49 protein-coding genes (2 of these 49 running past the window's edge) are annotated in these 57,132 nt (G+C 74.2%); 26 read left to right on the forward strand and 23 right to left on the reverse strand.

Going from position 1 to position 57,132, the window contains the following annotated elements:
* Window positions 1–172 carry the end of a LacI family DNA-binding transcriptional regulator gene (locus JOE43_RS04345; RefSeq protein WP_209515030.1) on the forward strand. Its footprint begins 956 nt before the window's first position, so 172 of the gene's 1,128 nt are visible here — the last part of the coding sequence; its start codon lies beyond the left edge, outside the window; its stop codon occupies window positions 170–172.
* Between the two features lie 54 nt (window positions 173–226).
* On the opposite strand, the gene JOE43_RS04350 is transcribed toward JOE43_RS04345, so the two are convergent.
* Window positions 227–1,585 carry an FAD-binding oxidoreductase gene (locus JOE43_RS04350; protein WP_209515032.1) on the reverse strand — a complete coding sequence of 453 codons (1,359 nt, stop codon included), beginning with the start codon at window positions 1,583–1,585 and terminating at the stop codon, window positions 227–229.
* 358 nt (window positions 1,586–1,943) lie between these two features.
* Here JOE43_RS04350 and JOE43_RS04355 point away from each other — a divergent pair, with 358 nt between their 5' ends.
* From JOE43_RS04355 to JOE43_RS15475, 7 genes are all read left to right on the forward strand, one after another.
* Entirely contained in the window at window positions 1,944–3,611 is a 1,668-nt protein-coding gene (locus tag JOE43_RS04355; protein ID WP_209519055.1) for an ABC transporter substrate-binding protein, read from the forward strand.
* Window positions 3,608–4,588: an ABC transporter permease gene (locus JOE43_RS04360; RefSeq protein ID WP_209515034.1), complete on the forward strand. Its 981-nt coding sequence runs from the start codon at window positions 3,608–3,610 to the stop codon at window positions 4,586–4,588. The genes JOE43_RS04355 and JOE43_RS04360 overlap by 4 nt, the downstream gene beginning before the upstream one ends.
* On the forward strand, window positions 4,585–5,541 hold the full coding sequence (locus JOE43_RS04365; RefSeq protein ID WP_209515036.1) for an ABC transporter permease: 957 nt from the start codon (window positions 4,585–4,587) through the stop codon (window positions 5,539–5,541). Before JOE43_RS04360 ends, JOE43_RS04365 begins: the two co-directional genes overlap by 4 nt.
* Window positions 5,538–7,331 carry an ABC transporter ATP-binding protein gene (locus tag JOE43_RS04370; RefSeq protein WP_209515043.1) on the forward strand — a complete coding sequence of 598 codons (1,794 nt, stop codon included), beginning with the start codon at window positions 5,538–5,540 and terminating at the stop codon, window positions 7,329–7,331. Before JOE43_RS04365 ends, JOE43_RS04370 begins: the two co-directional genes overlap by 4 nt.
* Before the next feature lie 38 nt (window positions 7,332–7,369).
* Window positions 7,370–8,560, forward strand: a complete 1,191-nt coding sequence (locus tag JOE43_RS04375; protein ID WP_209515045.1) for a glycoside hydrolase family 1 protein — start codon at window positions 7,370–7,372, stop codon at window positions 8,558–8,560.
* A gap of 236 nt (window positions 8,561–8,796) precedes the next feature.
* Window positions 8,797–9,780, forward strand: a complete 984-nt coding sequence (locus JOE43_RS04380) for a thioredoxin domain-containing protein (RefSeq protein WP_209515047.1) — start codon at window positions 8,797–8,799, stop codon at window positions 9,778–9,780.
* Window positions 9,777–10,901, forward strand: coding sequence for an LCP family protein (locus JOE43_RS15475; RefSeq protein WP_209515049.1), 1,125 nt, complete (start codon window positions 9,777–9,779; stop codon window positions 10,899–10,901). Before JOE43_RS04380 ends, JOE43_RS15475 begins: the two co-directional genes overlap by 4 nt.
* 93 nt (window positions 10,902–10,994) lie before the next feature.
* Here JOE43_RS15475 and JOE43_RS15870 read toward each other — a convergent pair whose 3' ends face one another.
* The gene (locus JOE43_RS15870; protein ID WP_209515051.1) at window positions 10,995–13,739 is read right to left on the reverse strand and encodes an Ig-like domain-containing protein; all 2,745 of its coding nucleotides are present in this window, start codon (window positions 13,737–13,739) and stop codon (window positions 10,995–10,997) included.
* Between the two features lie 94 nt (window positions 13,740–13,833).
* Complete coding sequence (locus tag JOE43_RS04395) at window positions 13,834–15,222, reverse strand: MFS transporter (protein WP_209515053.1); 1,389 nt, start codon at window positions 15,220–15,222, stop codon at window positions 13,834–13,836.
* 215 nt (window positions 15,223–15,437) lie between these two features.
* Here JOE43_RS04395 and dnaK point away from each other — a divergent pair, with 215 nt between their 5' ends.
* The 5 genes from dnaK (at window position 15,438) to JOE43_RS04420 (ending at window position 21,140) form a co-directional block, all read left to right on the forward strand.
* A complete protein-coding gene (gene dnaK / locus JOE43_RS04400) occupies window positions 15,438–17,315 on the forward strand; it encodes a molecular chaperone DnaK (protein WP_209515055.1) in 1,878 nt (625 codons plus the stop codon).
* 8 nt (window positions 17,316–17,323) lie between these two features.
* On the forward strand, window positions 17,324–18,004 hold the full coding sequence (locus JOE43_RS04405) for a nucleotide exchange factor GrpE (protein ID WP_243861930.1): 681 nt from the start codon (window positions 17,324–17,326) through the stop codon (window positions 18,002–18,004).
* A 143-nt stretch (window positions 18,005–18,147) separates the two neighbouring features.
* Complete coding sequence (locus JOE43_RS04410; RefSeq protein WP_209515057.1) at window positions 18,148–19,155, forward strand: DnaJ C-terminal domain-containing protein; 1,008 nt, start codon at window positions 18,148–18,150, stop codon at window positions 19,153–19,155.
* Between the two features lie 109 nt (window positions 19,156–19,264).
* Window positions 19,265–19,702: a heat shock protein transcriptional repressor HspR gene (locus tag JOE43_RS04415; protein ID WP_209515059.1), complete on the forward strand. Its 438-nt coding sequence runs from the start codon at window positions 19,265–19,267 to the stop codon at window positions 19,700–19,702.
* A 301-nt stretch (window positions 19,703–20,003) separates the two neighbouring features.
* Complete coding sequence (locus tag JOE43_RS04420; RefSeq protein ID WP_209515061.1) at window positions 20,004–21,140, forward strand: methyltransferase; 1,137 nt, start codon at window positions 20,004–20,006, stop codon at window positions 21,138–21,140.
* A gap of 186 nt (window positions 21,141–21,326) precedes the next feature.
* On the opposite strand, the gene JOE43_RS04425 is transcribed toward JOE43_RS04420, so the two are convergent.
* The 3 genes from JOE43_RS04425 to JOE43_RS04435 all read right to left on the reverse strand — a co-directional run bounded on the left by JOE43_RS04425 (window position 21,327) and on the right by JOE43_RS04435 (window position 26,371).
* Window positions 21,327–21,815, reverse strand: coding sequence for a pilus assembly protein CpaE (locus JOE43_RS04425; protein ID WP_209515063.1), 489 nt, complete (start codon window positions 21,813–21,815; stop codon window positions 21,327–21,329).
* Between the two features lie 122 nt (window positions 21,816–21,937).
* Window positions 21,938–24,685: a hypothetical protein gene (locus JOE43_RS04430; RefSeq protein ID WP_209515065.1), complete on the reverse strand. Its 2,748-nt coding sequence runs from the start codon at window positions 24,683–24,685 to the stop codon at window positions 21,938–21,940.
* A 153-nt stretch (window positions 24,686–24,838) separates the two neighbouring features.
* Window positions 24,839–26,371 (reverse strand): hypothetical protein, encoded by a 1,533-nt coding sequence (locus JOE43_RS04435; protein ID WP_209515067.1) that lies wholly within the window; start codon window positions 26,369–26,371, stop codon window positions 24,839–24,841.
* A 218-nt stretch (window positions 26,372–26,589) separates the two neighbouring features.
* Between JOE43_RS04435 and JOE43_RS04440 the strand changes: the two genes are divergently transcribed.
* Window positions 26,590–28,779 carry an ATP-dependent Clp protease ATP-binding subunit gene (locus JOE43_RS04440; RefSeq protein WP_209515070.1) on the forward strand — a complete coding sequence of 730 codons (2,190 nt, stop codon included), beginning with the start codon at window positions 26,590–26,592 and terminating at the stop codon, window positions 28,777–28,779.
* A 124-nt stretch (window positions 28,780–28,903) separates the two neighbouring features.
* On the opposite strand, the gene JOE43_RS04445 is transcribed toward JOE43_RS04440, so the two are convergent.
* From JOE43_RS04445 to JOE43_RS04475, 7 genes are all read right to left on the reverse strand, one after another.
* Window positions 28,904–29,530, reverse strand: coding sequence for a phosphoribosylanthranilate isomerase (locus JOE43_RS04445; RefSeq protein WP_209515072.1), 627 nt, complete (start codon window positions 29,528–29,530; stop codon window positions 28,904–28,906).
* A gap of 56 nt (window positions 29,531–29,586) precedes the next feature.
* Window positions 29,587–31,491: a hypothetical protein gene (locus JOE43_RS04450; protein WP_209515073.1), complete on the reverse strand. Its 1,905-nt coding sequence runs from the start codon at window positions 31,489–31,491 to the stop codon at window positions 29,587–29,589.
* 107 nt (window positions 31,492–31,598) lie between these two features.
* Entirely contained in the window at window positions 31,599–32,042 is a 444-nt protein-coding gene (locus JOE43_RS04455; RefSeq protein ID WP_209515075.1) for a DUF3060 domain-containing protein, read from the reverse strand.
* A 106-nt stretch (window positions 32,043–32,148) separates the two neighbouring features.
* Window positions 32,149–33,450, reverse strand: a complete 1,302-nt coding sequence (locus JOE43_RS04460; RefSeq protein WP_307803240.1) for an ABC transporter permease — start codon at window positions 33,448–33,450, stop codon at window positions 32,149–32,151.
* Entirely contained in the window at window positions 33,447–34,139 is a 693-nt protein-coding gene (locus tag JOE43_RS04465) for an ABC transporter ATP-binding protein (RefSeq protein ID WP_209515077.1), read from the reverse strand. Before JOE43_RS04465 ends, JOE43_RS04460 begins: the two co-directional genes overlap by 4 nt.
* A 26-nt stretch (window positions 34,140–34,165) precedes the next feature.
* Window positions 34,166–35,269: a peptidoglycan-binding protein gene (locus tag JOE43_RS04470; protein WP_209515079.1), complete on the reverse strand. Its 1,104-nt coding sequence runs from the start codon at window positions 35,267–35,269 to the stop codon at window positions 34,166–34,168.
* 98 nt (window positions 35,270–35,367) lie between these two features.
* On the reverse strand, window positions 35,368–35,985 hold the full coding sequence (locus JOE43_RS04475) for a hypothetical protein (RefSeq protein WP_209515080.1): 618 nt from the start codon (window positions 35,983–35,985) through the stop codon (window positions 35,368–35,370).
* Window positions 35,986–36,166: 181 nt separating this feature from the next.
* Here JOE43_RS04475 and JOE43_RS04480 point away from each other — a divergent pair, with 181 nt between their 5' ends.
* Together JOE43_RS04480 and JOE43_RS04485 are read left to right on the forward strand one after the other, a co-directional pair.
* Complete coding sequence (locus JOE43_RS04480; protein WP_209515082.1) at window positions 36,167–36,820, forward strand: response regulator transcription factor; 654 nt, start codon at window positions 36,167–36,169, stop codon at window positions 36,818–36,820.
* A complete protein-coding gene (locus tag JOE43_RS04485) occupies window positions 36,817–38,058 on the forward strand; it encodes a HAMP domain-containing sensor histidine kinase (RefSeq protein WP_209515084.1) in 1,242 nt (413 codons plus the stop codon). The genes JOE43_RS04480 and JOE43_RS04485 overlap by 4 nt, the downstream gene beginning before the upstream one ends.
* 101 nt (window positions 38,059–38,159) lie before the next feature.
* On the opposite strand, the gene JOE43_RS04490 is transcribed toward JOE43_RS04485, so the two are convergent.
* From JOE43_RS04490 to JOE43_RS04500, 3 genes are all read right to left on the reverse strand, one after another.
* Complete coding sequence (locus tag JOE43_RS04490) at window positions 38,160–38,762, reverse strand: nitroreductase family protein (protein WP_209515086.1); 603 nt, start codon at window positions 38,760–38,762, stop codon at window positions 38,160–38,162.
* Window positions 38,763–38,873: 111 nt separating this feature from the next.
* Window positions 38,874–39,920, reverse strand: a complete 1,047-nt coding sequence (locus JOE43_RS04495) for a low specificity L-threonine aldolase (protein ID WP_209515088.1) — start codon at window positions 39,918–39,920, stop codon at window positions 38,874–38,876.
* A 34-nt stretch (window positions 39,921–39,954) separates the two neighbouring features.
* On the reverse strand, window positions 39,955–41,046 hold the full coding sequence (locus tag JOE43_RS04500) for a carbonic anhydrase (RefSeq protein WP_209515090.1): 1,092 nt from the start codon (window positions 41,044–41,046) through the stop codon (window positions 39,955–39,957).
* A gap of 145 nt (window positions 41,047–41,191) precedes the next feature.
* Here JOE43_RS04500 and JOE43_RS04505 point away from each other — a divergent pair, with 145 nt between their 5' ends.
* The gene (locus JOE43_RS04505) at window positions 41,192–41,650 is read left to right on the forward strand and encodes a hypothetical protein (RefSeq protein ID WP_209515092.1); all 459 of its coding nucleotides are present in this window, start codon (window positions 41,192–41,194) and stop codon (window positions 41,648–41,650) included.
* Window positions 41,651–41,705: 55 nt separating this feature from the next.
* Window positions 41,706–42,626, forward strand: coding sequence for an AEC family transporter (locus JOE43_RS04510; protein ID WP_209515094.1), 921 nt, complete (start codon window positions 41,706–41,708; stop codon window positions 42,624–42,626).
* Here JOE43_RS04510 and JOE43_RS04515 read toward each other — a convergent pair.
* The 6 genes from JOE43_RS04515 to JOE43_RS04540 all read right to left on the reverse strand — a co-directional run bounded on the left by JOE43_RS04515 (window position 42,623) and on the right by JOE43_RS04540 (window position 49,470).
* Window positions 42,623–43,951: a lipopolysaccharide biosynthesis protein gene (locus JOE43_RS04515; RefSeq protein WP_209515096.1), complete on the reverse strand. Its 1,329-nt coding sequence runs from the start codon at window positions 43,949–43,951 to the stop codon at window positions 42,623–42,625. The two genes, JOE43_RS04510 and JOE43_RS04515, sit on opposite strands and share 4 nt — an antisense overlap.
* Window positions 43,948–45,294: a hypothetical protein gene (locus tag JOE43_RS04520; RefSeq protein WP_209515097.1), complete on the reverse strand. Its 1,347-nt coding sequence runs from the start codon at window positions 45,292–45,294 to the stop codon at window positions 43,948–43,950. The genes JOE43_RS04515 and JOE43_RS04520 overlap by 4 nt, the downstream gene beginning before the upstream one ends.
* A 24-nt stretch (window positions 45,295–45,318) precedes the next feature.
* Window positions 45,319–46,632 (reverse strand): glycosyltransferase, encoded by a 1,314-nt coding sequence (locus JOE43_RS04525; RefSeq protein WP_209515099.1) that lies wholly within the window; start codon window positions 46,630–46,632, stop codon window positions 45,319–45,321.
* A complete protein-coding gene (locus JOE43_RS04530; RefSeq protein ID WP_307803241.1) occupies window positions 46,629–47,309 on the reverse strand; it encodes a sugar transferase in 681 nt (226 codons plus the stop codon). The genes JOE43_RS04525 and JOE43_RS04530 overlap by 4 nt, the downstream gene beginning before the upstream one ends.
* Entirely contained in the window at window positions 47,296–48,450 is a 1,155-nt protein-coding gene (locus tag JOE43_RS04535; RefSeq protein ID WP_209515101.1) for an aminotransferase class I/II-fold pyridoxal phosphate-dependent enzyme, read from the reverse strand. Before JOE43_RS04535 ends, JOE43_RS04530 begins: the two co-directional genes overlap by 14 nt.
* 183 nt (window positions 48,451–48,633) lie before the next feature.
* The gene (locus JOE43_RS04540; protein ID WP_209515103.1) at window positions 48,634–49,470 is read right to left on the reverse strand and encodes an exodeoxyribonuclease III; all 837 of its coding nucleotides are present in this window, start codon (window positions 49,468–49,470) and stop codon (window positions 48,634–48,636) included.
* A gap of 151 nt (window positions 49,471–49,621) precedes the next feature.
* On the opposite strand from JOE43_RS04540, the gene JOE43_RS04545 reads away from it, so the two are divergent.
* Genes JOE43_RS04545 through JOE43_RS16110 form a run of 5 tightly spaced genes read left to right on the forward strand, consistent with a single transcriptional unit; the run spans window position 49,622 to window position 54,652 of the window.
* Window positions 49,622–49,912: a hypothetical protein gene (locus JOE43_RS04545; protein ID WP_209515106.1), complete on the forward strand. Its 291-nt coding sequence runs from the start codon at window positions 49,622–49,624 to the stop codon at window positions 49,910–49,912.
* Window positions 49,909–50,529: a GntR family transcriptional regulator gene (locus JOE43_RS04550; protein ID WP_209515108.1), complete on the forward strand. Its 621-nt coding sequence runs from the start codon at window positions 49,909–49,911 to the stop codon at window positions 50,527–50,529. The genes JOE43_RS04545 and JOE43_RS04550 overlap by 4 nt, the downstream gene beginning before the upstream one ends.
* Before the next feature lie 54 nt (window positions 50,530–50,583).
* The gene (locus tag JOE43_RS04555; RefSeq protein ID WP_209515110.1) at window positions 50,584–51,888 is read left to right on the forward strand and encodes an O-antigen ligase family protein; all 1,305 of its coding nucleotides are present in this window, start codon (window positions 50,584–50,586) and stop codon (window positions 51,886–51,888) included.
* Entirely contained in the window at window positions 51,885–52,436 is a 552-nt protein-coding gene (gene pyrE, locus JOE43_RS04560) for an orotate phosphoribosyltransferase (RefSeq protein ID WP_209515118.1), read from the forward strand. The genes JOE43_RS04555 and pyrE overlap by 4 nt, the downstream gene beginning before the upstream one ends.
* Window positions 52,433–54,652 carry a septum formation family protein gene (locus JOE43_RS16110; RefSeq protein WP_209515120.1) on the forward strand — a complete coding sequence of 740 codons (2,220 nt, stop codon included), beginning with the start codon at window positions 52,433–52,435 and terminating at the stop codon, window positions 54,650–54,652. The genes pyrE and JOE43_RS16110 overlap by 4 nt, the downstream gene beginning before the upstream one ends.
* A 41-nt stretch (window positions 54,653–54,693) precedes the next feature.
* On the opposite strand, the gene JOE43_RS04570 is transcribed toward JOE43_RS16110, so the two are convergent.
* A complete protein-coding gene (locus JOE43_RS04570; RefSeq protein WP_209515122.1) occupies window positions 54,694–55,506 on the reverse strand; it encodes an HAD-IIA family hydrolase in 813 nt (270 codons plus the stop codon).
* A gap of 110 nt (window positions 55,507–55,616) precedes the next feature.
* Here JOE43_RS04570 and JOE43_RS04575 point away from each other — a divergent pair, with 110 nt between their 5' ends.
* The 3 genes from JOE43_RS04575 to JOE43_RS04585 form a co-directional block, all read left to right on the forward strand.
* A complete protein-coding gene (locus JOE43_RS04575; RefSeq protein WP_209515124.1) occupies window positions 55,617–55,862 on the forward strand; it encodes an acyl carrier protein in 246 nt (81 codons plus the stop codon).
* Window positions 55,859–56,878, forward strand: coding sequence for a 3-oxoacyl-ACP synthase III family protein (locus tag JOE43_RS04580; RefSeq protein WP_209515126.1), 1,020 nt, complete (start codon window positions 55,859–55,861; stop codon window positions 56,876–56,878). Before JOE43_RS04575 ends, JOE43_RS04580 begins: the two co-directional genes overlap by 4 nt.
* Window positions 56,879–56,969: 91 nt before the next feature.
* Window positions 56,970–57,132, forward strand: partial view of a phosphopantetheine-binding protein gene (locus JOE43_RS04585; RefSeq protein WP_209515128.1) — the 5' portion only. The gene runs 71 nt beyond the window's last position; the window shows 163 of its 234 coding nt (coding positions 1–163); its start codon is at window positions 56,970–56,972; the stop codon falls past the right edge of the window.

Raw genomic sequence — 57,132 nt, forward strand, 5'->3', positions numbered from 1 at the left:
GGCCGGGCGCTTCTCGACGCCGCGGCTGACGACGGTGCGTCAGCCGATGGGCGACCTGGGGCGCGTGGCGGTGCGGAGCATCGTGACCCGGCTGACCGACCCGGGTGCACCCCCGCAGCGCGTCACGCTGCCCGTCGAGGTCCTGCTCCGCGAGAGCTGCCCCGCCGTCTGAGCGCCGCTGCCGCCGCACTACCGCCCCCGCCCCCGCGCAGCACGCCACCCCGCGCTACCGCCCCCGCGCCCCGCGCTGCCCGGTGTCGACGCCGGTGACGCTCCCGTCGTCCGGCCCGAAGACGAAGTGGTGCACCCGCGAGGCCGGCACCCCGTGCGCGATGAGGGCGTTGCGAGCGATCGCCATGAACGGCACCGGCCCGCAGAGGAAGACGCGGTGCTGCGGGGTCAGGTCGACGGTGTCGAGGTCGATCGGGTCGAGGTAGACGCCCGGCCCGTCGAGCGACGCCTCGGCGAGCGCCGTGACGGCGCTGAGGCTGCCCTGGGTGTAGCTGACGCGGAGGCGACCGGCCGGCATGGCCGCGACCAGCGCCTCCAGCTCGGCCCGGTGCGCGTGCCGCTCGGGCGTGCGCTCGAAGTGCAGCACCGTCACCTGCCGCCGGGGGTCGGTGCGCACGAGGTGGTCGAGCATGCCGAGCACGGGGGTGCAGCCGATGCCGGCCGAGACGAAGACCAGGGGGGAGTCGTCGAGCTCGTCGATCGTCAGCGACCCGATCGGCGGCGAGACCGAGACGACGTCGCCGACGTCGACGTGCCGGAGCAGGTGGTTCGAGACCTCGCCGGGCGGCAGGCCGAGCTCGGGCACCCCGCCGAGCACGCGGGCGCTGACCCGCCACTGCTCGTCGGAGCCGCCGCGCAGGCTGTACTGCCGGATCTGCCGCGCCCCGTCGGGCAGCGTCACCTGGATCGACGCGAACTGCCCCGCGCGGTAGGTCGGCAGCGCCTCGCTGTCGGCCGAGACGAGGGTGAGGGCGACGACGTCCTCCGCCTCGACGCGGCGCTCGGTCACGAGGGCCTCGCGCCAGTCCTCCCCGGGCTCGAGGTCGGCGGCGCGGTAGGTGCGCTCGACCGCGGCGACGAGTTCGTCGCGGGTCTGCCGCCAGAGCGCGACCCAGGCGTCGACGACGACGCCCGTCCACTCGTCGCCGAGGGCGGCCGCGAAGGCGTCTCGGAGGTGCCGCTCGAACACGTCGTGCTCGTCGCGGGTGACGCCGATGGCCGCGTGCCGCTGGGCGAGGCGCGACAGGGTCTCGCGGGCGGCGACCCGCACGGCCCAGGGGCTCGGCGCGGGCGACGCCCACGGCGCGACGGGCACGGCCGGGCCCGTCGCCGAGCCCGCCGGCCCGCTGCCCACCTGGGTCGCCACCACGTCGCGGGCGATCGTGACGATCGTCAGGGCGAGCTCGCGCTGCTGCCGCCCCTGGGCCTGGTCGCCGCGGTTGAACTGGTCGCGGAGCAGGTCGGGCCGGTCGGCGAAGAGCCGTGCGTAGAAGTCGTCGGCGATCGCGGCGGCGCGGGCCTCGACGAGGGGCAGCGTGGAGCGCAGGGCGGTCAGGTGCGACGACGTGATCACGGCGGCTCCCACGAGCGATCGGCACGCCGGGTGGCCCCGCGGCGACGGCCAGGGGCAGCGGCCGCGGGAGGCGCGGTGCGCGTCGTCCGCGCACCCCCTGATCATGGCGTGGTCGGCTGGCAGCGCGCCTCCCCTCTCTCGACCTCGAACCACCTCCCCCCCCGTCCCGCCTCCCGTCCTCCCCCTCCCGCCCCGCCGAGTGGTCGCGATCTGCGCCCCCGCCCGCCCGGGAGCCGCAGATCGCGACCACTCGGCACCGTGCGACCCGCCCCCGACCGACCAGTCCCGTTGCGGGCGAGCGATGTATGCGCTTACACTGGCGGAGCTCACCTCGACGACGAATGAGAGACCCGTGGCGATGAAGCTCACGTCAAGACCCCGCACGCTCGTGCGCACCGCGGTCGCCGCCCTCGCGGCCACCGCACTGCTGGCCGGCTGCAGCATCCAGATCCGCAGCCAGCCCGACCCGACGATCGGCGCCGACACGATGCTGATCAACGCCGACAAGGGCAACCCGCAGTTCGAGCGGAACTTCAACCCGTTCCTCACGAACAAGCGCACCGCCTCCACCTGGATCTACGAGCCGCTGCTCGAGATCAACCCGCTCGACGGCGAGATCACGCCGTGGCTCGCGAGCGAGACCACGCTGCCCGACGCGCGCACCGTCGACATGACGATCCGCAGCGGCGTCGAGTGGTCCGACGGCACGCCGATGACGCCGGCCGACGTGGTCTACACGTTCGACCTGATCAAGGCGGCCCCCTCGCTCGACATCAAGGGCGCCTGGCAGCACATCGAGTCGATCGAGACCGAGGGCGACCACGTCGTCTTCCACCTGCAGACCGACGACGTGCCCGCGATGGAGATCATCGGCCAGACGACGATCGTGCCCGAGCACCTCTGGTCGCAGGTCGACGACCCGGCGACGTTCCGCAACCCCGACCCGGTCGGCACCGGCCCGTTCACGCTCGGCAACTACTCGCCCCAGCAGTACTCGATGGACAAGAACCCCACGTACTGGCAGGCGGAGAAGATCGAGATCGGCCACCTCATCCTGCCCGCGACGAACAACCAGCTCGACACCGTCACGCGCGGCTACGACTGGTCGTACTCGTTCATCAGCGACGTCGAGGGCACCTGGGGCGCCGCCAGCCCCGACAACACCTTCTGGTTCCCGCCGGGCGGCGTGATCGGCCTCGTGCCGAACCTCACGAAGGCGCCGTTCGACGACGTGAACGTGCGTCGCGGCATCGCCCTGGCGCTCGACCGGGCCCGCATCGCCGAGACCGCGACCGAGGGCTACCTCGAGCCGGCCGGCCAGACCGGGCTCATCCTGCCCAACCAGCAGGACGACCTCGACCCGAGCATCCCGAACGGCGGCGTGATCGAGCAGGACCGCGACGCGGCCCTCGCCTCCTTCGCCGCCTCCGGCTACGCCCTGCAGGGCGACCAGCTCTTAGGACCCGACGGTCAGCAGCTGCGCATCACGATCACCACCGCCAACGGCTACACCGACTGGCTGCGGGCCGTGCAGGAGGTGCGGCGCCAGCTGGGGCTGATCGGCATCGACGTGCAGGTGCAGGCTCCCCAGCCCGCCGGCTACCAGTCCGCCATCGCCAACGGCGAGTTCGACATGGCGATGGGCGGCATGGGCAACGGCAACGTCTACCAGGCCTTCAACAACCTGCTGAACAGCGAGTTCGCGACCCCGGTCGGCGAGACCACGGCCAACAACTTCGAGCGGTTCAGCGACCCGGCGGTCGACGAGCTGCTCGCCGAGTGGCGCGCCTCGACCGACCCGGCCGACCAGCAGCGGCTCAGCCACCAGCTGCAGGCCGTCGTCTACGACCAGATGCCCGTGATCGGCCTCTACTACGGCGGTCTCTGGGGCCTGTTCAACGACGCCAAGTTCACTGGCTGGCCGAGTGCCGACGACCCCTACATGGCCCCCCAGAACTACGACCAGGCACCGCTGCTGATCTTCACGAAGCTGAAGCGCGTCGACCAGGAAGGCAGCGACCAGTGAGGTACGTCGCCCAGAAGCTCGGACTCTTCGTGCTCACGCTGTGGGCCGCGGTCACGCTCAACTTCATCCTGCCGAGGCTCATGCCCGGCAGCCCCACCGACGCCGCGATCGCGAAGCTCTCGCAGAACGGCCCGGTCTCCGACGCCACCCGCGCCGCGATCGAGGCCCAGCTCGGCGTCCCGACCGGCAACGTGCTGCAGCAGTACGTCGCCTACCTCGGCCAGGTCGTGCGTCTCGACTTCGGCACGAGCTACACGTTCTTCCCCGAGACGGTCGGCCACCTCGTCGGCCAGGCGCTGCCGTTCACGCTGATCCTCGTCGGGGTCTGCACGATCATCGCGTTCGTGCTCGGCACCCTGATCGGCGTCGCCGCGGCGTGGCGGCGCGGCACCTGGCTCGACTCGCTGCCCACCCTGTCGGGCAGCTTCATGAGCACCTTCCCGTACTTCTGGACGGCCCTGCTGCTGCTCTTCTTCCTCGGCTACGTGCTGCACTGGTTCCCGACCACGGGCGCCTACGGCGCGACGACGACGCCCGGCTTCACGCCCGCCTTCGTCGGCGACGCGCTGCTGCACGCGGTGCTGCCGGCGATCACGATCCTGCTGACGAGCCTCGGCGGCTGGATCCTCGGCATGCGCAACGCGATGATCTCGACGCTCGGCGACGACTACGTCACCTTCGCCGAGGCGAACGGCCTCAAGGGCCGCACCGTCGCCGTGCGCTACGCCGCCCGCAACGCGATCCTGCCCAACCTGACCGGCTTCGGCCTCGCCCTCGGCGGCGTCGTGGGCGGGTCGATCCTGGTCGAGCAGGTCTTCGGCTACCCCGGCATCGGCTACCTGCTGTTCAACGCCGTCATCGGCCAGGACTACCCGCTGATGCAGGCCCTCTTCCTGATGATCACCGTGAGCGTGCTCGTCGCCAACTTCCTCGTCGACATCTTGTACGGCGTGCTCGACCCAAGGACCCGCCGATGACCTCCACCGTGTCCGTCCACCTGCCCGAGGGCGCGCCTCCCACCGGCCCCGCCGAGCAGAACGCGCCCAGCCGCTGGCTCACCGTCGGCCGCATGGCCGCGACCATCTGGTCGAACCCCAAGGCGAAGATCGGGGTCGTCATCTTCGGCGTCTTCGTGCTCGTCGCGGTCTTCGCCCCGCTGCTCGCCCCCTACGGCGGCAGCGAGAACGGCTTCGAGCGCAACGCCGACGCCAGCTGGGCCCACTGGATGGGCACCACGGCGGCCGGCGAGGACGTCCTCAGCCAGCTGATCCACGGCGCCCGCATCAGCGTGTTCGTCGGGGTCGTCGCCGGGGTGCTCTCGACGCTGGTCGCCGTCGCGATCGGGCTGAGCTGGGGCTACATGAAGGGCTTCGGCGGCGACGTCGTCGGGTTCATCGTGAACCTGTTCCTCGTCATCCCGGGCCTGCCCCTCATGATCGTCATCGCGGCCTACCTGCAGAACGGCGGGATCGCGGTGATCCTCGCGGTGATCGTCATCACCGGCTGGGCCTGGGGCGCGCGCGTGCTGCGCAGCCAGACGCAGTCGCTGCGGTCGCGCGACTTCGTCACCGCGGCGCGGTTCTCGGGCGAGAGCTCGGGGCGCATCGTGTTCCGCGAGATCCTGCCCAACATGACGTCGCTCATCACGGGCTCGTTCTTCGGCGCCGCGACCAGTGCGATCCTCGCCGAGGCCGGCCTCGAGTTCCTGGGGCTCGGCGACTCGTCGATCGTCAGCTGGGGAACGATCCTCTACTGGGCGCAGAACTCGAACGCCCTGCTCACCGGGCAGTGGATCCTGCTGTTCGCCCCGGGCCTCTGCATCGCCCTGCTGGCGATGAGCCTGACCCTGATCAACTTCGGCGTCGACGCCGTCGGCAACCCCCGGCTCCGCGAAGGCGCGAAGCGGGAGAAGAAGGAGGCGCGCGCATGACCGCCAGGTACCCCACCGACCAGCCCACCGCCTCCGGCCCGTCCTCCGGCTCGGCCACCTCGGGCGACGTGATCCTCGACGTCCGCGACCTCAGCGTCGTCTACGAGAGCGCCGGCGCCGAGCCGGTGCAGGCGGTCGATCACGTGTCGTTCCGGCTGCGCCGCGGCGAGTTCGTCGGCCTGGTCGGCGAGTCGGGCTCGGGCAAGTCGACGCTCGGCTACGCGCTGACGCGGCTGCAGAAGCCGCCGGCCCGCACGAACGGCGGCAGCATCTGGTTCGACGGTGCCGACGTGCGCGACCTCGGCACCGAGGCCCTGCGGCAGCAGCGGCAGGGCGGCTTCGCGATGGTGCTGCAGTCGGGCATGAACGCGCTGAACCCGGTGCGGACGATCCGCGCCCACTTCGTCGACGTGTTCAAGGCCCACGGCCACGTGCCGCGCGACCGGTGGCACAGCCGGGCCGCCGAGCTGATCGCCAAGGTCGAGCTCGACCCCGGCGTGCTGGCGCGCTTCCCCGGCGAGCTGTCGGGCGGCATGCGCCAGCGCGTCTCGATCGCGCTGGCCCTCTCGCTCGAGCCGCAGCTGATGGTGTTCGACGAGCCGACCACCGCGCTCGACGTGCTCGTGCAGCACGCCGTGATGGACACGATCATCTCGCTGCAGCAGAGCGAGGGCTTCACGGCCGTGCTGATCAGCCACGACCTCGGCATCGTGCTCGAGGCGACCGAGCGCGTGCTCGTCATGCACGAGGGCCGCATCGTCGAGGACGGCACGAGCGCCGACGTGCTCGCCGCCCCGCAGCACGAGTACACGCGGATGCTGCTCTCGCACTACGCCGACCCGCGCGCCGAGACCGTCTCGCTGCCCGGATTCGAGGACCGCGCGCTGCGCCGAGCCCGGGGCGAGCGCCGCGTCGACACGACCACGAGCGTGCCGAGCGTCAGCACGCGCAGCACGAAGGTCGCCCAGAGCGCGATCGTCGTGAGCGGCGTCAGCAAGACCTACGCGCCTCCCCGCCGGGGCGACGACCCCGTTCGGGCCGTCCGCGACGTCTCGTTCACGCTCGAGCCGGGTCGGTCGCTGGCCCTGGTCGGGCAGAGCGGCTCGGGCAAGAGCACGATCGCGAAGCTCGTCACGGGCGTCGAGGCGCCCACGAGCGGCAGCGTCACGTTCGGCGACACCGACGTGACGGCGCTGCGCGGCCGTGCCCTGCGCAGCTTCCGCAGCGACGTCCAGATGGTCTTCCAGGATCCCTACGCCGCGCTGAACCCCCTGCACACCGTCGAGTACACGCTGACGCGCCCCGTCGTGAACTTCACCGGGCTGAGGGGGCAGGAGGCGCGGAGCCGGGTCCTGGAACTGCTCGAGACGGTCGGCCTGACGCCGGTGGAGCAGTTCGCGGCGAAGCTGCCGCACCAGCTCTCCGGCGGGCAGCGGCAGCGCGTCGTCATCGCCCGGGCGCTCGCGAGCGACCCGCAGGTCATCATCGCCGACGAGCCGGTCTCGATGCTCGACGTGTCGCTGCGGGCCGGCGTGCTCGCGCTGCTCGAGGACCTCCGCGAGCAGTGGGGCGTCTCGCTGCTCTACATCACCCACGACCTGCTCAGCGCGCGGCTGATCACCGACGACGTCATGGTCCTGCACGACGGCGTCGTGGTCGAGCGCGGGGACACCGCCGAGGTGCTGCAGCGGCCGACCGACCCGTACACGATCCAGCTGCTCGACGCGGTGCCGAACCCGCGGCGGACCCACGCGGCGGCCGCGGCGGCGCGCGCGTCCTCGGGTCGCTGACCCGCGCCTCCTGATCTCCCCCTCGAAAGGAACCACCCTTGCTGATCTTCCCCGACGGCTTCCTCTGGGGCGCCGCGACCGCCGCCCACCAGATCGAGGGCGGCAACGTCGCCTCGAACTGGTGGCAGCACGAGCACACGCCCGGCACGACGATCGTCGAGCCGAGCGGCGACGCCGCCGACAGCTACCACCGGTTCCGCGACGACATCCGGCTGCTCGCCGAGCTGGGGCTGAACAGCTACCGGTTCAGCATCGAGTGGGCGCGCATCGAGCCCGAGCGCGGGTTCGTGAGCAAGGCCCAGATCGCGCACTACCGCCGCATGGTCGAGACCTGCCACGAGTTCGGCGTCGAGCCGATCGTGACGCTGATGCACTTCACGGTGCCGCGCTGGTTCGAGCGCGACGGCTTCTGGCGGGCACCCGACGCCGCCGACCTCTTCGCCCGCTACACCGAGCTCGCGCTGCCCGTCGTGAGCGAGGGGGTGCGGTACGTCTGCACGATCAACGAGCCCAACATCGCGGCCATGCTGGCCGGCGGCGAGGACGCCTCGAACCTCGTCGCGTACGGTCTGCCGAACCCCGACCTGCAGGTGGCCGACGCGCTGCTCGCCTCGCACAAGCGCAGCCGCGAGGTGCTCTCGCAGGTCGACGGCCTCAAGTCGGGCTGGACGGTCGCCACCCAGGCGTTCAAGGCCGTCGACGAGCCCGGCGCCGCCGAGGCGACGCGCGAGTACGGCTACGTGCGCGACGACTGGTACAGCGAGATGGCGGCGGGCGACGACTTCGTCGGCGTGCAGGCCTACACGCAGACCTTCGTCGGGCCGGAGGGCCCCCGCCCGGTCGCCGAGGGGCTCGAGACGACGCTCACCGGCTGGGAGTTCTGGCCGCCCGCCGCCGCCGAGGGCATCCGCAGCGCGTGGGAGCTCAGCGGCCACGTGCCCGTCATGGTCACCGAGAACGGCATCGCGACCGCCGACGACACCCGGCGCATCGCCTACACGCAGGGCGCCCTCGAGCACGTCCACGACACGATCGAGGAGGGCGTGGAGGTGCTCGGCTACCAGCACTGGAGCGCCCTCGACAACTACGAGTGGGCCAGCGGCTTCCGCCCCACCTTCGGCCTCATCGCCTGGGACCGCGACACCTTCGAGCGCACCCCCAAGCCGAGCGCCCGCTGGTACGGCGGCGTCGCGCGGGCCAACGGCCTCGAGCGGAGCTCGGCCGACTGAGACCGCGGCGGCGCCTCGTGCCGGGGCGTCGCCGTGCGGCACGGAGCGCGGGAGGCGCGGGTCGGCCGGCCCGTGCCTCCCGCGTCGTCGTCGGGGCCCGTGGCGCTGACGTGCCCCTGCCCGCCTGCTGGGTGCTGCCGTGCAGGGTGCTGCCGTGCACGGTGCTGCCGTGGTGGTTGCTGACGTGAAACATGTGAAATACGATGTGAGGATCGATCCGCTCCTGGAAGGCCCTCATGCCCGGCGAGAACCCGCACCCCGACCCTCTTCCCGACGTCCGACCGGGCCCTCGGCAGGGCCCGCAGCCCGACCGCGCTGCCGGAACCGCGACTCCCCGGGGCCCCAGCGCCCGACGCGGCAGCCCGGCCGCCCGGCGGGAGGCGCTCCGGGCCAAGGCGCGGGAGGTGCGCCTCCGCGAGCAGCGCCGTGAGCAGGGCGGCACGCTCCTCGTGCGCGCCGGCGTCCTCACCGGCGGGGTCGCCCTCGTCACCGCCGCGGCCGTGGCCCTGGTGACCGCGGTCGGCCCGGCGCCCGCGATGGCCGTGCCGGCCAACGCCGCCGACGACGGGGTGCGCGTGGGCGCGGGCATGCTCGTCGAGCGGAGCGCCCCGCGCCCCGCGGGGGAGGCGCCCTCGGCCGAGCCGGCCCCGGCGGCCCGCGACGTCGCCGACGTCGTGGTCTGGGTCGACTACCACTGCCCCGCCTGCAAGGAGTTCGAGCTCGAGAACGCCGCCTACCTCGAGCAGCTCGTCACGACCGGGGCGGCGACCGTCCGGGTGCACCCCGTCGCGATCACCGACGGCTCGTCGCGCGGTGCCCGCTACGCGTCGCGCGCCGCGGGGGCGGCCCTGTGCGTGGCCGACCTGTCGCCCGACCAGTTCTGGCGCGCCTCCGACACGCTCTTCCTCGCCCAGCCGGCCCCCGGCGACCGCGGCCTCACCGACGAGCAGCTCGCCGCCCTCGTCACCGGCCTCGACGGGGTCGACGACGACGCCGCGCTCGCCGCGTGCGTCGACGAGCGGCGCTTCGTGCCCTGGGTCGGCGCCGCCACGGCCCGTGCCTTCGCGGGGCCGCTGCCGACCGACGACCTCGAGTCGCTCCGCGGCACGCCGACCGTGCTCGTCAACGGCGAGCTCTTCGACGCGTCGCAGCAGACCTTCCCCGAGTTCGTCACGACCGTGCTGGGCGACGCCTACGCGGCCGAGCAGGTGACCCGGTGAGCGGGTCGCGTCGGGCCGCGCGCGTCGGTCGGGCCCCGCGCGTCGGTCGGGCGGCCCGCGTCGGTCGGGCCGCCCGCGTCGGCCGGGTTCCCCGCCTCGGCCGTCCGGACCGTGCTCGCCGCCCGCGACGCCCCTGGGCCACCGCGCTCGCGGCGGCCGCGGCCGTGCTGGTCGGCGTGCCGACCGTCGTCGCCCTCGTGGTCGCGGGGTTCGCCGCGCACCTGGTCTCGACCTTCGACGACCGGGCGACGACCATCGACCGGGCGTTCCCCTCCGAGCTCGGACGGCCGCCGGTCGACGAGAGCGGCGCCCTGACCGTCCTGCTGCTCGGCACCGACTCGGCCGGCACGTCGCCGACCGACGCCGCCCCGGGCGTCGCGACCCCCGCCTCCCGCACCGACACCGTGATGCTCGTGCGCGTCCCGGCCGACCGCAGCGAGGTGGTCGTGCTGTCGATCCTCCGCGACTCGTGGGTCGACGTGCCCGGCCACGGCTCCGCCAAGATCAACGCCGCCCACGCGTGGGGCGGGGTGCCGCTGGTCGTCGAGACGGTGGAGTCCCTGCTCGGGGTGCGGGTCGACCACGTCGCGACGGTCGGCTTCGAGGGCTTCGCCGGCATGAGCGAGGCGCTCGGCGGGGTCGACGTCGTCTCCGAGCGCTCGTTCACGGCCGGCGGCCACGACTTCGACGCCGGCGTCAACCGCCTCGTCGGCGACCGGGCGCTCGACTTCGTGCGGGCTCGGGCGCCCTTCGCCGACGCCGACCACCAGCGCGCGCGCAACCAGCAGGCCTTCGTCCGCGGGCTCGTGGGCGGGCTGCTCGACCGGGGCACGCTCAGCGACCCGGTGGCGGTGAGCGGCTTCGTCGGCGTCGCCACCGAGCACCTCGCCGTCGACCCGGGGCTGACGCCGCGGCGGCTCGTCGAGATCGGCTGGGGGCTCCGCGACCTGTCGCCGTCCGGCGTCCGCACCGCGACGGTGCCGACCGCGGGCGGGGGAGTCTCCGACGACGGCCAGTCCTACGTCTCGCTCGACCCGGAGGGGGTGCGCTCGCTCGGCGACGCGCTCCGGGCCGACCAGGTCGGCGCGTGGCTGGGCGGGCGGGCCACGTCGTCGCCCTGACGCCCGGACGCTCGACCGGTGCGGGAGCACGGGTGAGGCCCCCTGCAGCGGTGCTGCGGGGGGCCTCGTCGTGGTGCGGGTGGTGCTGGTGGGTCAGTTCCGGGGTGCGAAGCCGGTGAGGCGGGTCTGCTGCTGGTCGTCGGTGTCGGCGTGGGTGGTGAAGAGGATGGTCCAGGTGTAGGAGCCCATGTTGGTGCGGGTCCAGGTCCAGTCGCCCTCGTCGTTGACCTCGACGGTGGTGCCGAGGCTGAGGCCCTTGGCGTTGGTGACGGTGAGGGTGCTGCCGGGCTCGGCGGTGCCCTCGAAGGTGAAGGCCTCGTTCGCGGTGTAGCCGGTGCTGGTGTCGGCGGGGTTGGTGACGACGACGGGCGCGATGGTGGAGGCGCGGGGTGCGAACCCGGCGAGGGTCGCGGCCTGCTGTCGGTCGGTCCCGGCGTCGGCGGTGAAGATCATCGTCCAGGTGTAGGAGCCCATGTTGCTGCGGGTCCAGGTCCAGTCGCCGTCGGAGTTGACCTCGACGGCGGCGCCGAGGCTGAGGCCCTTGGCGTTGGTGACGGTGATCTCGGCGCCGGGCTCGGCGGTGCCGCCGAAGGTGAACGCGGTGTCGGGGGCGTAGCCGGTGGCGACGTCGGCGGGGGTGTCGATCGTGACGGGCGCGGTCTGGGCCTCGCGGGGTGCGAACCCGGTCAGGCGGGTCGTCTGGGCGCGGTCGGTGCCGGCGTCGGTGGTGAAGTCCATCGTCCAGGTGTAGGAGCCCATGTTGCTGCGGGTCCAGGTCCACTCGCCGTCGTCGTTGACCTCGACGGCGGTGCCGAGGCTGAGGCCCTTGGCGTTGGTGACGGTGAGGGTGCTGCCGGGCTCGGCGGTGCCGGTGAAGGTGAACGGGGAGTTCGGGGTGTAGCCGGTGGTGACGTCGGCGGGGGTCGCGATGGTCACGGGTGCGGCGGGTGCGGGGGTCTCCTCGCCGCCGTCGCCGTCTTCCGCGACCACGAACGACCGCGTCGACACGATCGGGTCGAGGTTCTCCCAGTACGGGGTCTCCGTCACCGTGACCGTCTGGTCGCCGGACGGCAGCGGGGCGGCGATCTCGGCCGTCCACGTGCCGTCGGGCAGCACGGAGGCGGCGCCGAGCGTCGTCGAACGGGTCACGTCGCTCGTGATGAGGACGCGCGAGCCGGGGATGCCCTCACCGCGGAACGTCCGGGTGTCGGCCCCGACGGTCTCGCCCTCCCTCGGCGACACGACGTCGAGCGGGAAGACCTCGGGGGCGGTGTTGCCCTCCGTCTCGGCGAGCGTGACGGTCGTGACCGGGGACAGCAGGCCGTCCCCTCGGACGGTGTAGAGGTCGACCTCCTCGCCCGCGTGCTTGGATTCCACGTGGATGAACGTGGCACCGTTCAAGGAGTTCGCAGACGAGCTGACGAACGTGTCGTCCACCTTCGCGATGATGCCCGGGACGAGGAACTCGTCGGGGAAATAGCTCGTCGTGGCGTAGATCGTGAACGTGTCGTCGTCGCGCTCCGCCACCTCGTGCACGAGGGGGGCCTGGAGGGGTGCGCCCGCGGGCGCCTCGAGCAGCGTCAGCGGCGCCTCGAGCGGAGGGCTCTCCACGCCGCTGCGGACGCCGGTGAAGACGGCGGTCTCGCCCAGGAGCGCGGGGTCGACGGAGAAGGTGAAGCGGCCGTGGGTGCTTCGCTCCAGTGTCTCGACCTCCTCGCCGTCGATGGTCATGCTCAGCCGACTGGCGTTGTGGGCGATCACCCGGACGGCGAGTTCGCCCGTGTTGTCGAGCTGAACGGAGCTCAGCTGTGGCGTGGCGGGCGTCTCGCCGGGCAGCAGGCCCGGGTCGACGGTGAACGACGCACCGGCTCGTTGCTGCTCGGCCGAGGCCCACGTCGGGGTCTCGGTGACGGTCGTCTCGTGGCTGCCGGCGGGCAGGGCGGCCGAGGTGCAGCTCCAGTCGCCGGTGACGGCCACGCGCGTCTCGCAGAGGGTCGACGTGCTGCGGGCGGTCTCGCCGTCGCGGGTCACGACGATCTGCGAGTTGGGGATGCCCGTGCCGCTGAAGGTCGGCGCCGGGTCCGCGACGACGGCGCCCTGCGCGGGGGAGGCGAGCTCGAGCGGGTGGGCGTCGGACGCCGTGTTGCGCTCCGTGGGGACGAGCTCGACCGGCGTCGACTCGCTGGCGTGGCCCTGGTAGTAGGCCGTCACGTCGATGGTCTCACCGGCGCGCGAGACCGGCACGAGGAGGGAGAAGGCGCCGTTCTCGGACGGGAAGTCCCACGACGCGCCCGACCTGCTGGCCCACACCTCGGTCTTGGCGAAGAGGCCGGGCTCGTGCGCCACGGTGCCCTCGACCACGAGGTGCTCGTCGTCGTACTGGCTCACGGCGTGGACGACGGGCGTGCCGGGTGCTCGGTCCTCGCCGTCGGCGTACTGGACGTCGAGGACGATGTCGACCTCGACCCGGCCCTGAGGGGTGTACGAGACCAGCGTGGCCGCCTTGCCCAGGTCGGCGAGGTCGACGAGCGTGGCGAAGCGGTCGTCCCAGACCGCGGCCGTGTAGGTGCCACCGCCCTCGACGATGATCCCCGCGAGCGGGGCGCCCGGCGCCAGGCCCGCGACCGACAGCTTGCCGTCGTCGGTCTGATCGACGAAGGCGAGTCGAGGTGCGACGGGGGAGGCGTCGAGCGTGGCGGCCGCGGGCTGCGACGCGGCCGAGGCCCGGACGTCGTCGGTGCCGGCGGAGGGCGCCGCGAGGGCGGCGGCCGGGGCGAGGGTGCCCGCGGCGAGGGCTGCGAGGCCCACGGCGGCGAGGCCGGTTCTGATCGTGCTCATGTCTTCTTCCGGATGGAGGGAAAGGGAAGACCGATCGGGGCGGCCGTCCGATATCTTACATCCGATATCAGGAGCACGAGACGCGCGCGCGGTGTCAGTCGATCGAGCGCTGCACCGCCTTCACCGGCAGCATCAGCAGCAGCCCGGCGAGCAGCACGAGGGCGATGCCGACGATGCCGTAGCGGGTGTCGCCCGTCGCCGACACGAACAGCGTGAAGAGCCCCGGCGCGAGGAAGCTCACCGCGCGCCCCGTCGTCGCGTACAGCCCGAAGATCTCGCCCTCGCGCCCGGGCGGCGTCACCCGGGCGAGGAAGGAGCGGCTCGACGACTGGATCGGCCCGACGAAGAGCGCGAGCGCCAGCCCCAGCACCCAGAAGAGGGAGGCGGTGGTCCCGATCGCCAGCACCCCGAACGCCGCGAGCACGAGACCGGCGAGCGACCCCACGATGATCGCCTTCGCTCCCAGCCGGTCGTCGAGCCAGCCGCCGAGGAACGTGCCGACGCCCGCGACGAGGTTCGCCCCCACGGCGAAGTAGATGACCTCGCTCGGCGAGAAGCCGAACACCTGCGCCGCGATGATCGCGCCGAAGGTGAAGACCGCCGCGAGCCCGTCGCGGAACACGGCGCTGGCGAGCAGGAACATCAGCACCTGCCGGTTCGTGCGCCACAGCTTGGCGATCGTCGCGCCGAGCACCCGGTACGACCCGATCAGCCCCACGCGCGGGCCGGAGTCGCGGGCCGAGACCGGGGGCTCGGGCACGGCCACCAGCACGGGCACCGCGAAGACCGCGAACCAGACGGCGGCGACGACGATCGAGAGACGGACGTCCCACGCGCCTCCCTCGGTGCCGGTGGGGACGCCGAACAGGCCGCCGCGGCCGTCGACGCCGAAGCTCTGCAGGAAGGCCACGAGCAGCAGGACGAGCAGCACGATGCCGCCGACGTAGCCGAGCCCCCAGCCGAAGCCGGAGACCTTGCCGATCGTCTCGCGCGTGGAGACCTGCACGAGCATCGCGTTGTAGCTGACGCTCGCGAACTCGAAGAAGATGTTGCCCGCGGCGAGCAGGGCGGCGCCGGCCACCAGGTACGCGGGTGCGGGGGCCACGAAGACCATCGCGGCCATCGCCACGACCACGAGCGCGGTGTTGACGCCGAGCCAGAGCTTCCGCTTGCCGGAGCCGTCGCTGCGCTGGCCGAGCACCGGCGCGAGCAGCGCGATGAGCACGCCCGCGATCGTCAGCGCCGTCGAGATGACCGTGGCGTTGTCGGCCTTCGCGAGCACGAGGCCGGGGTTCCGGGCGTCGTCGCCCGCGGCCGCCACGATCGACGGGTCGACGAAGGCGCCGCTCGCGAGGTAGGTGCTGAAGACGAAGGAGGTGACGACCGCGTTGAACGCGGCCGAGCCCCAGTCCCAGAGGGCCCACGAAACGACCCGGCGGCGGGGGATCGCGGGGGTGGCGGCGAGCGGCGGCGCGGCGGTCATGGGGGTCAACCTAGTGGGCGCGGGTGTCCGGCGGTCTCGTGGCCGGCACCGCGCCTCCTCGTCCCCCGTCCCGGCCGCATCTTGAGTCATGCACGCTCAACTCTCAGCTGGCTGGCTTGACCTCGCGGCGAGCGTGAGTAAAGTTGAGCCTGGCTGACTCAAGGGTCGGCCCCCTGACTTCCCGCATCACCCCGCACCACGAAGGAGAACAGCACATGGCCCGTGCAGTAGGAATCGACCTCGGAACCACCAACTCGGTCGTCAGCGTCCTGGAGGGCGGCGAGCCCACCGTCATCGCGAACGCCGAGGGCCTCCGCACGACCCCCTCGGTCGTCGCCTTCACGAAGGACGGCGAGGTGCTGGTCGGCGAGACCGCCAAGCGCCAGAACGTCACCAACGTCGACCGCACCATCGCGTCGGTCAAGCGCCACGTCGGCACCGACTGGACGGTCGAGATCGACGACAAGAAGTACACCCCCCAGGAGATCTCGGCGCGCATCCTCGGCAAGCTCAAGCGCGACGCCGAGCAGTACCTCGGCGAGGACGTCACCGACGCGGTCATCACCGTCCCCGCGTACTTCAACGACTCCGAGCGCCAGGCGACGAAGGAGGCCGGCGAGATCGCGGGCCTCAACGTGCTCCGCATCATCAACGAGCCCACCGCCGCGGCCCTCGCGTACGGCCTCGACAAGGGCAAGGAAGACGAGCTCATCCTCGTCTTCGACCTCGGCGGCGGCACCTTCGACGTCTCCCTCCTCGAGGTGGGCAAGGACGACGACTTCTCCACCATCCAGGTGCGCAGCACCTCGGGCGACAACCGCCTCGGCGGCGACGACTGGGACAACCGGATCGTCGAGCACCTGATCGAGAAGTTCAAGAGCCAGAACGGCGTCGACCTCTCGACCGACAAGATCGCGAAGCAGCGCCTGAAGGAGGCGGCGGAGCAGGCCAAGAAGGAGCTCTCGTCGAGCACCTCGACCAGCATCCAGCTGCCCTACCTGACGCTCACCGCCGACGGCCCCCTCAACCTCGACGAGACCATCTCCCGCTCGCAGTTCGAGCAGTGGACGAGCGACCTCCTCGAGCGCACCAAGAAGCCCTTCAACGACGTCATCAAAGAGGCGGGCGTGAAGGTCTCCGACATCGCGCACGTCGTGCTCGTCGGCGGCTCCACCCGCATGCCCGCCGTCAGCGAGGTCGTCAAGCAGCTGACCGGCGGCCAGGAGCCCAACAAGGGCGTCAACCCGGACGAGGTCGTCGCCGTCGGCGCGGCCCTCCAGGCCGGCGTGCTGAAGGGCGAGCGCAAGGACGTCCTGCTGATCGACGTCACCCCGCTGAGCCTCGGCATCGAGACCAAGGGCGGCGCGATGACCAAGCTCATCGAGCGCAACACGGCCATCCCGACCAAGCGCAGCGAGACCTTCACCACGGCCGACGACAACCAGCCCTCCGTCGCGATCCAGGTCTTCCAGGGCGAGCGCGAGTTCACCCGCGACAACAAGAACCTCGGCACCTTCGAGCTGACCGGCATCGCGCCGGCCCCCCGCGGCGTCCCGCAGATCGAGGTCACCTTCGACATCGACGCCAACGGCATCGTCCACGTCTCCGCGAAGGACAAGGGCACGGGCAAGGAGCAGTCGATGGTCATCTCCGGCGGCTCGTCGCTGTCGAAGGACGACATCGAGCGCATGGTCCGCGAGGCGGAGGAGCACGCTGCGGAAGACAAGGCGCGTCGCGAGGCCAACGAGGTCCGCAACAACGCCGAGCAGCTCGTCTACTCGATCGAGAAGCTGATCAAGGAGAACGACGAGAAGCTGCCCGCCGACGTCAAGTCCGAGGTCCAGGCCGACGTCGACGCGCTGAAGACCGCCCTCGCCGGCGACGACGACACGGCCATCAAGCCCGCGTTCGACAAGCTCAACGAGAGCCAGTCGAAGCTCGGCCAGGCGATCTACTCGCAGGGCCAGGCCGACGAGGCCGCCGCCGGTGCCGCCGGTGCCGAGGGCGCACCCGCCGACGGCCAGGCCACCGGTGACGACGAGGACATCGTCGACGCCGAGGTCGTGGACGACGACGAGAACGACAAGAAGTAGGTCGACCGATGACTGACGAGCAGAACCGCGCTCCCGACGAGGAGCCCGTCCGCCCCGAGGCCAGCGCGGGGGTGCCGTCGGAGGACGGCGGCACCGCCGCGGTCGACGGCGCCGACGACCTGGTCGAGGCCGAGGCCCCCGACGTCGAGGTGCCCGCGGGCGCCGAGGCGCCGGAGGGCGCGGCCGCCGCGGCCGAGCAGATGGCCGCCGAGGGCGCCGCCGGGGCCGAGCCCCTCAGCGCCGACGACGAGGCCATCCTCGACCAGGCCAGCACCGACCTCGTCGCCGACATGCGACAGGACATGCTGCGGGCCCAGGCCGAGCTGGTCAACTTCCGCAAGCGCGTCGAGCGCGACCGGGAGGCGAACCGCGAGGCGGTCGTCGCCGAGGTCATCCGCTCGCTGCTGCCGGCGCTCGACGACCTCGTCCGTGCCGAGAAGCACGGCGACCTCGCCGAGGGCCCGATGACGGTCATCGCACAGAAGATCCGCGGCGGGCTCGACAAGTTCGGCCTCACGCAGGTCGGCGCGGCGGGCGAGGTCTTCGACCCCACGATGCACGACGCGCTCGTGCAGCTGCCGAACCCCGACGTGACGGTCAACACCGTCGCCGACGTCATCGAGCCGGGCTACAAGATCGGCGACCGGGTCATCCGGGCCGCCAAGGTCGCCGTCCACACCCCGCAGTAGCCCTGCACCTCCACGGCGCGAGCCGTGACCGCGACGCGAGTCGCGACGGGCGGTGGGCTCCTCGACGAGGCGCCCACCGCCTCCCCCGTTCTTTCCTCCGGTGGCCGTGCGCTGCCGGACACACGCAAGAGAGGAGGTGCCCGATGGCGAGTCAGGACTGGTTCGACAAGGACTTCTACGCGATCCTCGGCGTCTCCAAGGACGTCACCCCGGCCGAGCTCAAGAAGGTCTACCGGAAGCTGGCGCGGAAGTACCACCCCGACAGCAACCCGGGCGACGCCGCGGCCGAGGCGAAGTTCAAGGAGATCAGCGAGGCGAACTCGGTGCTCTCCGACCCGGAGCAGCGCAAGGAGTACGACCAGGTCAGGGCCATGGGCTCCGGCGCCCGCTTCACCGCGGGCAGCGGCGGCCCGGGAGGCGGTGGCGGCGGCTTCGAGGACGTCTTCGGCGGCATGTTCGGAGGCGGTGGCCAGCGCCCGCAGTTCCGTCAGGGCGGCGGCGGTGGCGGCGGCTTCGAGGACATCTTCGGCGGCATGTTCGGCGGCAGCGGCGGCGGCTTCGGCCAGACGAGCGGCGGCTACCGCGGCTTCGGCGGCCCGCAGAAGGGCCGCGACATGACGGCCACGACGACGCTCGACTTCCAGACCGCCGTCGTCGGCGAGACCATCTCGCTGCAGGCGTCGAACGGCAAACCGATGAAGGTGCGCATCCCCGCCGGCGTGCACGACGGCCAGAAGATCCGGCTCCGCGGCCGCGGGGAGTCCAGCCCCGACGGCGGCGAGCCCGGCGACATGGTGCTCACCATCGCGGTGCGCCCGCACCCGGTGTTCGAGCTCGACGGCGCGAACCTGCGCCTCGACGTGCCCGTGACGTTCACCGAGGCGGCGCTCGGCGCGACGATCGAGGTGCCGACGCTCGGCGGCGAGCCGGTGCGGCTGCGCGTCGCGCCGGGCACGCCGTCCGGCCGCGTGCTGCGCGTCAAGGGGCGCGGCGTCACGACGAAGACCGGCACCGGCGACCTGCTGGCGACGGTGCAGGTGGCCGTGCCGAGCCACCTCAGCGACGCGGCGCGCGAGGCCGTCGAGGCGCTGGCTGCGGCCCTGCCGGCCGAGAACCCGCGCGACGACCTGATCGCCCGGGCCCGGGGCTAGCCTCGGCAGCACCAGGGCCGGCAGCGGCAGCAGCAGCAGCACCAGGCCCGGCGCCAGCACCAGGGCCGGCAGCACCCGGCACCAGCACCACGAGCAGGAGGGGACGACGATGGCGAGACAGGACGCGGGGCAGCGGCCCCTCGACGAGCACTCGCCCGTCTTCGCGATCGCGATGGCGGCCGAGCTCGCGGGCATGCACGCCCAGACGCTGCGCCAGTACGACCGGCTCGGCCTCGTGGTGCCGCAGCGCACCGCGGGCAAGTCGCGGCGGTACTCGATGCGCGACGTCGTGCAGCTGCGCGAGATCGCGCGGCTCGGCGGCGAGGGCGTCTCGCTCGAGGGCGTCAAGCGCATCCTCGAGCTCGAGAACCAGGTGACGGCGCTGCAGTCGCGCGTGCGCGAGCTGGAGCGGGCGCTGGCCGACGAGCTGGTCACCCGGCCCGGCGCGCGCGTCTTCGCGGCGGGCGAGAGCGGCGTCGTGCCGCTCCGCCACGGCACCCGGCCCACGCGGCAGACCTCGGTCGTCGTCTGGCGGCCCCTGCAGTAGCTGCCGCCCCGTGGGGCTCCTCGAGTGGTCACGAACTGCTGCCCTCGCGTCGGGGAGCAGCACGTCCTGACCACTCGGTGTCTGAGGCGGGGTGCGGCGGGTTCCCGTCACTCCCGGCGGGTCGGCGCCGGCCCGCCCGCGAGGGCGTCGACCCGCCGCACCCTCGGTGCCGTGCGCCGTCTCCGCCACCCCGACGTCGAGTGGTCACGAACTGCTGCCCGCGCGCAGCGAGCAGCACTTCGTGACCACTCGGCGCCACGGTCGGGGACGACGGGCCGGGGCGGGCCGGTAGCCTCGTCCGGTGATCGACTTCGAGCAGCTCCGTCGGTGGCCCGACGTCGAGGCCCCCGAGCTGGTCGCGCACGACGCGACCGACCGCCTCCTGCTCGACACCGCCCGGGAGGCGCTGGTCGCCCACCCGGAGCACGTCACGACCATCGGTGACCGCTACGGAGCCCTCACCCTCGGCGCCGCCGAGCTGGTCGGCCCGCACGAGCTCCGCGTGCACCAGGACGCCCTCTCGGGCGAGCTCGCCCTCGCGGCGAACGCGGAGCGCCTCGGCAGCCGTGCCTCGTGGCGCTCGCTGCCGCTCGACCCCTCGCTCGTCGAGGGCGCCCGGGTGGTGCTCCTGCAGCTGCCGCGCGGCCTCGACGCCCTCGACGAGATCGCCGAGCTGGTCGCGGCCCACGCGCACCCCGAGGTGCAGCTCGTCGCCGGTGGCCGCGTCAAGCACATGACCCCGGCGATGAACGACGTGCTGCGCCGCCACTTCGGCACCGTCTCCGCCGGTCTCGCCCGGCAGAAGTCGCGCCTCCTGACCGCCTCCGGTCCGCGCTCCGACGCCGGAGCCACCGCCTCCTCGGCTGGTACCGCCTCGATGTGGCCTCGCTCCGAGCGGCACGGCGACCTCGTGGTCGTCGCGCACGGCGCGGCCTTCGCCGGCTCATCGATCGACGTCGGCACCCGAGCGCTGCTGGAGGCGCTGGCGGTCGGGGCGCCCGAGGCGTCGCACGTGGTCGATCTCGGGTGCGGAACGGGGGTGCTTGCCGCCGCCTACGCGCTCGCGCACCCCGAGGCGCATGTCGTCGCGACCGACCAGTCGGCGGCCGCCGTGGCGTCGGCGCGCGCGACGGCCGAGGCGACCGGCGTCGGTGACCGGGTGGAGTCGCGGCGTGACGACGCAGGAGCCTCCCTGCCCGCAGGCTCCGCCGGCCTGGTGCTGCTCAACCCCCCGTTCCACGTCGGCGCCACCGTGCACGCCGGCCTCGCGCACAAGCTCTTCGCGGCGGCCGCGCGCCTCCTCGAGCCGGGCGGGGAGCTCTGGTGCGTCTGGAACTCCCACCTCGGCTACCGCAGCGCGCTCGAGCGCACCGTCGGGCCGACGCGTCAGGTCTCGCGCGGGCCGAAGTTCACCGTGACGGTGTCCACCCGCCGCTGATCTCGCCCCTTCTCGTCCTGCTTCTCTCGTCAGTTGCCGTTTTGGGGGCCTCTGAACGCCCGTGAGCCCCCAAAGTGGCAACTGACGCGAGGCGGCAGTGATCGAAGTGACTCTTCCTGGGCCCTGCACGGGGCGGAGGGCCCAGGAAGAGTCACCTCGATGGCGCCGAGGTGACCCGCGCGGGGATCAGCCCGTCGCGTGCCCGCCGTCGCCGTCGGAGTCGTCGAGACGGAGCGACGCGTCGACGTAGGCGAGGAGCGCGTGGGCGTAGGCCGTCTCGGGGTCGGCGGCGACGTGCACGGAGTCGGGCCCGGTGGCCGCCGCGCCGTCGAGGGTGACGGTGACGCGGTAGGCGAGGGGCTCGCCGTCGACGAGCACGCGCGTGAGCGAGACGAAGGTGCTGCCGAGCAGCTCGCGCAGCTGGTCTTCGCGCGGCAGCCACAGGGCGTCGTCGGCCGCGACGGAGTCGAGGGCCCACTCGGTCGTGCCGTTGAAGCCGAGCACGGTGCCCGTGGGGTGCTCGTGGGCCTCGATGGTCATGTCGCTGAGGGTGAAGACGTCGCCGACGCCCTCGTCGATGTCGAGGAGGCGCTCGACGACGAAGCGGTCGCCGGGGGAGGGGCGCCAGCGCAGCCCGGCATCTCGGAGGCGGCGGGCGAGGTCGACGTCGATCATGGGGTCATCCTGCCCCGCCCGTCTGGCAGCGAGCGACGAACCGCCCCGGCCGCCGCGCCGACTGCTGCGGGGCGGTGACCGGGGCGGTCGCCTGGTGCTGTGGTGCTGGTGTCGCCGGTCGACTACTCGCGGATGGCGGAGGGGTCGATGGAGGCGACGCGGCCGATGGTGCTGCCGGTGGCGCGGAAGTCGCCGACGGAGCTGGTGCCCTCGTAGGTGTAGTCGAGCTGGCGGTTGCCGGCCGAGGCGGTGCGCGAGGTGAACACCTCGACGAGGTAGCGCACCTGCTCGCGCTGAGGCAGCGCGCCCACTGACAGGTCGAAGGTGATCTTCGTGCCGTTCTCCGTGATGACACCGTTCCTGAGGTCGAGCGACGAGTCGCTCTCCCAGCCACCGGCGGTGCCGTTACGGCGCTCACCGAGGACGGTGAGGCCATCCTCGAAGATGGTGTCCTTCGGGGCGGTGAAGGTCACGGTACCGGTCACGTTCTCGCGTGCTTCGTTGTTCTGCACGACGATCGGCATGATGGACTTCTCGTTGCGGGGCAGGTTCGTGCGTTGCTGCTGGACGCTGACGAGGGTGCCGCGTTCTGTCGACGTGAACGCGAGATCGATCTCGTCGTGAACGGCTCCGCCGATCTTCTGGCTGACGGTGACCTCGACCTCTCCGCGGTCCGTGAACGGTGCCGTGATCACGTACGTGCCGTCCGGGCGGATGGTCTCGGAGGCGTCACCGATGCTGACCTGCTGGCCTGGGGTTCCGTTGCCGGTGACGACCACGGTCTGGGCGATGTCGTTGCGCTGGGCGATCGTGGCGGTCAGGGGCAAGGGCGCCTTGGCGACGGTGGTCGCCTCGGGGGCCGTCGAGGTGTAACCCGTCGGCGGCGTGAACACCGTGGTGATGGTGCCGTCCACGGAGGGCTTGCCGGTCGAGACGATCGGGAAGGTGATGGCGTCGGCGGCGGTGTACTCGCTGTTCTCGGTGGTGGCGTTGGTGACCTTCACCTCGACCGTCAGACGTCCGGCGGAGTCGAGGCTCGCCTCATATGCGGTGGTCCACCCGTCCACGGTCTGGGGCTCGGGCAGTTCTCCCGTCTCGATGCCCTCGGGCAGCGTGGTGGTCCAGGAGAGCGACTCGCCCGGGCGGACGGTGGCGCCGGTGGGGCTGGTGCCCGTCTGCGTGGTGATCGTGACGGTGCCTTCAGTGCCCTCGGTGAACCAGCCGTCGGCCTCCGACGTCACGGTGACGTCGTTCGCGCCGAGGCTGGTGGTGAGGGCGGCGACGACCGCGTCGAGCGTGACGGGGGCGCCGAAGGGCTCACCCGCGACGACCTGCTGCACGACGAGCTCGTTCGAGCCGACCTGCAGACCCTCGACGGTCATGCTCCAGCTGCCGTCCTCCTGGACGACGGCGTTCTGGTCGCCGATGGTGATGGTCGCACCAGGGGTGGCGGTGCCCGAGACGACGGCGGTCTTGGCGATCGGGTCGACCGACACGACGCTCGCGACGGTCGGTTGCTCGTTGACCTCGATGGTGGTGGGGGTGCTGCCCTCGGCACGGAACGGGTTGCCGGGTGTGGAGCCGGCGAAGACGTAGCCCATCGACGACGAGCCGGCGGCTGCGACCATGGGGGTCTCGACCTGGAACTCGTACCGCCACTGCTGACCGGCGGCGTGCCCGCCACCTGTCGACCCCAGCGTGAAGGTCATCTGAGTGCGGTCGGCGTTCAGCGTGCCGCCCGTGAGCGCGAGGTTCGGCGCGGCGGTCCAGCTGCCGGTCGTGCCGGCGCGCCATGAGCCGGGGACGGTCGTCTGGCCGGGCGCGAAGGTGGTGCCCGCGGGAGCGGTCACCGTGGTGGAGCCCGTGACTGCTCTGCGTGCCTCGTTCAGCTGCACGACGAATGGCACAGCCGTGGTCTCACCGCGCACCAGCTCGACGCCGGGCTGAGGCACCGGCACGATCGTGCCGCCCTCGACGATGGTCACCGTGATCGGGAACGAGTTGCCGACCTGTGCGCCGCTGATCTTCTGCACGATGGTCAACGAGTTGGCGCCGTTCGCCAGGCCGGTGACGGGGATCGAGAACCTGCCCGTCGTGCGGTCCGCGGTCACCCATGCGCTTCCGATCTCGACTCGCGCGCCTGGGGTCGCGGTGCCAGAGACGACCGCAGTTCTGGCAAGGTGATCGATGGACTCGACCGACGCCGAGATGGCAGTGACCGGCCTCATCGCTGACCAGTCACCGACGGCCCGCCATCCCGGAGATCCTAGGCCGAGGCCTCGGTAGGTTCGTCCGTAGTCCTGCCCGCCGCCGATGGAGCCGATCAGGGCGTTGTTGATGTAGTTCTGACCACGTACGGTCCCGTCGGAATTCATCGTGAAGTCGATGCATGTGCCGATGGTCGAGATGTATATGTACACCGAAACTCTGCTGGTCCACTCGTTCCACACCATGCAGCCACGATCGTTGCCCAGTCGGTAGCTGCCGTTGGCGTTCTTGGTCGCAGTCACAGGGTCTGCAGCAGCCTCGGCAGCAGCCAATGTCCTGTGCGTCGTGACCGTCGTGTAGATGGAGCCGTTCGCGTCGTAAGCGTGGAAGGTCGACGGTCCGTCCTGGAAGATGACCTTCATGGTGTTGTCTTGGATCGAACTGCGCGGCTGGTCCTGGCCCACGCCCTTCGTGGAGATGTCGATGTCTCCTCCCTCCTTAGCCTCAGATGGGCCCGAGGTCGCGGAGCTGGACGAGACGGCCTGAGGGTCGGCGCGCAGCGACGGTGACGCGGAGAACGCCGTCGAGCCGAAGCTCAGGCCGGTGACGACCGTGGCCACGGTGAGCCCGGCCGCCCCGGCGGCTATCAGTTTCTTCTTCATGTAGTGAGTTCTTCCTGGTCGGGCGGCACCGACGGAGCTGGCCGCGATCCTGATATGTTACGCACCTCACTCGACATGTCCAAAGTGGCGGGCGAAGCGGGAGGGGCGACCAGGTGAGGGCCGAGGGTGAAGGCCCGGCGTCGCCGGAGGGCCTCAGTCGCGCGGCGCGAACCCCCGCAACGGCGCCACGAGCTCGTCCTCCGTGCCGCGCTCCTGCACGAAGTCGATCGACCAGGTGAACGACTGCAGGGTGCCGATCCGCCACGACCAGGTGCCGTCGGGGGCGACGACCGCCCGGCCGAGCTGCAGGCCCTTCGTGTTGAGCACGTCGATCAGGGCGCCGGGCCTGCCCGTGCCGGCGAACGTGTACGCCGTGTAGACGGGGTAGCCCGCGGCGATCTGCGACGCCGACGGCGTCGTCAGTCGCGGAGCGTCGGCGGCGGGGGCGAAGCCGCGCACCATCGTCGACGACGGGCGGTAGGTGCCCTCGTCCTGCACGAACGCCATCGACCAGAGGTACGAGCCCATGTCGGCGCGCGTCCACGACCAGATGCCCTCGGGGCCGACCCGCGCCTCGCCCAGGCGGAAGCCGCTGAGGTTCGTCACACCGATGAGTGCCCCGGGGCGACCGGTGCCGCGGAACGTGTAGGGTGCGTCGGGCACGTAGCCCCGGGCCAGCTGCGCCGCGTCGGGCATCGTCACCGCGATCTGCGGGCCCTGCGCCGGCACGAAGCCGAGCAGCCGCGTCTCGCGCTCGCGGGGCGTGCCCGCGTCCTGCACGAAGACGAGGCTCCACTCGTACGTGCCCATGTTCGGCCGGGTCCACGACCAGGTGCCGTCGGCGAGCACCGTCGTGCTCCCGAGCGGCAGTCCCTTGGTGTTGAGCACCGTGAGCGGCGCGTTCGGCCGGCCGGTGCCCCGGAACGTGTACGGCGCGTCGGCGGTGTAGCCGTCGGCGACGCGGGCCGGAACGGTCAGCACGGGAGCGGCCGAGGGTGCGGGCTCCGTCACGGTGTAGGTCGCTCCCTGCACCTCGAACGCGCCTCCGGCACCTCCCGCCCCGACCGCCGTCCAGGTCAGCTCCGAGTCGTCGGGCTCGGCGTCGAGCGGCGTCGCCACCGCCAGGTCGAAGCGCAGCTCGTCGCCGTCGGCGTGGCCCGCCGCGAAGCCGCTCGAGTCGAGCGTGAAGGAGGCGCGGGTCGCGCCGTCGCCGACGCTCCCGCCCCGCAGGTCGAGGCTCGCGTCGCGCCGCCACGTCTCGTCGCCGCCCGGCCGCCACCACCCCACTGCCGTGTCGGCGGCCACGAAGGTCGAGCCGGCCGGGGCCTCGAGGGTCACCGTCCCCATGAGGGAGGGTCGCGCCGCGTCGACGCGGAGGGCGATCGGGACGGCTGCGGTCGTGCCCGCGTCGAGCTGCACGGGGTCGAGCAGCACCGGCGACAGACCGCCCACGGCGATCGCCGCGTCGGGGGCGGCCGTCGGAGCCTGGTCGGCCGCCGCGGCCCCGGAGGGGGAGGCGGGGGACGTCGTCGGTGCGGCGGCCGACGGCGTCGTGGTCGCGCTCGGCGTCGCCGACGGCTCGGGCGTCGACGACGCCGCGGCGGACGTCAGGGGGGCCGCGACGAGGCCGAGGGCGAGGGCTCCGCCGAGGGCGGCGGAGCGGAGGGGGCGGGGGAGTCTGGTCATCGACGTCGTTCCTCGAGGTGGGGCTGTGGGGGACGAGACGACCCTGGCGCAGATGCCGACCCGAGTCAATGAGAGATGTGACATGTGGGCAGTGTCATCGACGAAGCAAGGCTGTGGGGGGGAGCTTGCGCGACGACCCAGCGTGCGTAGACTTGAGTCGGTTCAACTCAAGTTCGGGCAGCGCGCCCGACCGAGACGTTCTGAGAGAGGCACCACCCATGGCGAACATGCAGGGCGCTCCGGCTTCCGACGAGAAGCAGAAGTCGGCGCTCGACCAGTACGGCGTCGACCTGACCGCGATCGCCCGCAGCGGCGCGCTCGACCCCGTCATCGGTCGCGACAGCGAGATCCGACGAGTCAGCCAGGTGCTGACGCGGCGCACCAAGAACAACCCGGTGCTGATCGGCGAGCCCGGCGTCGGCAAGACCGCCGTCGTCGAGGGGCTCGCCCAGCGCATCGTCGCGGGCGACGTCTCCGACAGCCTGAAGGACAAGCGGCTGGTCAGCCTCGACCTCGCCGCCCTCGTCGCCGGCGCGAAGTACCGCGGCGAGTTCGAGGAGCGGCTCAAGGCCGTGCTGAAGGAGATCACCGAGAGCGACGGCCAGGTGATCACCTTCATCGACGAGCTGCACACCCTGATGGGCGCGGGCGGCGGCGACGGCAGCGTCGCGGCGGCGAACATGCTCAAGCCGATGCTCGCCCGTGGCGAGCTGCGCATGATCGGCGCGACGACCCTGGACGAGTACCGCCAGTACATCGAGAAGGACGCCGCGCTCGAGCGCCGCTTCCAGCAGGTCTACGTCGGCGAGCCGAGCGTCGAAGACACCGTCGCCATCCTCCGCGGCCTCAAGGAACGCTACGAGGCGCACCACGGCGTCACGATCACCGACGGTGCCCTCGTGGCCGCCGCCTCCCTCTCGGCTCGCTACATCCCCTCCCGTCAGCTGCCCGACAAGGCGATCGACCTGGTTGACGAGGCCGGCTCGCGCCTCAAGATGGAGATCGACTCGTCGCCCGTCGAGCTCGACCAGCTCTACCGCGGCCTCGTGCGACTCCAGGTCGAGGAGCTCGCGCTCGCGAAGGAGAAGGACGACGCCTCGCGCGCCCGCCTCGCCGCCCTGCGCGAGCAGATCACCGAGCAGAAGGCCCGGTACGACGCGCTGAACGCCCGCTGGCAGGCCGAGAAAGCAGCGCTGCAGGGCGTCGGCACGCTCCGCAGCGACCTCAACGAGGCGCGCATCGACCTCGACCGCGCCATGCGCGAGGGGCGCTACGCCGACGCGTCGAAGATCAACTACGAGACCATCCCCGACATCGAGAAGCGCCTCGCCGAGGCCGAGTCGTTCGAGGAGTCGGGCGAGCGGCTCGTCAACGACAGCGTCACCGACGCCGACATCGCCGAGGTCGTCGCGGCGTGGACCGGCATCCCGGTCGGGCGCCTCCTGAGCGGCGAGACCGAGAAGCTGCTGCACCTCGAGAGCGAGCTCGGTCGCCGCATCATCGGCCAGCGCGCGGCCGTCCAGGCCGTCTCCGAGGCGGTCCGCCGCACGCGTGCCGGCATCAGCGACCCCGACCGGCCGACCGGCTCGTTCCTCTTCCTCGGCCCGACCGGCGTCGGCAAGACCGAGCTCGCGAAGGCGCTCGCCGACTTCCTCTTCGACGACGAGAAGGCCCTCGTGCGCATCGACATGAGCGAGTACGGCGAGAAGCACAGCGTCTCGCGGCTCGTCGGCGCCCCTCCCGGCTACGTCGGGTACGAGGCGGGCGGCCAGCTGACGGAGGCGGTGCGACGTCGGCCGTACAGCGTCGTGCTCATGGACGAGGTCGAGAAGGCCCACCCCGAGGTGTTCGACGTGCTGCTGCAGGTGCTCGACGACGGTCGCCTCACCGACGGCCAGGGCCGCACCGTGGACTTCCGCAACACGATCCTCGTGCTCACGTCGAACCTCGGCTCGCAGGTGATCACCGACCCCCGCCTCAGCGACCCCGAGAAGGAGGAGCTCGTGCAGGGCCTCGTGCGCCAGGCCTTCAAGCCCGAGTTCGTCAACCGGCTCGACGACATCGTCGTGTTCTCGACGTTGACGGCCGACGACCTCGGCCAGATCGTGTCGCTGTACGTCGACCGCCTCGGTCGACGCCTGACCGACCGTCGGCTGCAGCTCGCCGTGACGCCCGACGCGCGGGCGTGGCTCGCCGAGCGCGGCTTCGACCCGATCTACGGGGCCCGGCCGCTGCGCCGCCTGATGCAGCGCCAGATCGACGACCAGCTCGCGATGGCCCTGATCGGCGGACGGATCGTCGACGGCGACACGGTGCTCGTCGACGTCGAGCCGGGCGCCGAGTCGCTCAGCGTGTCGCGGTCGGAGGTCGGCGAGCCGACGGCCGAGTCGCTGGACGACCTGCCCTAGCGGGCGGCCGCCGCCGGGTGGGCGGGCGAGTGCGACCCTCTCGGGCGTGCGTGGCCGCCCGGCCCGGTCGAACTCGCCCGTCGAGCCACGCGCGGCGCAGCTCGCGGCGGGCGCCGACGGCCCGCTACGCGGGGTCGCCGGAGCGTGCCGCCGCCACGAACTCGCGGATCAGCGCGACGCTCTTCACCCCGCGCGACGACTCCACCCCCGAGCTGACGTCGACCCCGGCGGGCCGCAGCTTCGCGACGCGGGCCGCGACGTTCTCGGGGTCGAGCCCTCCGGCGAGCAGCCACTCGCGGTGGGGCGGGGCGTCGAGCAGCGGCCGACCGTCGAAGACGGCGCCGGCACCGGGGGTGACCGCGTCGATCAGCAGCAGGTCTTCGCGGAAGGCGACCCGCGCCTCCTCGGGCTCGGCCGCGTAGGTCGCGACGTCGACCGCCCGCACCACCCGCAGCCCCGCAGCGTGCGCGGCCGCGACGTCGGCCGGCGACTCGTCGCCGTGCAGCTGCACCGTGGAGAGGCCGGAGGCGCGGGCCAGCTCGATCACCCGCTCGACGCCCTGGCCCCGGAACACCCCGACCGCCTCGACGTGCTCCGGCACGCGGGCCGCCAGCTCGCGGACGGTCGCGGCGTCGACGGTGCGGGGGCTGCCCTCGGCCAGTACGAAGCCGACCGCGTCGGCCCCCGCCTCGACGGCGGCGTCGACCGTCTCGGGGGTGGAGAGACCGCAGATCTTGACCCAGGTGCGCATGCCCCCAGTCTGCCTGCCCCGCCCGACCCTGCCCCGCCCGGCCCTCCCGGCCCGGCTCAGCTGCGCGGCGCGAACGCCTCGACCGAGGCGGTCTCCGAGCCTGGCCTGCCCTCGTCGCGGACGAAGTCGAGGTACCAGACCGTGTAGCCCATGTTCGTCCGTGTCCAGGCCCAGGTGCCCGCGGCCGTCGTCGTCGCCTCGCCGAGCTTCAGCCCCCTGCGGTTCCGCACCGTCACGACCGACTGCGGCGTGGCCGTGCCCCGGAACGTGTAGGGCATCGCGGGCTCGTAGCCCCGCACGAGCTCCGTCGTGGTGGGGTTCGTCACCCGGATCGTGCCCGTCTGCGGCCCGAAGTCGCGCACCTCGGCCGACTGCTCGGCGGCCAGCCCCGCATCGGCGACGAACCGGAGCGCCCAGACGGTCGTGCCCATGTTCGTGCGGGTCCAGCTCCAGGTGCCGCCCGCCGTCGCCTGCACGCTGCCGAGCCGCAGCCCCCGGAGGTTCCGCACCTCGACCGTCGCCCGTGGTCGGCTCGTGCCCGTGAACGTGTAGGGCGCCCCGACGACGTACCCGACCCGGGGGTCGGCGGGCTGCGTCACGACGACGGGCACGACGGGCGCGGGGGCCGGCGCCGCCGGGCCGAAGCCCGTCAGTCGCCACTCCGACTGCCGGGGCTCGCCGAGGTCCTGGTAGAAGACGATGCTCCAGACGTAGCTGCCCATGAGCGTGCGCGTCCACGCCCAGGTGCCGTCCGGTCCGACCTCGGCGGTGCCGAGGCGCAGGCCCTTGCTGTTCTCGACGGTCACCGGGGCGCCGGGTCGCCCGGTGCCCCGGAAGGTGAAGGGGCGACCGAGCTCGTAGCCCACCGCGATGCCCGCGGCGTCGGGCGTGGTGAGCGTGATCGGCGCCGAGGAGGCGTCGTCGACGACGCGCACCGGTGCCGTGCCGGTCGCCTGGAACGCCCCCTGGCCCGAGGTGCCCCGGTAGCGGTAGCCGAGCGCGAGGTCGGCGCCGCCGGCGGCGTCGACGGGCGTCGCCACCGGGACGGTGTACCGGTACTGCTCGCCGCCCCCGTGCGAGCCGGAGGCGCGGGTGCCGACGAGCGTGCGGCCCGCGTCGCTGATCGCCACGGCCTGCAGGCTCATCTGCGGAGCCGGCCGCCAGTCGCCCGAGCGGCCCGGCCGCCAGGTCGTCTCGACCGTCGCGTCGACGGGGAACGTCGTGCCCGCCGGGGCCGTGAGGCGCACGCTCACCTCGTAGCCGGTGCGCGGCTCGGAGCTGGCGACGACGAACGACACGTCGGTGCTCCGGCCCCGGACGAGGTCGGTGCTCGCCACGGTGACGGGGGTGACCGTGCCGAAGTCGGGCCCGTCGTCGACGACGGTGATCGGGGCGGCGGCGTCGAGCGCGTACGCGTAGCTCACGCCCGTGCTGCGGAAGGAGAAGCCGATCTCGCGGTCGCCCAGCGCCGAGCCCTCGGCCACGAGCACCGGCGCCCACTTGAGCGCGAGCCCGACGGGGATCGAGCCCGCGTCGCCCGGGAAGCGGTAGGCGTAGCTCCGGCCGTCGGCCGAGCGAGCCCCCTCGACGAGGTCCCACCCGGTGGGGACGGGCTCCCAGCCCGCTCGGCCCTCGAGGCGCTGCTGGGCCGGCAGCCGGGCCTGGTCGGGCGCGAAGGTCGTGCCCGCCGGCGCAGTGAAGGTCAGGGTGCCGGCCGCGTCGCCGCCGCCCGCGTGGCCGAAGCGGACGCCGACCTCGACCGGCGTCGGCTGCTGGACGGGGACGCGCGGTCGCCCGAGGTCGATGCGCGTCAGCTCGGCGATCGTGATGGACAGGGTCGGGTCGGCCGCCGCGGGCTCGGTCGCGGCGGCCTGGGCGGAGGCCGGAGCGACGAGCGCTCCGGCCGCCACCGTGAGGGCCGCGACCGTCGCCGTGACGGCGCGTCGGAAGGTCGTGCTCATGCCGTGGTGCCTCTCGTCTCGCGCTCCCGGGCGGGAGCGACGACACGAAATGTAACATTGATACGGACCGTTCTGACAACGCCTGTGAGCAGAACGCCCGTGGTGCGCTACCGGGCGACGACCGAGTTGCCCGTGCCGTTCTCCGCCTCCTCGCCGAGGATCTCCGGGGCCTCGCCGCCGTGCTCGATCGTGTTGTCGTTCCCGGTCAGGTCGAGGCGCCCGACGCTCTCGACGCGGATCGTCGAGCCGTCGCCCATCACCCCGAGGTCGCCGACGGGGCCGAGGTCGGCGGTGCCGCCGTCGCCGAGCACGAACACCGTGCCGCAGCCCTCGGGCAGGCTCAGCTCGGTGGTCTCTTCCGTGAACTGCATGTAGGCGATGCCGTCGACGCACTCGTTGTCGGGCTGGCCGACGGCGGTGGGCGACGACTCGGGCGTCGCGGCCGCGCCGCTGGGGTCGTCGGTCGACGCGTTCGTCGTGGTGCACGCCGTGACGGCCAGCAGGAGGGCGGCGGCGGTGGCGAGGGCGGCGGGAAGGGTCTTGACGGGCATGGGGGCCTCCGGTCTGTGGTCGTTCTGGGCGGGGCGGGTCGCCGCCGGGGCGACCCGCCCCGTGAGGGTACACGTCATATGTGACATTCCCCTGACGGTCATCGCGTCAGGCAGCGGCGAGCGCCGACGTCGGCGGGATCCGCGCCGCGCGCGACGCGGGCCACCAGCCGCTGACGCCCCCGATGACGACGGTCGCGACGAGCCCGCCGACCACGGCCCAGGCCGGCACGACGACCGGCCAGCCCTGCACGAGGCCGAACCCGGCCGTGACGGCGACCCCGAGGGCGACGCCGACCGCGCCTCCCAGGCCCGACAGCAGCAGCGACTCGACCAGGAACTGGTCGCGCACGTGCCGCCGCCGGGCCCCCAGGGCGCGTCGCACGCCGATCTCGGCGCGGCGCTCGAGCACGGTGATGACCATCGTGTTGGCGACCCCGATGCCGCCGACGAGCAGAGCGACGCCGCCGATGCCGAGCAGCAGGCCGGTGAACGACTCCTCCGTCGCCTGCTGCGCCGCGAGGGCGTCGGAGGGGCGGCCCACGTCGACCGACGCCGGGTCCTCCGGCGAGATGGACGCGGCGAGCAGGTCGCGCACCGCACCGACGCGGGCGGGGTCGGCGCGGGCGAACACCTGCGTCGGGTGCCCGTCGAAGCCGAACTCCGCCGCGGCCGTGCTGCTCGGCACGAAGGCCGACGCGTCCAGCTGCGGCGCGAGCGGCAGCGGGTCGAGCACGCCGACGACGGCGACCCAGCGGCCGCCGATCCAGACCCGCGTCTCGGGCGAGACGTCGGTCACCCCGAGGGTCGCGGCGGCGGTGGCGCCGAGCACGACCTGGGGCAGCTCGCCCGCCGCGTCGCTGGACCACCGGCCCGACGCGAGGTCGGCGCGCAGCACCCCGCGGAGGTCGCCCAGGGCGACGTCGAGCGAGATCCCGCCGGAGGCGGCGGCCGGCACCCGGTCGGTCCGGTACACCTTCTGGTCGTCGACGCGCCCGACGCCGGCGACGCCCTCGACGTCGCTCCGTCGGTCGAGCGCCGAGAGCGCCGTCTCGGGCAGCGGAGCCGTCTCGCCGCGGGCGTCCGTGCCCGGAGCGGCCACGAGCAGGTTCGTGCCGAGGCCGTCGAGCACCCGGTCGAGGGCGGCCTGGCTCGACGACGAGATGCCGACCACGGCGATCATCGCGGCGATGCCGATCGCGATGCCGAGGGCCGACAGCACGACCCGCGTGGGCCGGGTGCGCAGCCCGAAGACGCCGAGGCCCAGCAGGTCGCGGGCCGAGACGTGCCCCGGCCGGGCGCGGGCCGTGCGGTCGGTGCGGGCCGGGCGCGCGCTGCGGCCCGGTCGCGGACCAGGAGCCGTGCGGGAGTCGCGCTCCGGCCCCGCTCCCGGGGCCGCCGTCCCCCTCACGAGGCGACCCCGGCGTCCACGAGGCCGTCGCGCATCGCGACCCGGCGCGGCAGCGCCGCCGCCAGCTCGCGGTCGTGGGTGATGACGACCACGGTCGTCCCCGCCGCGTTGAGCTCGCGGAGCAGCGTGACGACCGCGGCGCCCGAGACGGAGTCGAGCGCCCCGGTCGGCTCGTCGGCCAGCAGCAGCGTCGGGTCGCCGACGACCGCGCGGGCGATGGCCACGCGCTGCTTCTCGCCGCCCGAGAGCTCGTGCGGCCGGTGGTCGAGGCGGTGCCCAAGCCCGACGCGGGCCAGGGCCTCCCGCGCTCGCTCGCGGCGATGTCGACGCGGCGCCCCCGCGTAGAGGAGGCCGTCGGCGACGTTCTCGGTCGCCGTGGCCCCGGCCGCGAGGTGGAAGTGCTGGAAGACGAAGCCCACGTGCTCGGCCCGGAGGCGCGACACGGCGTCGTCGGTCATCTCGGACACCTCGTGGCCGGCGATCCGCACCGAGCCGGAGCTCGGCCGGTCGAGCGTGCCCATCACGTTGAGCATCGTCGACTTGCCCGAGCCGCTCGGGCCGACCACGGCGACGAGCTCGCCGCGCCGCACGACGAGGTCGACCCCGCCGAGCGCGGTCGTGTCGCCGTAGGTGCGCGTCACGGCGCGCAGCTCGAGCACGGGCGCCCCGCTCTCGGTCGGCGCGCTCACGGCCGCCCCGCTCACGGTCGGCCCGCTCACGAGGGCACCACGACCTCGTCGCCCTCGGCGAGCCCCTCGCCCGAGACCTCGACGCGCCCCTGGGCGAAGGAGCCCACGGTCACGGCGACGCGCTCGACCGAGCCGTCGGCCGCCCGCACCTCGACCACGTAGCCCCCGTCGCCCGCCGCCAGCAGCGCGGTCACGGGCACCGAGAGCACGTCGACCCGCCGCTCGCCCTCGACCACGAGGTCGACCGAGCCCGCGGTCGCGGTCCCCTCGGGCAGCTCGGCGTCGAGCCCGACGACGACGGTCGCGCGGTCGGCGCCCGAGCCCGTCCCCGAGCCCGTCCCTGAGCCGGCACCCGACCCGCCGGCCCCGGAGCCGCCGCCGGCCCCGCCGCCGGAGCCCGCGCCTCCGCCCGGCCCCTCCACCGAGCGCACGGTGCCGGGCACGCGCTCGCCGCCCGGCAGCCCCACCTCGACGGGCGCGCCGACGCCGAAGCGGCCCTCGTCGACCGGCGAGACCTCGGCCGTGACGACGAGGGTCGTGGAGGTCCAGCTCCAGACGACCTCGCCGGCCGGGTCGCCGACGCGGCCGACGACCTCGGCGACCCGGACGTCGCCCGGCACGAACGCGACGTCCGCCGCCCCGAGGGTGCCGGTGACCTCGCGGTCGCGGTCTTCCTGCCAGGCGCGCACGGCACGGGCCGTGCGCCGCCCGAACACGTCGTCGTCGGCGACGTCGTAGCCGAGCGCGAGCAGGGCGTCGTTGAGCTGTGCCACGTCGGCGCCCTCCGTGCCCTGCTCGAGCGTGCGCCAGAGCGGCACGGTGCCGTGCATCGACCGCACGGGCGACTCGTCGACCGCCCAGAGCACGCCGTCGAGCCCGATCACCTCGCCGTACGAGGGCAGCTCAGTGATCGTCCCCTCGCCCGGCGCGACGAGGGGCGTCGGCGAGCCGTGCCCCAGCGTGCCGGCGATCGTGCGGGAGTCCACGAGGTCTCCACGCACGACGGGCGCGGTGGGCAGGTCGGCGGCCCGGGAGGCGCTGCTGCCCGCCGCGTCGCCCTCGGCGCCGTCGGCGGTGCCCGTGAGCCCGCACCCGCTGAGCAGGAGGGCCCCGGCGACCGCCCCGGCCACGAGCGTCGTCGCGGCGAGGGGAGGGCGTCGCGTGCCCGCGCCGCCGACCCGGCCTCGGCCGGCGCGCCCCGGGTGCCCGGCCCCGCGACTCCCCCCGGTCATCGGCCGGCCCCGGCGCTGTTGGGGCCGTGCTCGGCGTCGCAGGCGAGGAAGGCCTCGTCCTGGGCGCCGGGGGCCGTGGTGTCGGTGCTCATCGAGGCTCCCGACGGGAAGACCCCGTCGACCGGGTCGGCGAAGTCGGTGAAGCCCTTCTCCCGCACGCAGCGGGCGACCTCGAGGTTGGCCTCCTGCAGCGCGGCGAGGTCCTCCTCCGACGGGCCGGGGCCGCCGCCCTGGTCGGCGGGCAGCTCGGCGCGGCACGCCTCGAAGGCGGAGACGTACTCGTCGACGTCCACGCCGCGCGGCGGCGCGACCACGACGCCGCGGCTGAGGTCGGGGTCGTCGACGTCGAAGCCCGCGTCGCGGAGGCACGACCCGAGCTGGGCGCTGGCGCTGCTCGTGCTGCCCTGCGCCCCGGACGAGGCGCCGGTCGTCGGGTCGTCGGCCGCCGTGCTGCACGCCGCGAGCACGGGGGCGACCAGCAGCAGGGCCGCTCCGAGGAGGGTCGCCGAGGAGGCGCGGCGTCGCCGGCCGCCGCCGTCGCGTCGGGTCGTCGCGGTCGCCGTCGACCGGCGGGCAGCCGTCGTCGTGGTCGAGGTGGTGGGGGAGGTGGGCATGGCGAGGTCCTCTCGTCGGGGGTGAACGAACGGTGACCACTCCACCTGACGGGCCGTCTCCGGAGCGTGCCGCCCGGAGTTACGCCCGCGAAACACCACCTGTGTACGATGGATGTGAAATGTCGTCACGATCTGCCCGACGCGGGCCGGGGCGGCTCCGCCGAGGGGAAGAGGTCGTGCCGTGCGCGTGCTGGTCGTCGACGACGAGGTGGCCCTGGCCGACCTCGTGGCAGCGGGCCTCGCCCGTCAGATGATGGCGGTCGACGTGGCCTACCGCGGCGACGACGCCGACGAGCTGCTCGCCGTCAACGACTACGACGTCGTCGTGCTCGACCGCGACCTGCCGGGCCTGCACGGCGACGCCGTCGCGCGGGCCGTGGCCGAGCGAGGCAGCCCCACGCGCATCCTCATGCTCACCGCCGCCGGCGGCCTCGACGACCGCGTGCGCGGGCTCGAGCTCGGCGCCGACGACTACCTCGCGAAGCCCTTCGAGTACCCCGAGCTCGTCGCCCGGGTGCGTGCGCTCGGGCGCCGCTCCGCTCCGGCCGCGCCGCCCGTGCTCCGGTCGGGCGACATCGTGCTCGACACGTCGCGGCACCACGCGACCCGGGGCGGCCTCGACCTCGGCCTCTCGACGAAGGAGCTCATGGTGCTCGAGGTGCTGCTCCGCGCCGACGGCCGCGTCGTCAGCGCGGAGGAGCTGCTCGAGAAGGCGTGGGACGCCCACGTCGACCCCTTCACCAACGCCGTCCGCGTCACGATGAGCAAGCTGCGGAAGAAGCTCGGCGACCCCGACCCCGTCCGCACGCTGCCCGGCCGGGGCTACGTCCTGTGACGGGCCGGTCAGGAGTCGCGGGTCGGCTCGCCGCCCTCGCTCCCCGTCGCTGGGGCATCGGCCTGCGCACCGCCGTCACGTTCGGCGTGGTGTCGGCGCTGCTCGCCGCCCTCGTCGTGGTGCTGGTGTCGGCGACGACCACGGCCGGCATCACGGTCGGCCTCGTCGCGGTGGCGGAGTCCGCGGCGTCGCCCGCGACGCCCCTCGCACCCGACGGTGCCGCCTGCGACGACGGCCGGTGCGCCTCGACCCGCGCGGTCGAGGGGGCGGACGGCGTGCCGGTGGCCGCGGCCGTCGGCGACGTCGTGGTCGCGCAGCAGTGGTCGGCGGCGGTGCTCGGCGTGCTGCTCGCCGCCGTGGTGGCCGGGGTCGTCGGCTGGTTCGTCAGCCGCCGCCTGCTCCGGCCGCTCGACGCGGTCGTCGAGACGACCCGGCGCATCACGGCGAGCACGCTGCACGAGCGGGTGGCGCTCGCGGGCCCGCGCGACGAGGTCGCCCGGGTCGCCGACACCATCGACGGCCTGCTCGACCGTCTCGAGGCGTCGTTCGAGGCCCAGAGACGCTTCGTGGCCGACGCCTCGCACGAGCTGCGCACGCCCCTCGCCGTGCAGCGGGCCGCGATCCAGATCGGCCTGGACGACCCGACGCCCGACGAGCTCGAGCGGACGAAGCGGCAGCTGCTCGACGCGAACCGCCGCAGCGAGGCGCTGCTCGAGAGCCTGCTCGCGCTCGCGACGGCCGACCGGGGGCTCGCCGACGCCGGGCGCGAGGTCGCGGTGGGCGACGTGGTCGACGAGGTGGTGACCGGTCTGCTCGACCGGGCCCGCGCCTCCTCGGTGGAGGTGATCGTCGCGAAGGGCAGCTTAGGCCGCGTGCGGGGCGACGAGGTGCTCGTCGGGCAGCTCGTGCGCAACCTGGTCGCCAACGCGGTCGAGTACAACGAACCCGACGGCTGGGTGCGCGTGCACGGCGGGCCGGGGGCCGTGCTCGTCGTCGAGAACACCGGGCCGGTGGTGGGCGAGGCGGAGGCGGCGACGCTCACGCGCGCCTTCGTGCGCGGCGCGGGGCCGGCCCGGGTCGCTGGCGGGGCCGGCGGCGGCGGCCAGGCCACGGGCCGGGGCGACGAGCGGCACAGCGGCCTGGGGCTCGCGATCGTGGCGTCGGTCGCGGCGGCGCACGGCTGGGCGCTGGCGGTCGAGCCCCGGGCTGAGGGCGGCCTCCGGGTCACGGTGGGCTGACCCCCGCCGACGGCGGCGCGTGGTCACGACCTGCTGCTCCCGCCGTGGCGGGGAGCAGACCGTGACCGAGCGACCGTGACCGCGCGACCGCGACCGGAGCGCTAGCTGCGGGCGATGACCAGCTCGCTGAGCGGCAGGCGCGTGCGGGGCGCGGTCTCGCGCTCGGCGAGGGCGTCGGCCAGCTTGTCGGCCGTGTCGACGACGCCGACGGCGGTGATGGTCATCGGCTTGAGGTTCTCGGCCAGGTCGAACGCGGCGACGATCTGGTCCCACTCGACGCCGGCCATCTGGTGGGTGTGCAGGCCCTCGGCCTGAGCCTGGACGACGAGGTGCGCGACGGCGGCGCCCAGGTCGTACTCGGCGTACGCGCGCAGGTCGCCCTCGACGGTCGAGGTCTCGGCGATGCCGATGATCAGGGCCGACGCGTTGACGGCCCAGGCGGCGTTGAAGCCGACGAGCGCGTGCACGATCGTGTCGAAGTGGTGGCTGCCGCGGCGGGCGACGACGAAGCGGCGGGGCTGGAAGTTGTTCGCCGACGGCGCCCAGCGGGCGGCCTCGAGCAGGGCGTCGAGCTGCGCGTCGGTGACGGTCGCCTCGGGGTCGAACGAGCGGGGGCTCCAGCGGGCGTCGAGCTCGGCGACGATCGGCACGCTCGTGTCGGCGGAGCGGGCGGTGGTGGGCAGGGCGGACTCGGTGATCGACATGGCGCCGGCTTTCTCGAGGAGGGGCTGGGGGGAGGAGGCGCGTCGTCGGGCCACGCGCACCACAACGTCGTGCGCCGCCCCAGTATTTCGTGCCGACCGTGCAGCCGCTCGCTACGCCGTCAGGCGCCGCGCGTCGGCGAGGAACGCCTCGACGTGCTCCTCGGTCGTGTCGAACGAGCACATCAGCCGCACCTCGCCGGTGGTGCGGTCCCAGTCGTAGAAGTGGTGCGCCTCGCGCAGCGGCTCGACGACGGCCGCCGGCAGCACCGCGAAGACGGCGTTGGCGTCGACGCTCTGCGTCACGGTGACGCCCGGCACGTCGGCGAGGCCGGCGGCGAGCTGGGCGGCGCGGGCGTTCGCCCCGCTCGCCGACCGCAGCCAGAGGTCGCCGTCGAACATCGCGAGGAACTGCGCCGAGACGAAGCGCATCTTCGAGAGCAGCTGCGCGTCCGTCTTGCGCAGGTAGGCCAGGCCGACCCGCGACTCCTCGGCGAAGGTGACGATCGACTCGCCCAGCACGAGGCCGTTCTTCGTGCCGCCGAGCGAGACGGAGTCGACGCCGACGTCGCGCGTGATCGCCCGCAACGGCAGACCGAGCGAGGCGGCGGCGTTGGCGAGGCGGGCCCCGTCGAGGTGCACCCGCATGCCGAGGGAGTGCGCGTGGTCGGTGAGGGCCCGCAGCTCGTCGGGCGTGTAGACGGTGCCGAGCTCGGTGCTCTGCGTGACGGTGACGGCCAGGGGCTGCGACCGCTGCTGGTCGCCCCAGCCGTGGGCCTGCCGGTCGACGAGCTCGGGCGTGAGCTTGCCGTCCGGCGTCGGCACGGTCAGCAGCTTGAGGCCGCCGAGGCGCTCGGGTGCACCGCCCTCGTCGGTGTAGACGTGCGCAGAGGCGGCGCAGACGACGGCGCCCCAGCGGGGCACGAGCGCCTGCAGCGCCGCGACGTTCGCCCCGGTGCCCGTCAGCACGGGGTCGATCGTCGCGCCCTCGCCGAACTGCTCGACGACGACCTCGCCGAGCCGGCGCGTGTACGGGTCGGCCCCGTACGAGCCGACGTGCCCGCCCGCGGCGTCGACGATCGCCTGGAGCGCCTCGGGGTGCGCGCCGGCGTAGTTGTCGGAGGCGAACGTGTGGGCTGCGGGGTCGTGGAGTCGCGTCACCCGTCCATCCTGCCGCCTCGCGGGAGGCGCGGTGTCAGAGCACGGGCGCCGTGCCGGTCAGCAGGCGGTCGCCGAGCTCCTGCACGGGGCGGGCCGTGTCGCCCCCGCCGGCCAGCACGGCCAGCTGCTCGGCGCTCATCGTGACGGGCGTGCTGAGCACCGCCCAGCTCACGCCCTCCGTGCACGGCGGCGTCGTGAGGCTGCCGTCGTAGCGCACGTGGTCGAGCGTGGCGGGCAGCAGGGTCGCCAGGTCGACGCGGGGGTCGTCGCGGTCGTCCAGGTCGTCGTCGCCGGTTCGGGGCGCGCCGCCGCGGGGGTCGATGCGGGCGCCGGTCTCCGTGGTCGCCGAGGCGAGGGAGGCGAGGTCGTCGGCCGGGCCGGCCGCCCGCGGCCGCGGCGCCTCGGCGACCACCGCGGCGACGACCGGCTCCCAGGCGGGGGAGTGGTCGCCGACCTGCACGAGCAGTCCGACCACGGCGAGGGACCCGTCGGCCGCGCGGTGGACGACGTGGACCTCGCCGGACGCCGGTCGGCCGTCGACGACGTGCTCCGACGGCGCGTGGGCGTGGAGCTGCACGAGCTCGTGGGGCCGGCCGTCGAGCACGGCCGTCGCCGCCCCCTCCGTCTCGAGGTGCACCCCGTGGCCGTCGTCGTCGACGTCGAGCTCGACCGGGCCCCAGGCGAGCGAGAAGGAGTCGTCGTCGGCCGGGTCGGTCGCCCCCTCCGCCGCGGGAGCGGCCCCGGCGAGGTCGACCGGCGACTGCTGCCGGCCGGTCGCGCAGGTGCTCCAGGCGCTCGACAGCGAGCCCCACCGCTCCGGCCCGGTCTCGCCGCCGTAGCTCCAGGTCGGGCTCGCGGGCGGCACGCGCACGGGGTCGAACGGGGCCTCGGCCCCGCCGCCGGGCAGCGAGCAGCCGGCCAGGGCCGCGACCGCCAGCCCGGCGCCCACCGCCAGGGGCAGCCGGCGTCGTCGTCGCCCCCGGGCTCGACGGTCGGCCGTCGACGAGGCGTCGTGCCCGCCGTGGGCGGCGCGGGAGGCGGCAGAGGGGAGCAGCGAGGAGGCGCGGGGCACGTCGGATCCGTTCGTCGAGCAGGTGCGGCGCACCTTGTGGAATCGGAATATCATACGTAGAGTCAGTGATGAAGAAGTTCACGGGCCCGGCCGAGAGATCGGCGCGACCCGCCCCCGCCGGCACCCGCTCTACGCCGGCCCCCGCCACCGCCCCGTGTCCGCCCCACCAGCGGCCGCCCTCCCGAGAGGTCCCTCCCCCATGTACTTCGCCCACGCGCCCAAGCTCGTCCTCACCGGCTCCTCCGACCTGCTCCGGCCCCTGGGCGACCGGGCCGCCGTGCTCGGGGCCGAGGTCGTCGTCGTCGACGCCGACCCCGGCGTCCCCGTGGGCGACGTCGACGGGTTCGACGTCGCCGTCGTCGGCGTCGGCGGGGTGGCCGAGGCCGCCTCCGACCTCGGGCGCGCAGCCGACGTGCTGGCCCCCGGCCTGCGCCGCGGTGCCCTCGTCATCGTCAGCTCGCCGGCCCACGTCCGTTCGCTCGAGGTCGAGGGCCGCGTCTTCGCGGCCGCCCTCGCCGAGCGCTCGGGCCTCGACCTCGGCGACGAGTTCTCCGTCGCCGCGAAGGAGGGCGAGGGCATCACCTGGCACACGGGCGAGGAGGGCGCCGAGGTCGCGCGCTACCTCGTGTCGCGCATCGCGGCGGTCCCCGCCGTCTGAGCCGTCAGGGCGCCGGTCGGCGTCGCACCGCCGCCGTCTGCGCGAGGATGGACGCATGGGCGGAGTGCTGATCGGGTTCGCGATCATCGGCGCGGTGATCGCGACCGGCTGGGTGGTCGGGCGCATCGACCTGCTCGGCCCCTCCGGCCACCAGGTGCTCTCGCGCCTCGTCTTCTTCGTGCTGACGCCCTGCCTGCTCTTCTCGACCATCTCGCAGGCCGACGTCCACGTCCTCTTCTCGCGCCTCCTCGTCGTGTCGGCCAGCGCCTCCCTGCTGGCGGCCGTGATCTCGGTGCTCGTCCTGCGCCTCGTGCTGCACCGCACGGCGGCGGAGACGACCATCGGCACGATGGGCGGCGCCTACGTCAACGCCAACAACATCGGCCTCCCGGTCGCCACCTACGTGCTGGGCAGCGCCACCTTCGTGGCCCCCGTGCTGCTGTACCAGCTGCTCGTGATCACGCCGGTCGTCCTCGCGGTCATGGACACCGTCACGAACCGGGGCAGCAGCCTCGGCCGGGCGATCGTGCGGCCCCTCACCAACCCGCTCCTGATCGGCTCCGCCCTCGGCGTGCTGGTGGCCGTCACGGGCCTCGAGATCCCGGCGCCGGTGCTCGAGCCGTTCCTGCTCGTCGGCGGGGCGGCGGTGCCCGTGGTGCTGCTCTCGTTCGGCATGTCGCTCTCGGGCACGCGCCCGCTGCAGGTTCGGGAGGGGCGCCCCGACGTCGTCCTCGCCACGGTGCTCAAGCTCGGCGTGATGCCGGTCACCGCCTGGCTGCTCGGCGACTTCGTGTTCGACCTGAGCCGCGACGAGCTCTTCGTGGCCGTGGTGCTCGCGGGCCTGCCGAGCGCGCAGAACGTGTTCACGTACGCCCAGCGCTACCAGACCGGCGTGGTCGTGGCCCGCGACACGGTGCTGGTGACGACGGTGCTCTCGGTGCCCGTGCTCGTCCTCGTCGCGGGGCTGCTGGCCTAGGTGCCGGGGCTGCGGGCCTCCGCCGCCCGGTCGTGGCGGCGGGCAGCCGCCACCACCAGCAGCAGCAGCGCCCCGTACGAGACCGTGCCGGCCGTGACGAGCGCCGCCACCGTCTGCACGGGGGTCGCTCCGAGCGTCGCCGCGACGCTGACGCTGCTGAGCGTCGCCACGAGCCGCCCGGCGTCCCAGCACAGCTGACGCCCCTGCCTCTCGAGGAGCGTCAGCACCCGCCCCACCGGCACGACCGCGAGCTGTGCCGCGCACGAGACGGCGAGCAGCTGGACGTACGGCACGGCCGGGGCCCAGGCCGCCCCGAACACCGGCACGACGACCAGGGGGGAGGCGGCGGCCACCGCCCCGGCACCGGCGACGCCCGCCGCTCCCGTCCGGAGGGCGCTCGTGACGACCAGCCGCGTGAGCCCCGGGCCGCGGCTCCTGACGAGCGCCCCGACGCGTCCGTCGACGTGCTGGCCGAGCACCTCGGCCAGCAGGCCGACGGGCGTCGCCACGACCCGGGAGCCGAGCGCCACGAAGCCGAGCGCGACGGGCCCGGCGGCGGCCGCGAGCACGGCCGTGGGCAGCTGGAGGCCCGCCGAGTTCAGCAGGCCGGACCAGGTCGACACGAGGGGGAAGCGACGGTACCGCCGGGCCGCGGTCGCGACGGCGCGGCGGCTCGGCAGACGGCTGCGGGCCCCCCGCCGCGGGCTCGACGGTCGACGGGGCCGCCCGCTCGCGGAGCCGAGCAGGCCCGCCGCCCGCCCGGCCGCGAGCCCGAGCACGAGCCCGAGCGCGCCTCCCGCGGGTGCCAGCAGCACGCTCGTGGCCACCTGCCCGAGGCCCTGCGCGGCCGACCGGGCGGCCGCCGACCGCCACGCCCGTCGGCGGGTGAGCATGGCGGCCACCGTGCGCTGCGCACCGATCAGCGCCACGACGAGGGGCAGCACCCACCAGAGCTCGACGAGGGCGGGGGCACGCAGCCACTCGGCCGCCCGGTGCCGGAGGGCACCGCTCAGCACCGCGACGACGACGGTCACGACGAGAGTCGACAGCCCGGCGAGCCCTACCAGCGCCCGGGCGAGCGCGTCCGACCGCGCGCCCACCACGGCGCGGTCCCAGCCGGTCGTGGCGACGGCGCCGCCGATCGCGGCCAGGCTCGTCACGAGGGCGAGCACCCCGAGGTCGGCCGGGGAGTAGAGCCGGGTGAGCAGGGGCGAGGCGGCCAGGACCGCCCCCTGGCCCACCCCGGTGCCGAGCAGCAGGAGAGCGACCGGACGTCGCGCGAGGGAGCCGAGGCGGGCGACGGCACGACGGGCGGGCGCGCTCACCGGGGCCCCCTGGCGTGGCGGGGCGACCAGCCCGTGCGGGGCGCGACGGCCAGCAGCACGGCGGCCGCGAAGACGCCGTGCGTGAGCATCGACGTGAGCAGGGCGGTCTGCGACAGCACGATGCTCGGCATGACCACCAGCACCGCCGTGACGGGCACCGGCAGGCCCGCCGAGCACCGGTCGAGGAACCTCAGGTAGACCGCGAGGACGGCGACGGCCCCGACCACCCCGGCCCAGCCGAAGTTCGAGAAGCCGTCGGCGACGAGGTTGGCGTTCGCGGCGAGGCCCGAGCCGGGGAGGAGCTGGTCGCCCACCTCGAGCGACGGGGGCAGCCGACCGCGCCCGCCCGTCCACGGCCCGAGGACGGAGTGCGCGAGCAGGGCAGGGGGCGCGGTCGAGTAGTGCTCGACGAACGCGGCTGAGAGCGTGCCCGGCGTGACGAGGAACCTCCTCGACAGGACGCTCGTCCAGGTGTCGCCGCCTTGCGCGGCGTCGGCCGCCGTCGCGCCGACGAGCACGGCGACCGGGGCGACCGCGAACCCGGCGGCCCGGAGCCGGTCGAGGCGCAGCAGCACGAGGGCCCCGACGAGGATGAGGGGCGTGGAGAACAGCACCATCTTGAACCCGGTCGCCGAGAAGATCAGCATCTGCCCGAGCGCCCCCGCCGCCACGAGCCACGGGCTGCGCGTCGCCACCCCGCGCACCACGAGGTAGGGGTTGACGACGTACGACTGCGGGCTGAGGAGGTAGCCGAGCGGCCCCGCGTCCGCCATGGCGTCGCGGAACTCGTCGCGCACGTCGTAGATGGAGTCGAGGCTCGGCACCCGGAGGCGCAGCCCCGTCGTCACGGCCATCAGCCCGTACGTCGCGGCGGAGAACGCCCCGAGGACGACGCCCAGGGCGCCTGGTGACAGAGGAGGGACGAGGGGGGCGCTCGGCAGCGGGCGTCGCACCGTCCAGCCGAGGGCGGCCCACAGTGCGCCGACGACGAGCGTGAGGGTGAGGGCCGTCCGTGTGTCGAGGTACCCGGAGTAGTGCGGGGTCAGCATCGTCGGGACGACCGCGACCCCGAAGACGATCCAGGCCACGGCGTGGGAGGCGCGCTCGACGCGACGGGGGAGGCTCGCCGCAACGGCGGCCGCGGCGGCGACCGCGAGCACGGAGACCGCGGGGGGACCCGGCACGTAGGAGTACCCGAGGTAGCCGAAGGTCGGCACGATCAGGTGCTCGAAGACGTGGCGGAGGGTGAGGGCGTAGACGACGAGGCAGCAGCCGACCGTGACGGCGTGGGCGGTCAGGCTCCGTGCCGCCGCGACCTCAGCGACGACGGGCACGGAGGGCACGGCCGCCTCGGCCGCCTCGGCCGCTCACCGGGCGGTGCCGGGGCGCGGGCCGCCCGGCCGGGCCCGTGCCGTGCCGCGGGTGCGGTCGTCGTCGTCGGCCGCCCGGTCGGGAGCGCCGAGCGCGGCCCAGACGCCGAGCAGGGCAGGCTCCTCCTTCGCCCAGTCGAAGACCTCGACGGCGGCCCGTCGGGCCGCGGCGCCCTGGCGGGCCAGCTCGTCGGGGTGCTCCGCGTACCAGGCCAGGGCCCGGGCGACGGCGTCCGGGTCGGTCGGGTCGACGAAGCGCACGCAGCCGTAGGGCTCGACGACCTCGCGCCAGACGGGGAAGTCGGAGCACACCACGGGGAGCCCCGCGGCGAGGTACTCGAAGAGCTTGGTCGAGAAGACCTTCTCGTAGGCCGTCCCAGGCTGCAGCACGACCACCCCGACGCGGGCGTCGAGCAGCAGGTCGCGGGCGTCCTCGGGCGAGAGCAGGCCGTGGACGGTCGCCCGCCCGGCGGCCACGGCGTCGTCGAACACCGAGAGGGCGTCGTCGGGGTAGGGCCCGCCGGCGACGTCGAGCTGCCACCCCGGGGGGAAGGCCGAGCTCGTGGCGGCGTCGGCCATCACGCGCGAGCCGCGGGCCTCGCTCACGACGCCGATGAAGGCTGCGCGCGGCGAGCGGTCGGCCAGCGGCCGGAGGGCCTCCTCCTGGGCGCGCAGCCGCGGGAAGTTGTGCACCACGGTGGTCTTGTGGGCCGGGTAGTCGCGGGCCGTGATGGCCGTCGCCACGACCACGTGGTCGCAGGCCCGGCCGGCGAACCAGACGAGGAGGCGTGACAGCAGGACGAAGGCCCGGCGGAGCACCTCGGGCACGTAGTCCTTGTCGGCGGTCGCCTCGCTGATGACCTCGTGGGCGTCGAAGACGACCCGGCGGCCCGCGAGCTTCAGCACGGGGACGACGACGAGCAGCTCGGGGTCGTGCAGGTGGACCACCCCGGCGCCGGAGCGGAGGGCGAGGAGCGCGGCCTGCGACGTGGAGAGCACGACCCTCGCCGCTCGGCGACGGCGGGGCAGCAGCACCACGTGGACGCCGGTCTCGGGGACGGTCGTGGGGCTGTCGACGGCGACCAGGAGCGTCCGGTGGTGCTTCGCGGCGGTGGCGGCCTCGCGCATGTGCACCCGGTTGTCCGTCCAGCGGTGGACGCTGCTCAGGTGGGCGACGTCGAAGGCGGGGCCGTCGGGGCCGCGGAGCAGGCGCTGCAGCGCTCGCCGGAGCCCCGCTCGGCAGAGCCCTCGACGAGGGCGCCCCGCTCGGGGGCGGTCAGGGACGGCGGGGGCGGGGCGGGGCGAGGTCATGCGGGCTCCTGGTGGGCGTCGGCGGGGGGCTTCGGGGGGAGGAACTCGGCGGAGGTCGCCTGGCCGTGCTGCGCGGTGCCGCGCCGCCCCAGGACGACGCCCGCCGTGCGCGCGAGGATCAGCAGGTCGAGGCGGGTGCTCCGGCCGTCGACGTACGCGACGTCGAGCGCGAGGCGCTCTGGCCAGTCGAGGGCGTTCCGCCCGCCGACCTGGGCCAGGCCGGTCACCCCGGGGCGCACGTCGTGGCGTCGCGCCTGCTCGGGGGAGTACCGGTCGAGGTAGCGGACGGGCAGGGGGCGCGGCCCGACGAGGCTCATGTCGCCCCGCAGGACGGCGACCAGCCCGGGCAGCTCGTCGATGCTGGTCGACCGGAGGAGGGCGCCGAGACGGGTGAGGCGCTCCGCGTCGGTCTCGTGCCCCCGTGACGGGTCGACCTGCCTCATCGTCCGGAGCTTGGCGAGGGTGAAGGGGGAACCGTGGAGGCCTGCGCGACGCTGCCGGAAGAGGACGGGCCGACCCAGGTCGACGGCGACCGCCGCCGCGGCCGCGGCCAGCAGGGGAGCGGTCGCCGCGAGCACCAGGGCCGCCACCGTGACGTCGAGGACGCGCTTGGCTCGGTCACGGCGGGCCCCGCGGGCGGGCCCGCCTCCCACGCGGGACGCGTCACGCGAGGCCACGATCACCGGCTCCCGGTCGTGAGAGCGCCGTCGCGAGCGCGCTCAGCACGTGGTCGAGGTCGTCGTCGTCGAGCGACGACCCGCTGGGGAGCGTGAGGCCCGTGGCGAAGAGCTCGTCGGCGACGCCCGAGACGCGGCTCTCGGAGTCGCGGAAGGCGCCCTGCCGGTGCAGCGGCTTCCAGAGGCGTCGTGTCTCGATGCCCTGCTCCGCGAGCGACCGGGCGACCTCCGCCGGTGCGAGGCCCGACGCCGGGTCGAGCACGACCGAGGTCAGCCAGCAGTTGTCGTCGGCGTCGTCGTCGGCCGCGAACAGGTCGACGCCGGGCACGGCCCGGACGAGCTCACGGTACGCCTGCCGCACCGCCCGGCGTCGGGCGGCCATCTCGGGCAGCCGACTGAGCTGGGCCCGGCCCAGCGCGGCGAGCACGTTGCTCAGCCGGTGGTTCCAGCCCACCTCGGCGTGCTCGTAGTGGTCGACGGGCAGGCGGGCCTGCGCGGCGAGGCTGCGGGCCCGCCCGGCGATCTCGTCGTCGTCGCAGGTGAAGGCGCCGCCGCCCGAGGTGGTCACGATCTTGTTGCCGTTGAACGAGATCGCGGCGGCGAGGCCGTGGGCCGCGGCGGGGCGGCCGGCGTGGCGGGCCCCCAGCGACTCCGCGGCGTCGACGACCACCGGGAGGCCGTGGCGCGCGGCGACGGCGGCGACGTCGTGGTGGTCGGCGGCCCTGCCGTAGATGTCGACCGGCAGCACCGCCGAGACGGGCACCCCCCGGCGGCGGAGCTCGTCGAGGGAGTCGGCCAGCAGGGCCGGCGAGAGGTTGCCCGTGTCGCGGTCGACGTCGACGAAGAAGGGGCGGGCGCCCGCGTGGTGGATCGCGTTGGCGGTCGCGGCGAAGGTGAAGGTGGAGGTCGGCACGACGGTGCCGGGGCCGACCCCCGCGACGACGAGCGCCAGGTGGAGGGCGGCCGTGCCCGACGACGTCGCGACGACGTGCGCCCGGTCGACGACCTCGGCGAGCTCGCGCTCGAACGCGTCGACCTCGGGGCCGAGCGGCGCGAACCAGCTGCCCTCGCCCACCCGACGGAGCGCCTCGCGCTCGAGCGGCCCGACGTCGGGCGGTGACAACAGCACGGTTCGGCGCATGGGGCTCCTGACGCTCGGTCGCCCGCTCTTCAGGCTCCTCGTGATGCGTCAGTGTACTACGTGACATTTCAGCTGTCGACCGATCCGTCTGCCCGGGCCGGCCCGTTCTTGCCCGGCCCTGCCCGGCTCGACCCTGCCCTGACCGGCCCGGCAGGAGGGGCGGTCAGAACTCCGCGCGCCGGGTCAGAAGATCATCGGCCGGTCGTCGTCGAGCTCCGTCTCGAGCTCGAGGTCGACCACCACGGGCACGTGGTCGCTCGGTGCGTCGCCCTTGCGCTCCTCGCGGTGGATCGCCGCGGCGGTGACGAGGTCGGCGAACGCCGGCGAGCCCATCACGAAGTCGATCCGCATCCCCTCGTCGCGCGGGAACCTGAGCTGCTTGTAGTCCCAGTACGTGTACCCCTCCGGCACGAGGGGCCGCACGACGTCGCGGAGGCCGACCCGCTCGAACTCGGCGAACGCGGCCCGCTCGGGCTCGCTGACGTGCGTGTGCCCCTCGAAGACGGCGACGTCCCAGACGTCGCTGTCGAGCGGCGCCACGTTCCAGTCGCCCATCAGGGCGAGGGGCAGATCGGGGCTCTCCGCGAGCCAGCCGCGGGTGCGGTCGGCGAGCTCGGCGAGCCAGTCGAGCTTGTAGGCGTAGTGCGGATCGCCGAGCTCCCGCCCGTTGGGGACGTACAACGACCACATCCGCACGCCCTCCACCGTGACGCCGATGGCGCGCGCCTCCTTCGGCTGGTCGGGCCCCTCCTGGCCCTTGAGGAACCCGGGCTGGCCGGGGAAGGTCACCTCGACGTCGTCCATGGGCAGCCGGCTCGCGAAGGCGACGCCGTTCCACTGGCTGAGGCCGTGCAGCTCGACCTCGTAGCCCGCCTCGCGGAAGGCCTCGTACGGAAACTGCTCCGGCTTGCACTTGATCTCCTGCAGGCCGACGACGTCGACGTCCTCGCGCACGAGCCAGTCGACCACCCGCCCTGCTCGGGCACGGACGGAGTTGACGTTCCAGGTGGCGACACGCATGCGCCCACGCTAGCGGCGGCCGTCCCGATCGGTGCGGGAGGCCCCGGGGAGGCGCGGTGGCGGTCCCTGGCCCAGACCGGTCCGACCACCGCTCTCAGCAGAACAAAAGATTTCACGTGACGGCGTGGCGAGCGCCCGCTACAACGGTGACATGACAGCACAGGAGCGACAGGTGTCGCCGGGCCCCGCCGGGACGGTCGACGAGAGGCTGGCCCGGGTCGCGCAGGGGGTCGTCCGGGTCCAGGACTTCTTCTGGCCGCCCCTCCCGCTGGAGGTGCTGGAGGCGTGCACCTCCGGGTGGCTCCGCTCCCGTGGCGACGGCGAGGGCCCCGACGACCCCGACGCCGGCGGCGACGACGCCGGCGGCGACGACGGCGTCCCCCGCGACGGCGTCCTCGACGACGGCCAGGCCCCGGGGGGTGCACCGTGCCCGTCCCGGTGACGCCTCGGAGGATCCCCAAGCGCGACGACGCCGCCGGCCGGGCCTACGGCGAGCTGCGCGACGCCCTGCTCTCCGGCGTCCTCCGGCCCGGTGAGCGGATCGACCTGGGTGCCGTCGCGCACTGGCTCGACATGTCGCGGACCCCCGTCGACCACGCCATCACGCGGCTGTGCACGGACGGCCTGGTCACCGTCGAGCCCTACCGGGGCACCTTCGTCCGGCCCGGCGACCCGGAGCGGTTCGAGGCGACGGCGCAGGTTCTCGACATCGTCCACGACGCCGTGCTCGCGGTCGTGGGGTCCGTCCTGGACCCGGCCGAGCGGGGACGCCTCCTCGACGTGACCTCGGCTGCGGCCGCCGCCGCGGCCGACGAGGCGCCCGAGCGCCACGACCGGTGGCTCCTCCTCATGGCCGACCTCGCGGGCCGCGTCGGCAACGACGTCCTCGCCGGCGAGGAGGCGCGGCTCCGGACGCTCGTGCAGCACGCGCGGGTGGGGGCCCCGCCGGAGGTGCTGACGGCGCACGCCCGGCGACGTCTCGAGTCCCTGCGGGGGCCGGGGGACCGGCGGCTCGGTCCCGGGCTCTCGACGGCGGAGGCGAGACCACTGATCGACTGACACATCACATCCAGGATCCCGGGCTACCATCGACGGACCGATCCCGGAGGTCCGATGTCCCGCACGAGCCAGAGGCCCGCGTCGCCGACCCCACCCGTCGCCCCGTCGCCGGGGTCGTCCCTGCGCGACCACGTCGTGGCGGCCCTCTGCTCGGCGGTGCTGCTGGTCGGCGGCGTCAAGGGCAGCCCGGCCCTCGCGGCCGTGCCGGTCGACCTCACGATCGCCCTCGCCGCCGCCGCGTGCGTCGGGGCCGGCCTCCACCTGGCGCCCCGACTCGGGGTCGTGCGGGTGCCGCTCGGGGCCGTCGTCGTCGTCGCCTCGCTGCTCCCCGGAGCGCTCGTCGAGGTGCCGCACGGCTACCAGGGCGCGAAGCTGGCGGGGATGGCCCTGACGCTGGTCGTCGTGGCGACGAGCGTGGTGCTGCTCTCGACCCGTCGGCGGCGCAGGCTCTGGCTCGCCTGGACGGCGGGGTGGGGGCTCGCGACCGTGGCGGCCCTCCAGGTGCTCCCGCGCGACGAGTCGCAGTGGGGGCGTGCCGTGCTCGAGGGGTCGAACACCATCGCGGCGGGTCGGGCGACCGCCACCGCGGCGCTGATCCTCGGGGCCGTGCTCGTCCTGCCCGGCCGGAGGCCCCGGGGCCGACTGCTCGCCGGCACCGTCGTGGCCGCGCTCGCCGCCGTGGCGACCGGCTCCCGCGGCCCCGTGCTCGCCGCGGCCGTCGCCCTGGTCGTCGTCGCGCTCGTCGTGCGGGAGGGGCGTCGCCGTCGGGTCGCCGGGCTGGCCGCCGCCCTCGTCGCGGCCGGCGTCGGCGTCGTGGTCAGCGACTCCCCGGGCGCCGAGCGGCTGGGGCTCGTCCTGACGGGCCACGTGACCGGCGCCGAGGCGCGGCTCCCTCTCTGGCGGGCGGCGGTCCGGGCGCTCCGGGACGGCGGCCCGGGCGGCACCGGGTGGGGCGGCTTCGTCACGGTGCTCGAGGTGTCCGAGGCGGTCCCGAGCTCCGGTGACCGCCAGTACGCCCACAACGTCGTGCTCGAGGCCTTCGTCGAGGGCGGCTGGCCGGCCGGGGCGGCCCTGCTGACGGTCGTCGTCGCGTCCCTCGTGAGACTGCTCCGCCGGGCGCGGCACGGCACGGGAGGTCTCGGCGGCGTCGACGGGGTGGCCGTCGTCCTGCTCGGGGTCGCCGTGTCGGCCGTGCTGAACGCCTCGGTCTCCGGCGACCTCACCGGCAACCGGCTCGCCTGGGTCGCCCTGGCCCTGGCGTGGTCGGGGCCCTCGGCTGCGCGGCCGGCCCCGCTCGCTCGCGGGGCGACGACCACCGGGCGCGCTCGGAGCCACCTGCTCTACGCTGGGCAACCGTGACCGACGCACGCACGCAGCTCATCCAGTTCATCGGCTCCGAGGCCGTCTTCCACGGCGACTTCACGCTCACGAGCGGCAAGAAGGCGTCGTACTACATCGACCTGCGGAAGGTCAGCCTCGACCACCGCGTCGCGCCCCTGATCGGCCAGGTCATGGTCGACCTGATCGACGACGTCCCCGACGTCTTCGCCGTCGGCGGCCTCACGATGGGCGCCGACCCGATCGCGGCGGCCGTGCTGCACCAGGGCGTGGCCCTCGGCAAGGACTACGACGCGTTCGTCGTCCGCAAGGAGCCCAAGGACCACGGCCGCGGGCGGCAGGTCGAGGGCCCCGAGCTGGCGGGCAAGCGGGTCGTCGTGCTCGAGGACACCTCGACGACGGGCGGCTCGCCGCTCACCGCGGCCCGGGCCCTCGAGGCCGTCGGGGCCGAGATCGCGGCCGTCGCGGTCGTCGTCGACCGCAGCACCGGAGCCCGTGAGGTGATCGAGGCGGCCGGCTACCCCTACTACGCGGCCATCGGCCTGGCGGACCTGGGGCTGGAGCCGTGACCGACGACCGGCCCGGGCGCGACGAGGCGCCCGAGCCCGGCGACGCCAGCGACTGGCTGGCGGCCCAGTTCGACGGCGAGGCGGGCCCGGTCGACGAGCAGCCCGACCCCGAGCCGGGGGGCAGCGGCCCGACGTCGGCCGTCGAGGGCGTCGAGCCCGTCGTGAGCCCGGAGCCCGACGCGGCCACGACCGCTCTCTCCTTCTCCTCCCAGGCCGACGCCGTCCCGACGGAGGCGCCCCGCGCCCCGCTCGCCGTCCCGCCCCCGCCCGCCCCCGGCGACGAGGTGCCGCGGAGCGGCGGTCACCCCCTGGCGCTCGACCTCGGCGCCCTGGCAGGCGCCGTCCCGCCGGCGACTCCGCCCGAGCCCGTCCCCGAGCACGAGGCCGCGTCGCCGCACGAGCCGGAGCCCGAGCCTGACCCCGACCGGCGACCCGAGCCCCCGAGCGGTCCCGACGAGGTCCCCGGGCCGTTCACGGCCCTGCTCGCGACGGCCCCGACGGCGGGCTCCGCGCCTCCCGCGGCCTTCGACTGGGAGGCCCTGCCGCCCGCCTCGGCTCCCGCAGCCGAGACCCTCGAGGAGTCGCGGGTCGAGACGGACCTGCCGACGCGCGCCCTCGAGGTGCCCGCGGCCCCCGGCCCCGGGGCGACGGCTGCGGCGACGCCCGAGCCTCGCGCCGAGCCGGAGCCCGAGCCCGAGCCCGAGCCGGAGCCGGAGCCCGAGCCCGAGCCCGAGCTCGAGCCCGCTCCCGACCCGGCCCCTGAGCTGCCGACGGAGGTCGCGGCGGCGTCGCCTCCCGAGCCGCGGCCCGTCCAGGACGCCACCGGCTCGGCCGCCCCCTGGTGGGTGGAGGAGCACCACGAGATGACCCGCCGCGAGCGTCGCCTCGCCGAGGCGGCGGGCGTGGCCGTGCCGCCGGCGCAGCCCCTCGCGTCGCCGCCCACGCCGGTGCCCGACGACCACGCCGACCCGGCACCGGCACCGGCCCCGGCCCCGGCTCCGGCCGCCGCGCTCGCGTCGGCTCCGGTCGTCGAGCCCTCGTTCACCGAGATCCTCGGCATCGTGCCGCTGGCGGGCCGGGCCGCCGACCGCGACGGAGCCCGCGACGCGGACGCCCTCGACGACGTCCCCGGCGAGCTCGAGTCCGACGCGGGTCGCGACGACCCGGTGGTCGAGGACGTCACGCGCGAGGTCGACCGCCTCGACGACGAGACGCTCGGCACGCCCGGCGCCGACGAGGCCGTGACGAGGTCGTGGTCGCTCGGCGGCGACGACGTCACGCCGGCCGAGGTCGATGGCCCGGGGGCGGACGCCGTGGAGCGTGCCTCCGAGCTCCCCGTCGCACCTCACGGCAGCGCTCCCGTCGCTGGGTTCCCGGAGCCCTATCGTCCGCCGGCGGCGCCGTCCGCCCCGGCCGCGCCCGTCGACCGGGCCCGCACCGCGCCGCCCGAGGCCGCGGGCGAGCTCCCCGGCCTCTCGTTCGGGGCAGGGGCAGGGGCCGGGACCGGTGCCGCGAGCCCGGCCCGCGCCTCCTCGGCCTGGGTGCCGCCCACGGCGACCTCGGCTCCCGACGAGCGCCGCGGCGGTGGCCGCTCTGGCGGCCCGCTCGCCGCGCTGACCGGGTCGCCGCGCCGGCGGCTCGTGCTCTTCGTCGTCGGCGCCGCGGTCGTCGTCGTGCTCGCGCTCGTGGCCCTCTTCTTCCTCGGGCGCTCGCTGTTCGCCGGCGACTCGGCCTCCGCCGACCCCGCCGCGACCAGCGAGCCCGCGCCGGCGCCGACGACGGTGACCGCCGGGCCCGCCCCCGTCGAGGAGAGCGCCGCGGCGACCGGGCCGCTCGCGGCGGGCAGCCACCCCTGGAGCGACCTGCAGGGCGGCGAGTGCTTCTCGTCGTTCGAGAACGCGTGGCAGCAGGACTACGACGTGGTGGACTGCGCCGCCCCGCACGTCGCCCAGCTGGCGTCGCAGGGCGTTCTGCCCGGCGACGCCGGGGCGCCCTGGCCGGGCTCGGAGACCCTGCAGAACCAGATGTCGGTGCTCTGCACGTCGCCCGAGGCCCTCGACCTCACGGCCGCCGGGGCGTACCGCGACGTCCAGTTCGTCGCCAGCTGGCCGGTCACCACCGCCGACTGGGACGCCGGCGACCGCACCTACTCGTGCTTCGTGACGCGCTCGAGCGGCGAGCCCTTCACCACGAGCCTCGCGCCGACGGCGGGCTGAGCCCCGAGCCCCGAGCCCCGAGCCCCGGTGCCGGGCGGCGCCTAGAGCTCCGACGGGACGACGTCGCTCTCGAGCGGCTCGGCCCGGACGAGCTCGTGGACCCCGCTCAGCACCTCGTTGGGCCGGAAGGGGTACCGGTCGATCTCGGCCTGGTCGCTGATGCCCGTCATGACGAGGATGGTGTGCAGCCCCGCCTCGATGCCCGCCATGATGTCGGTGTCCATCCGGTCGCCGATCATCGCGGTGTTCTCGCTGTGCGCCCCGATGCGGTTCATCGCCGAGCGGAACATCATCGGGTTCGGCTTGCCCACCACGTAGGGCGTCTTGCCCGTCGCGGCCTGGATCATCGCGGCGATCGCGCCGGTGGCGGGCAGCACGCCCTCGGCGCTCGGCCCCGTCGCGTCGGGGTTCGTGACGATGAACCGCGCACCGGACCGGATGAGCCGGACGGCCTTCGTGATGGCGTCGAAGGAGTAGTTGCGGGTCTCGCCGACCACGACGTAGTCGGGAGCCGTCTCGGTCATGATGAACCCGGCCTCGTGCATCGCGGTCGTCATGCCCGCCTCCCCGATGACGAAGGCCGAGCCGCCGGGCATCTGCGACCGGCAGAAGTCTGCCGTCGCGAGGGCTGAGGTCCAGATGCGCTCCTCGGGCACGTCGAGGCCGGAGGCGCGGAGGCGCGCGGCCAGGTCGCGCGGCGTGAAGATCGAGTTGTTGGTGAGGACGAGGTACGGCGTGCCCTCGTCCTGCCACTGCTGGATGAGGTCGGCCGCCCCCGGCAGGGCGTGGTTCTCGTGCACGAGCACGCCGTCCATGTCGGTCAGCCAGCACTCCACGTCGCTTCGATCAGCCATGGCGACACTGTACCGGCGACCGGTGTGGCGACGCCCCGGCTCGGTGAGGCATGTGCGCACAGGGCATGCAGGCGCTATCCTGTGTGCCACATGTCACTGAAGGAGACCCCATGGACACCTCATCGTTGCTCGACACCGTCGCCTCCGTGGCCCTGGTCGACCGCGGCCGCGTGCAGCTCGGCACGGCGCTCGCCGACCTCGGCTGGGACTCCCTCACCGACGTGAGCCTCATCGTCGAGCTCGAGGTCGGGCGCGGGCTCGTCGTCCAGCCCGCCGACCTCGCAACCTGTCGCACCGTCGACGACGTGCTGGCGGTGGTCCGTGCCGCGGGCCCGACGGTCGACGCCGCTCCGTGACCGCGCCCGTGCACGCGCAGCTGGCCGCCCTCTCGTCGTACCTCCCGGAGGCCGTGCTGACCGACGACGACCTCGCCGACCAGCACCCCGGCTGGGACGTCGCGCGCGCGGCGGCCAGCACGGGCGTCCACGCCCGGCACGTCGCGGCTCCGGGGGAGTGGACGTCGCACCTCGCGGCCGCCGCCGTCGAGCGCCTGTTCGTCGAGCACGACGTCGACCCCGCGAGCGTCGACGCCCTCGTCGTCTGCACCCAGAGCCCCGACCTCGTGCTGCCCGCCACGGCCTGCCTCGTCCAGGAGCGCGCGGGCCTCGGCACCCACGTCGCGGCCCTCGACGTCTCCCTCGGCTGCTCGGGCTGGGTCTACGGCCTCGCGCTCGCGCGGGGCCTCGTCGAGACGGGGCAGGCGGAGCGCGTGGTGCTCGTCACCGCCGACGCCCTGACGCGCCTCGTGAACCCGGGCGACCCGCAGCTCCGGGTGCTCTTCGGCGACGCGGCGACCGCCGCGCTCGTCACCGGGGGCGCCGACGGCCCGCGGTTCCTCGGCGCCACCTTCGGGACGGACGGGCGGGGCGTGCGCCACCTCCTCGCGGTCAACGGCGGACTCGCGCCCGGGGAGGAGCGCGCCCCGGGGTCGTCGCCGGAGGCGCGGGGCCTGGCGCCGTCGGGCCGTGACGTCCACATGGACGGCCCCGAGGTGTTCGCCTTCACCCTGCGGACCGTCCCGCGGGCCCTGGAGACCTGCCTCCGGCGCGCGGGGCTGACGGTCGACGACGTCGACCTCTTCGTCTTCCACCAGGCCAACGCGGTCATGCTGGAGAGCCTCCGGCGGCGCATCGGCCTCCCGCCCGAGAAGTTCGTGGTCGACCTCGCCACGACGGGCAACACGGCCTCGTCGTCCGTGCCCCTCGCGCTGCAGGCCGCCGTCCGGGCCGGCCGTGCCGGGCCCGGCGACCACGTCGCCCTGGTGGGCTTCGGCATCGGCTACTCGTGGGCGGCCGTCGTCGTCCGGCTCTGAGGGGGCTGTCGGTGCATCGACCGGGCTGCTAATGTATCAATAGCACATCAGCCATGTCCCCACGCGGGGGCTCGACCCGAAGGGCCCTCCCGTGGAGACCTCAGACCTGCTCGCCCTCGTCCACGACCTCCTCGAGGCCGACGTCAGCGTCGCGGCGCTCTCGCTCGACGACCAGCTCGACGACCTCGGCTGGGACTCCCTCTCGAACGTCGAGTTCATCGCCCGGGTCGACGTCGCGCTCGGGGTCACGGTCG

This window comes from Frigoribacterium sp. PvP121, assembly GCF_017833115.1.
GTDB classification, from domain to species: domain Bacteria; phylum Actinomycetota; class Actinomycetes; order Actinomycetales; family Microbacteriaceae; genus Frigoribacterium; species Frigoribacterium endophyticum.

Excerpts from the sequence above, each read along its gene's own strand:
- JOE43_RS04475 (WP_209515080.1), bottom strand. The coding sequence starts at position 35,985 with ATGCCCACCTCCCCCACCACCTCGACCACGACGACGGCTGCCCGCCGG.
- JOE43_RS15870 (WP_209515051.1), bottom strand. The coding sequence starts at position 13,739 with ATGAGCACGATCAGAACCGGCCTCGCCGCCGTGGGCCTCGCAGCCCTC.
- dnaK (WP_209515055.1), top strand. The coding sequence starts at position 15,438 with ATGGCCCGTGCAGTAGGAATCGACCTCGGAACCACCAACTCGGTCGTC.
- JOE43_RS04365 (WP_209515036.1), top strand. The coding sequence starts at position 4,585 with ATGACCTCCACCGTGTCCGTCCACCTGCCCGAGGGCGCGCCTCCCACC.
- JOE43_RS04395 (WP_209515053.1), bottom strand. The coding sequence starts at position 15,222 with ATGACCGCCGCGCCGCCGCTCGCCGCCACCCCCGCGATCCCCCGCCGC.
- JOE43_RS04435 (WP_209515067.1), bottom strand. The coding sequence starts at position 26,371 with ATGACCAGACTCCCCCGCCCCCTCCGCTCCGCCGCCCTCGGCGGAGCC.
- JOE43_RS04570 (WP_209515122.1), bottom strand. The coding sequence starts at position 55,506 with ATGGCTGATCGAAGCGACGTGGAGTGCTGGCTGACCGACATGGACGGC.
- JOE43_RS04535 (WP_209515101.1), bottom strand. The coding sequence starts at position 48,450 with ATGCGCCGAACCGTGCTGTTGTCACCGCCCGACGTCGGGCCGCTCGAG.
- JOE43_RS04370 (WP_209515043.1), top strand. The coding sequence starts at position 5,538 with ATGACCGCCAGGTACCCCACCGACCAGCCCACCGCCTCCGGCCCGTCC.
- JOE43_RS04455 (WP_209515075.1), bottom strand. The coding sequence starts at position 32,042 with ATGCCCGTCAAGACCCTTCCCGCCGCCCTCGCCACCGCCGCCGCCCTC.
- JOE43_RS04575 (WP_209515124.1), top strand. The coding sequence starts at position 55,617 with ATGGACACCTCATCGTTGCTCGACACCGTCGCCTCCGTGGCCCTGGTC.
- JOE43_RS04555 (WP_209515110.1), top strand. The coding sequence starts at position 50,584 with ATGTCCCGCACGAGCCAGAGGCCCGCGTCGCCGACCCCACCCGTCGCC.
- JOE43_RS04355 (WP_209519055.1), top strand. The coding sequence starts at position 1,944 with ATGAAGCTCACGTCAAGACCCCGCACGCTCGTGCGCACCGCGGTCGCC.
- JOE43_RS04405 (WP_243861930.1), top strand. The coding sequence starts at position 17,324 with ATGACTGACGAGCAGAACCGCGCTCCCGACGAGGAGCCCGTCCGCCCC.
- JOE43_RS04510 (WP_209515094.1), top strand. The coding sequence starts at position 41,706 with ATGGGCGGAGTGCTGATCGGGTTCGCGATCATCGGCGCGGTGATCGCG.
- JOE43_RS04430 (WP_209515065.1), bottom strand. The coding sequence starts at position 24,685 with ATGAAGAAGAAACTGATAGCCGCCGGGGCGGCCGGGCTCACCGTGGCC.
- JOE43_RS04410 (WP_209515057.1), top strand. The coding sequence starts at position 18,148 with ATGGCGAGTCAGGACTGGTTCGACAAGGACTTCTACGCGATCCTCGGC.
- JOE43_RS04545 (WP_209515106.1), top strand. The coding sequence starts at position 49,622 with ATGACAGCACAGGAGCGACAGGTGTCGCCGGGCCCCGCCGGGACGGTC.
- JOE43_RS04505 (WP_209515092.1), top strand. The coding sequence starts at position 41,192 with ATGTACTTCGCCCACGCGCCCAAGCTCGTCCTCACCGGCTCCTCCGAC.
- JOE43_RS04525 (WP_209515099.1), bottom strand. The coding sequence starts at position 46,632 with ATGACCTCGCCCCGCCCCGCCCCCGCCGTCCCTGACCGCCCCCGAGCG.
- JOE43_RS04445 (WP_209515072.1), bottom strand. The coding sequence starts at position 29,530 with ATGCGCACCTGGGTCAAGATCTGCGGTCTCTCCACCCCCGAGACGGTC.
- JOE43_RS04540 (WP_209515103.1), bottom strand. The coding sequence starts at position 49,470 with ATGCGTGTCGCCACCTGGAACGTCAACTCCGTCCGTGCCCGAGCAGGG.
- JOE43_RS04415 (WP_209515059.1), top strand. The coding sequence starts at position 19,265 with ATGGCGAGACAGGACGCGGGGCAGCGGCCCCTCGACGAGCACTCGCCC.
- JOE43_RS04450 (WP_209515073.1), bottom strand. The coding sequence starts at position 31,491 with ATGAGCACGACCTTCCGACGCGCCGTCACGGCGACGGTCGCGGCCCTC.
- JOE43_RS04380 (WP_209515047.1), top strand. The coding sequence starts at position 8,797 with ATGCCCGGCGAGAACCCGCACCCCGACCCTCTTCCCGACGTCCGACCG.
- JOE43_RS04425 (WP_209515063.1), bottom strand. The coding sequence starts at position 21,815 with ATGATCGACGTCGACCTCGCCCGCCGCCTCCGAGATGCCGGGCTGCGC.
- JOE43_RS04500 (WP_209515090.1), bottom strand. The coding sequence starts at position 41,046 with ATGATATTCCGATTCCACAAGGTGCGCCGCACCTGCTCGACGAACGGA.
- JOE43_RS04440 (WP_209515070.1), top strand. The coding sequence starts at position 26,590 with ATGGCGAACATGCAGGGCGCTCCGGCTTCCGACGAGAAGCAGAAGTCG.
- JOE43_RS04490 (WP_209515086.1), bottom strand. The coding sequence starts at position 38,762 with ATGTCGATCACCGAGTCCGCCCTGCCCACCACCGCCCGCTCCGCCGAC.